Genomic DNA, 57,047 nt, shown 5'->3' with positions numbered 1-57,047 from the left:
CGCCCCACGAAGGGCCCCATGGCGACCTGGCCGAGCGCCAGCGCGCAGGCGACCGTGCCGCCGGTGGCGAGCGAGCCGCTGGTGCGGGTCACCAGGAGGACGCTGCCGAACTGGATCACGGCGACCGGCAGCCGCCCGAGGAACGAGACGACGGGCAGCGCCCACCCGGTCACCGCGATCACCCGGCGGTAGGCGTCGAGCGTGCCGTCGGAGGTTCTGGTGTCCACGAGTGCGCCGGTCATCGTCCGACGCTAGCGAGGTGTTGCGCGGCACATGTATGCGGCGATGACACGAAAGCCGCCCTTACGGGTACGTAGGTTCGCATGACGCCTCAAGCCTCGACGACGCCGTCAGCCACCTATCGGCTGCAACTGCAACCGGACTTCGGGTTCGCCGCGGCCGCGGCGGCCGTCCCGTATCTGGCCTCTGTGGGGATCTCGCATCTGCACCTGTCGCCCGTCCTGGAGGCCGTGCCCGGATCGACGCACGGGTACGACGTCGTCGACCACGCGCGCGTCCGCGCGGAGCTGGGCGGCGAGGAAGGGCTGCGGGCTCTGGCGGGCACGGCCCACGAGCACGGTCTCGGGCTCGTCGTGGACATCGTGCCCAACCACATGGCGGCGGTCGCGCGCCACAACCCCGCGCTGCGCGACGTGCTGCGGGACGGCCCCACGTCTCCGTACGCGCGCTGGTTCGACATCGACTGGGAGGCGCACGGCGGCCGCGTGCTCCTCCCGGTCCTCGCCCACCGTCTGGCCGAGGAACTGCCCCACCTGAAGGTGGACGGCGACGTACTGCGTTACTACGACCACGTGTTCCCGCTGCGTCCAGGAACGCGCACGCTTCCGTTGCCCGAGCTCCTGGACGCCCAGTGGTACCGCCTGTCCTGGTGGCGCCTGGCCCGCACGGAGCTCAACTACCGTCGTTTCTTCACCATTTCGGACCTGATAGCGGTGCGCGTGGAGGACCCGGAGGTCTTCGACGCGACCCACGCGACCATCCTGCGGCTGCTGCGCGAGGGCGTCGTCGACGGGCTGCGGATCGACCATCCCGACGGGCTCGCCGATCCGGGCGCCTATTTGCAGCGCCTGAACGAGGCGACCGACGGCCGGTGGACCGTGGTGGAGAAGATCCTGGAGGACGACGAGCAGCTGCCCGCGGCCTGGCCGGTGGCCGGTACCACGGGCTACGACGCGCTGCGGCACGTCGACGGGCTCTTCGTCGATCCGTCCGGTGCCGATCAGCTCCTGGGGCTGTTCCGGCGGTTCAGTGGCGTCTCCCCCGACACGGGCGGGCAGTGGGCGGAGACGGCCCGGCGCGCCGCCCGTCGGGTGGTCTCGTACGGGCTCGCCACGGAGGTGGACCGGCTGACGCGCGAGGCGGTCGCTCTGTGCGCCGCGGACCCGGAGCTGCGCGACCACGCGCCGTGGGCGCTGCGCACGGCCCTGTGCGAGCTGCTGGTGCGTGTCCCGGTGTACCGGCCGTACGTGACCGGCGGGGTCGCTCCCGAGACGGTCCTGACGGAGTCCGCCGCGACGGACGCGAAGGCGGCGTTCGTGGTGCCCGAGGAGGCCCGTGCCGTCGACGCCGTACGGGAGCTGGCGCTGGGGCGGCGCGGGGCGGGCCCCCGGCACGAGTCGTTCCGGGCCCGGTTCGCCCAGACCTCGTCGGCGTTGCGCGCCAAGTCGGTCGAGGACACCGCCTTCTACCGCCACACGCCGCTCCTGTCGGCCCTGGAGGTCGGCGGCAGCCCGCGCGACCCCGCGGTGCCCGCGGGGGCGTTCCACGCGTACTGCGCGCGCGTGCAGCGCAACTGGCCCTATACGTCGACGGCCCTGTCCACGCACGACACGAAGCGCAGCGCGGACGTGCGGGCGGGCATCTCGGTCCTCACCCAGTGCCCGGACCGGTGGGAGGCGCTGCTCGCCGACGTCACCGAGCGGACCGCGCACGGCGGCGGTTCGAGCGCCCCCGACCTTCAACTGGCCTGGGCGGCCTGGCAGATGGTGGCGGGCCTCGGCCCGGCCGACCCGGAGCGGCTGCAGCAGGCGATGCTCAAGCACGCGCGCGAGGCGGGCCTCTACACGACCTGGACGGAGCAGAACTCCGCCTACGAGGACGCGGTACGGGACTTCGTGGCGTCCGGCCCGTGCGGCCCTCCCGGCAACGAAGTACTGCGCTTCATGGACGCGCTGAGCCCCCATGTGCGGGCGAACGTCCTGGGCGCGGCCCTCGTCCATCTGACGATGCCCGGGGTGCCCGACGTCTACCAGGGCACCGAGTACGAGTACCGCGCCCTGGTCGACCCGGACAACCGGGCCCCCGCCCGCTTCGGGGCCGACGCCGACGACGGGAAGGGGCGTGGCCCGCTCTCGGTGGAGAAGGGGGCACTCACCGGGGCGGCGCTGCGGCTGCGCAGGGAGCGGCCCGAGTGGTTCGGCGGCGCCGCGACCTACGAGCCGCTGACGGCACAGGGCCCGGGCGAGGCGCACTGTGTGGCCTATGCGCGGTCCGGGCGGGTCGTCGTCGCGGTGACCCGGCTGTCGCTGCGGCTGGCCGAAGCGGGGGGCTGGCGGGAGACGGAGCTGGACCTCCCCGACGGCGACTGGTCCGAACTTCTCTCCCCAGGGCGGCGCTTCAGGGGGCACGCGCGCGTGGCGGAGCTTTTCGCGGAGCTGCCGGTGGCCCTGCTGGTCAGGACCGACTGAACCTCGGGCGGTCGCGGGCCCGGTCAGTGCAGCCGCACGACCAGGGCCCGCGGCGCCCGCGTCGACAGCCCTTCGGGGACGGGCCTGAAGCCCGGGGCCCAGGCCATCCGGGGCAGCGCCTCCAGGAGGGCGCGCGAGCCCAGTTCGGCCGTCGTGCGGGCCAGTTGCACCCCGAGGCAGCGGTGCCGCCCCGCGCCGAACGCCAGCTGGCCCGGGGCCGCCCGGAACAGGTCGTAGCGGTCCGGGTCGGGGAACCGGGAGGCGTCCCGGCCCGCCGCGCCCAGCAGGCAGGCCACGGTGGCACCGGCCGGTATCGTGCCGCCGCTCACCGGAACGGGGGCCAGCGCGCGGCGCAGCACGAGGTGCACGGCCGGATCGCGGCGCATCGACTCCGCCCAGGCGGCGTCGGTCAGCTCGGGCCTCGCGCGCACCAGCGCCAACTGGGCGGGGTGGTCCAGGAGGTTGGCGAGGAACGCGGCCAGGGCCATGCCGGTGGCCTCGCCGCCCGCGCCCAGGAGCGCGGCCGCGAGCCCGGTGACGAGGTCGTCGGAGACGGGACGCCCGCCGGCCCGCGCGGTGCACAGCACCGACAGGAGGTCGTCTCCCGGGTGCGCGCGGCGGTACGCGACGAGGGGGCGCAGGGCGGCCTCCACGTCGGCGGGCGCGGCGCCCAGGTGGGTCAGCCCGCCCCGGCTCCAGGCGGTGAATCGGACGGTCTCCTCGTAGGGCAGCCCGAGCGCGGCGACGACGGCGGCCGTGGGCAGCCAGCGGCAGAACTCCTCCACCAGGTCCGCTTCCCGGCGCCGCGTGAGGCGGCGTGCCAACACGTAGGCGCTGCGTTCCACGCCGCCCTTCAGGGCGGCCAGCGCGCGCCCTTGCAGTGCCGGGGCGACGAGCGCCCGGTGGGTGGCGTGCGTGCCCTCTTCCAGGTGCGCGAACGTCCGGCCCGGAGGCGGCGCGACCAGGCGCGGGTCCGCGAGGGCCGCGCGGACGTCCGCGTACCGGCTGAGCAGCCAGGCGCCGTAGGGCTCGTCGTGGAGGAGGGGGTGGCTGTCGCGCAGCGTGCGGTACAGCGGGTACGGCTCACGGGCGACGTCCGGGTCGGCGAGGCTCGGAGGTGTCCGCGTCCCGCGCGGATACCGGGTCGCCGGCCGCGTGGCGGGGCCGAGGGGGCACAGCATCGCGGGGCTCCCTCTCTGTGCCGGTGCGCGCGGGATGCCGCGCACGGATGCTCCCAGGGCACCACCGCGGGCCCGGGCGCGCAGCCTCGTACGTCCGTCCGGGTGACGCCGGGGACGCGGCGCGGACAAAACCGCGCACTACTTCCGTCGGCTTCCCGGAGTCGGATGCACGCGCGCGTGGGTATGAAGTCGTCCTGAAGGGCGTCGCCGGACGACGGAGCGGGAACGGCGGCGGGCCGGTGCCGGGACGTGTGCCCGCACCGTGCGCCGCCGGTCCGTCGGCGAGACGTTCCTCACCCGCGGCGTGCCTAGCCTGCGTCGGCGCCGAGCACCGGTATAGGCCTTCTTGACAGCGGCCGCCGGGCGTGGGGTACTGCGGATTGCTGACGGCGGGAGCACCAACGGGGGTGAGTCACCTGACGGACCAGCAATACCCCACGGCGGCCCAACTGGCCCGGTCAGCGCGGGAGCTGACGACTGTACGACCTGACCTGTGCCGACTACGGCAGGTAGGCACGTCGCGTGGGGGACGCCCCCTGTATCTGCTGTCCGTGGGCCACGACCCGCGCGCGGTCCTGGTCGTCGCGGGCGCCCACGCCAACGAACCGACCGGTGGCGCCACGGTGCTGCATCTGGCCGGGCGGGCGCTGTTCGACCACACGCTGAGATCCGACCGGTCGTGGCACTTCCTGCTGTGCGCGGACCCGGACGGCGCGGCCCTGCACCGCACTCCCGCGCCCCGCACCCTGCTCGACTATCACCGGCACTTCTTCCGCCCGGCGGGCCCCGAGCAGCCGGAGTGGTCCCCCTCGGTGCTGCCGCCGGACCGGCTCCCCCCGGAGACCACGGCGCTCACCGGAGTCATCGACACCCTGCGGCCCTACCTCCAGGTGTCGCTGCACGGCACCGAACTGGGCGGCAGCTGGGTGCAGTTGACCCGGGACATCCCGGGACTCGCCGAGCCGTTCGCCAAGTCGGCGGCCGAACTGCACATACCGGTGGAGACGGGCGCGTCGGACGCGGCGGGCTGGCCGGCCTCGGGCCCCGGCGTCCATGTGATGCCGGACCCCGACGCGCAGGCGGCGTTCCCGAGCCTGCCGGACGACGCCCGGCACTCCACCTGGCACCACGCCCACCGGTACGGCGGCTCCACGGCGATCGTGGAGGTGCCGATGTGGGCCAGCGACCTGGTGGACGACCCGGCGCCGCACCCGTCCCCCGAGCGGGCCCTGCGGCGGCTCTCGACGCGCCTCAGCCGCGACACCCGGCTCGTGGAGGACATCCTCGCGGAGGCGCTGCCCCGGCTGCCCGACACCCGGGGGCCACTGCTGCGGGCGGCGAGCTGGGCACTGAGCCTGGTGCCCGGGCTCGCCGACGACTGGATGCAACCGCCGCCGCCGGACGCGACGATGGCGTACGTGGGCAGCATCGACGCGTTCGCCCGGCGGCTGCCGCTGCGGGCCGCCGCGATGCTGCTGCGGGTCCTGGAGGACGCCGAGGACGGGGCCGCGCCCCGGCTCGACTTCCTCGTCACCCGCTGGTGCGAGGTGTACGCGGAGCGGTTCGGGGCCCGGTGGGTGCCGGTGGCCCACCAGGTCGAGCACCAGGCGCGGACCACGATCGCGGCGGTGCAGCACGCGCAGGGCTGAGCCGCGCGCCCCTAGGTCGTGTCCGCAAAGTCCCGTCTGCCCCGCGACGCCTGGCACGCTTCCCCAAGCTCTCCGAAAAGCTCCGAGCAGGGGAGACCCCATTGACGCCGCGAGGCCCGCCCTCCGGGCGACGACGGGAGTTTGAAGACAGGCCCTAGGTCTCGTGGGGCTCAGTCGTCGACCTTGAAGACCGATCCCGTCATGGCGTGCAGCACGCACGCGTTGGAGAAGCCGCGGGTGTAGGCCACGCGGCGGCCGTCCCACATGCCGTGCGCGACCGCCCTGACCGGCTTGTAGATCATGGGGCAGGTCAGGTCCTCGGCGGGGATGCGGTTGATGTCGCCCTCGGCCGCGGCGAGTTCGCGGCAGGCGGCGTCCGCGTGCGGGTGGCTGTCCCCTGTCCTCGCGGGACAGCGCAGCAGGGTGCCCTTCGGGTCACCTGCGGCGCGGTCGCCCTCCATGACGCTCACGTGGAACCAGTTGCCGGGCAGCGTCCCCCGAGGGTCCGCCGTCCCGGGGACCGCCTGTGCCGTGCCGACGGCCGCCGTGCCGAGCAGTGCGCCCGCGGCCGCCACCGCGAGCAGAGTCGACAGAGCGGGCAGAGTGGTGCGACGTTTCGTCCCCACCGTCATGAGTGTCACCGTTCCTCGCGTTCCAGGGATGCGCGGGCGCTCGCCCGTACCCCCGGATGCATCGGCACGGCAGGCCCCGCCCCACCCGGTGCGCGGAGTCATCCACCCGAACAGGCCACCCCTGGAGGCTCAGTCGGCCGAAAGCCGGAACGACATGCGCCCGAACGCGACCTGGTCGCCGTCCTGGACGACGGCGGTGCCGATCACCCTGCGTCCGTTCACGGACGTGCCGTTGGTGGAGCCGAGATCGCGCAGCACCCACATGCCGCCGTGGTGGCTGAGTTCGGCGTGCACCCGGGAGACCGTCTCGTGGCTGAGCCGCAGGCCGTTGGCCGGGTCGCGGCCGATGCGCAGCGGGTACGGGTGGGCGACCGGGGGCAGCAGCAGCTTCGGCAGCCGCTCCACGGTCCAGGCCCGGCGCAGCCGCACCGTGAACCCGGAGACGGCGCCCACGGCCCCGAGCATCGCCCGTACCCAGCGGTTCTCGTCCCGCAGGTCGGCGGTGAGCGCGGCGAGTTCGTCCGGCCTGCGGGCGGTGAGGGCCAGCTCCATCCGGCGTACGAACGTGTCGTGCGAGAGCCGGCCGAGCGCGGCGCCGTCCCTGAGCACCTTCAGCGCACGCTCCCGCTCGGCGTCGGAGAGCCGAGCCGGGTACGTGTGGTGCTCAAAAGATGCCGTCACAGGTGCGATTGTCCGGCAGCGACGGCCGAGGTGTCCAGAAAATGGGGAGCGTCGGGTCCGGACCGCTGTGTACGTTCATCCGGCCGCGGCCGGCAACGGGCCGCCCTTCAAGGAGATTTCTTGCCTTCTGCAGTAGGCACCGCCTCGCACGACCTGATCATCCGCGCCCTCGTCGAGGACGACGCCCATCTGTTCCACGCGCTGGACGACCCCGGCCTGGTCGGCCGGGCCCTCACCAAGTCCGTGCACCGCACCGTCGCCCGGGGCGGCGAGTACCGGCCCGACTGGACGTGGGTGGCGCTGCGCGGCGACCGTGTCGTGGCGCGGGCAGCGTGGTGGGGCGGACCGGACGACGACGAGCCCAAGGCCCTGGACTGGTTCGACTTCGCCGACGGCGAGGAGGAGGCGGCCGTCGAGCTGCTGCGCCGGGCGCCGTTGCGGGCGGAGTACGACCTGATGCTGCCGCCGGACTGGCAGGAGCTGCCCGAGGTGAGGGCCGCCGCCGAGGCCCGGATGCGGGCGGCGGAGGCGGCGGGGATGCGCCGCCTCGTGGAGCGCTTCCGCTACCGCTGGACCCCGGCCGACGGGATCCCCGAGCGGCCCGGCCGCCTGGAGTTCCGGACCGAGCCGGACGACGAGGTGATCCTGGACGTGCTGCGCCGCGTGCACTCGGTGACGCTGGACGCGCACGCGCTCAAGGCCGTCGAGGAGGGTGGCCTCGACCAGGCCGCGCAGGAGGAGCTGGACTTCTTCCACTGGTGCCCGTCGCCGCGCGAGTGGCTGCGGTTGGCGTACACGGAGGACGGCGAGCTGGTCGGCATCCATGTGCCGGCGCACAATCCGTCGGGCCCCTGCATCGGCTTCATCGGCGTGGTGCCCGAGCAGCGCGGCCACGGATACGCGTATGACCTCCTGGTGGAGTGCACGCACTTCCTGGTCGAGCGGGGAGCCGAGTTCATCGCGGCGGCGACCGACGACGGCAACGTCCCGATGGCGGGGCATTTCGCCCGCGCCGGGTACCCGGTGGCACAGAAGCGCGTCAACTACGTCTGATCCGGCCGTGCGGGCCTGATCCGCGCGTGATCTCCGTGTGACGCGGAACCCACCTCGACGAACCGGCCGCGTGACGACGATGTCTGACGCACCATGGGACACATCGTCACCGTGAGCAGACATCCTGTTACGCCTGTTACGTACGAGGGGGAACGCCCGTGCAGTTCGAGGTGTGGGCACCACAGGCCGAGCGCGTGGATCTCCAAGTGGACAGCTCCACGCGCGCGTTGGGTCGCGACCCGGACCGCGCGGGCTGGTGGACGGGGACGGCGGACGCCGCGGACGGGGCCCGTTACGGCTTCTCGGTCGACGGCGGCCCCGTCCTGCCCGACCCGCGCTCACGCCGCCAGCCCGACGGCCCCGACGGCCCGAGCGCGGTCGTCGACCACAAGCGGTACGCGTGGCGCGGCGACTGGGCCGGGCGCGAACTGTCCGGGGCGGTCCTGTACGAGCTGCACGTGGGCACGTACACCCGCGAGGGCACGCTCGACGCGGCGGCCGCGCACCTGGGCCACCTGGCCGAACTCGGCGTCACGCACATCGAGTTGATGCCGCTGTGCCCGGTGCCCGGCCGGCACGGCTGGGGGTACGACGGAGTCAGCCTGTGGGCCGTCCACGAGCCGTACGGCGGACCCGAGGCACTGAAGCGCTTCGTCGACTCCGCGCACGAACTGGGCCTCGGCGTCGTCCTCGACGTGGTCCACAACCACCTGGGCCCGTCCGGCAACTACCTGCCCTCCTTCGGCCCGTACTTCACGGACACCCACCACACGCCGTGGGGCAGCGCCGTGAACCTGGACGCGCCCGGCTCCGACGAGGTCCGCGCCTACCTGATCGAGAGCGCGCTGGCCTGGCTGCGCGACTACCGCCTCGACGGCCTGCGCCTGGACGCGGTCCACGAGCTCCACGACGGCCGCGCTCTGCCGTTCCTGGAGGAACTCTCCACCGCGGTCGACGAGTTGGCGGTGCGCCTGGACCGCCCGCTGTTCCTGATCGCCGAGTCCGACCTCGCCGACCCGCGCGTCATCACACCCCGCCGCCAGGGCGGCCTCGGGGTGCACGCGCAGTGGAACGACGACATGCACCACGCCGTGCACGCGGCCGTCACCGGTGAACAGCAGGGCTACTACGCCGACTTCGCGCGCGAGCCGCTCGCCGCGGTCGCCAAGACCCTCACGCACGGCTACTTCCACGACGGTACGTACTCGACGTTCCGCGGCCGCCGGCACGGCCGTCCCCTGGACCGCTCCCGCGTCCCCGGGCACCGCCTCCTCGCCTACACCCAGACCCATGACCAGATCGGCAACCGCGCCCAGGGCGACCGCCTCTCCGCGTCCCTCTCCCCCGGCCTCCTGGCCTGTGCGGCGACCCTGGTCCTCACCAGCCCCTTCACGCCGATGCTGTTCATGGGCGAGGAGTGGGCCGCCAGCACGCCCTGGCAGTTCTTCACGGACCACACCGACCCCTCGCTCGCCGAGGCCGTACGCAAGGGCAGGCGGCGGGAGTTCGCGGCGCACGGCTGGGCCGAGGCGGACATCCCCGACCCGCAGGACCCGGCGACGCGCGAGCGCTCCTGCCTGAACTGGGCGGAGCGCGAAACGGGGCACCACGCGCGCGTGCTCGCCTGGTACCGGGATCTCATCGCCCTGCGACGCGCCCGTACGGACCTTCAGGACCCGGATCTGGCGGCGGTACGGGTCGCTTTCGACGAACGGGCCCGGTGGGTGGCGTTCCGGCGCGGGGACGTGCGGGTGGCGGTGAACCTGTCGCGCACGGAGGTGTCGATCCCGCTGGGGCGCCCGGTCACCCGCGTCCTGGCCGCGTGGGACTCCGTCCAGTCACCGGGTTCCGACGGGCTGTTGACGGTTCCGGCGGAGTCGGCGGTGGTGGTGGAGGCGCCGTAGGGGTTCGGGGTGCGGGTTCACCTGCGGGTGCGTGGGGGCTGGTCGCGCAGTTCCATGCGCTCCGCGCGGCTTGCCCTGGACCCGCGCCCCGCGTCACTCCGACACCAGCTCCAGCAGGATCGCCTCCCACGCCCGCTCCATCCGCACCCGCAACAACCCCGCAGACCCCCCACCCGCCCCCTGAAGCCGCGCGGCGAGACGGACCAGCGCGTCGCACCGCGCCAGCCACAACCCGCGAAGGCAGACCCGGGCCCCGTACCCGGCCAGCGTCGCGGAGCGCACCGCCGCTCTGGCACCCACCGAGATCGCGAGACCGGCGATGTCCTCCGCCGGATCGCCCACGACCACGTCGGCCCAGTCGAGGACTCCGCGCACCCGCCCGTCCGCCGAGACGGTCAGATGCTGCCCCGTGACGGCGTGATGGACGAGCACCGCGTCGGCCTGCGGCCCGAGCTGGGCCACCGCCTGGGCCGTGAGCTGCCCGAGGCGGGCCGCCTCGAACTCCCCTTCCCTGTCGAGCCACTCCGCGGCGCGCTTCGCCTCCCGGCGCAGGTTCTCCAGGGAGCGCGGCGCCACCTTCGGCACCCCGAGCGGCACGGCCCGCGCCACGGGCACGGCGTGCAGCCCGGTGAGCAGCCCCGCGAGGTCCTCCTCGCCGGCCGCGGTGACGTCGCGGGTCTCGGCGGACTCCCCGGGCAGCCGGGTGTCCAGAGCGTAGGCGAGGCCGGGCGCCCACTCCCCGGCGGCGACGCACACCGGCAGGGCGACGGTGACGTAGGGACGGAGCAGGTCGCGCAGCCGCGCCTCGCGGCGCAGTCCCTGGGAGACCCGCGCGTCCCGCGCGAGCCGCAGCACGTGCCCCGCACCCACCCACCAGGCCGTGTCGGTGACCGGGCGCAGCTCGATGCCGCCGCCGTCCGGAAGGACGCTCTTCAGAAGGCGGCGCACGGTGTCCTCGGCGAGCGGCTCCTGCACGGGGTCAGCCCACGATCGCCATGTCCCGCGCGGTGGAGTTGAGGCGCCGGCCGCCGGTCTCGGTGACGGTGACGATGTCCTCGACGCGCACGCCGAAGCGGCCGGGGAGATAGATGCCGGGTTCCACGGAGAAGCACATGCCGGGCACCAGCTCCTGCTCCTCGCCCTCGATCATGTACGGGGGTTCGTGGGTGGTGACGCCGATGCCGTGCCCGGTGCGGTGGATGAAGTACTCGCCGTACCCGGCGTCGGTGATGACCTTGCGGGCGACCCGGTCGACGTCCTGACAGGCGATGCCGGGCCGCACCGCGTCGCACGCCGCGGTCTGGGCCTCGCGGACGATGTCGTGGACCTCGCGCTCCTCGTCCGTCGGCTCGCCGACGTGCACGGTGCGGGTGGTGTCGGAGCCGTAGCCGTGCTTGAGCCCGCCGAAGTCCAGGACGACCATGTCGCCGTGCTGGATGACGCGTTCGCCCGCCTCGTGGTGCGGGTTGGCGCCGTTGGGCCCGGAGCCGACGACGGTGAAGTCGACCTGGGAGTGCCCGAACCGCTTGAGCAGATCGGACAGTTCACGGGCGATGTCGTTCTCCTCGCGGCCCGCGAAGGCGACCTTCTTGATCTCCTCGTACGTGGCGTCGGCCGCGGCACCGGCCGCCGCGAGCCGCTCCAGCTCGGCGGCGTCCTTGACGGCGCGCAGCATGGGGAGCGCCTCGGTCAGTGACACGTACGACGTCTCGGGCAGGGTCCTCTGCAGGCCGAGCAGGTGCATCGCCCAGGCGTTGTCGCTGACGCCGAAGCGGCCGCAGACGTCCATCAGGGGCGCGGTGATGTCGTACGGGTTCTTGCCGTCGGTCCAGTCGCGCAGCGTCATGGCGTCCGCGCCCGCTGCCTTCGCGGCGTCGGGCGCCTCCAGGGTCGGCACGACGAGGGTGGGCTCCTGCCCGGCGGCGAGCACGAGGAGAGTGAGCCGCTCGGTGTCGGCCGGTACGTGGTAGCCGGTGAGCCAGACCAGGTCGGGGCCCGGCGCGACCAGCACTCCGGCGAGCCCGGCGTCGGCGGCGGACCGTGCGGCCCGGTCCATGCGGGCCTTGTAGTCCGCTGCGGTGAAGGGCGCGGGTGTGCCGGTGGTCATGTCCGGGCCTCCGTAGGCGTGCGGGGTGCTCGCGGGTGTCGGTTCCACTGCAGCATCCTGCCCGTCGCGGGGCGGCGGCGCGAGTGGGCCCCTCGGCCATGGGCCGACGGCGCTCGGGCGGCCCCGGGCTCAGGTGACGACCCCGGGGACGGCCGTCAGTTCCTGACGTGCGCCGCTGTCGTGCCGTACGTCGAGGGTGAGCTCGTGTCCGGGCCGTGCGTCGGCGACCACGGCCGCGAGGTCGCTCGCCGAGCCGATCCGCGCCGTGCCGAGGCCGAGCAGGACGTCGCCGCGGACCAGGCCCGCCGTGTAGCCGGGTCCCGGTACGTGCACGGCGACGACGAGCGCGCCCGGTCCACGGGGCGCGTCGACGACCTCGACACCGAGGCTGCCCCGCGCGGCGGCGCGGCTCGGGGCGGGGCTCGGCTTCGCCGACGGCGCCGGTCCGGCCGCGGCGGCCCGCTGCTGCATCTCGGCCATCTTGCTCAGGCCGATGAGGGTCGCGCCGACGGTGCCGAGGCCCACGCCCGCGAGCACCAGGACGAGCGCGCACAGCACGCCGAAGAGCCATCCGACCAGGCGGCGGCCCCGGCGCCGCGCGGCGTGCGGGCGGGGCCCCCGCTTCGGGGTGCGGGCGCCGCCCGTACCGGGCTCGGCCCCGGGATCAGGATCAGGGTCCGCCCCGGCGGCTCCCGGCATGGACTTGGGACGCAACGCAGTCTGATCCATGGGTCGCTCGCCTCCGCGTTCCTGGGCCGCTCGCCTCCGGCCACAGCCCTACCCGCGGCGACGGCGCGCGACGATCCCCGAACGAGTGAGAGTGCCGGAGCCCGCTCGAATTCCGGGCTGCACGCCCAGGTCAGCCGGTGCGGCCGGTCACCGGTCAGCCGGTCAGGGCCGCCGCGAACCGCTCCGCCGGGCCTCGGCGGCACCCCCGTGTGGACGAGTTCCGTGCGGTGCACGACGCGTGGCGCGGTGAGCGGTACCGCGACCGTTCCGGTCACGTCCGCGGCGAGCGAGGCGGGCAGCACGGTCAGGCCGTGGCCCGCCGCGGCGAGCGTGAGCAGGGTCCGCAGGTCGGTGCCGGGCACGGTGACGCTGACCGCGGGGTCGCTCGCCGAGTCGGTGCTCGGCGCGGACCGCACGGTCGAGCGCTACCTCTGCGGCTACGGCCCGGCCGGCCACCTGGACACGCTGCGCGCCCACGGTCTGCGGTTCACCGGCACGGACGAGGAGGGACAGGTCCGGATCGCCGAGCTCGGCACCGACCGGCACCCGTTCTTCCTCGCCACGCTGTTCCGGCCGGAGCTGCACGGTGACGGCAGCCGGCCGCACCCGATCGTGCAGGCGCCGGCCCGCGCGGCGGTCGAGCACGCGCGGGCCGCGACTTCCGTCTAAGCGGTGTGTCCGCCGTGGTCACCCCCGTGCCCGGCCCCGTGGTCGAACGTCAGGGCCTCCTTCGGCATCACGACGAACGGCCGCATCATGCCCATGTCCTCGTGCTCGAGGAGGTGGCAGTGGTACATGAACCGCCCGTACGCCCCGTCGAACTTGCCCATGACGCGCAGCATCTGCCCGGGCAGCGCACGGAACACGTCCTTGTAACCGTGTTCGTTCGGCGGGAACGGGACGGTGGTCTTCGCGTCGTACGTCACCGGCTCGGCCGTGCCGCCGACCGTCACGTCGAACCCCGACGCGTCGTAGGCGTCGCGGCCGAGGATCTGGAAGTCGGCGAGGTGGATGTGCATGGGGTGCACCACCGGCGGGTTCACCGCGAGATTCAGGAAGCTCCACTGCTCGTGGCTTCCCTCCGCGACGGTGAAGCCGAGCCCGTCGTTGAAGGTCCGTGAGGTACGACGGTAGGTCTTCAACTCGTTCTTGTCGTTGACCAGTTGAATGATGCCCTCGGCGGGCAGCTCCAGGTGCGCGGCCTCCTCCGCCGGGACCTCCGTCATCTCCCACATCTCGGGGTGTCCGCCGCCGCCCTTGGTCGCGGGCGGGGTCAGCACGACGAGGCGGTGCCCGTGCTCGATGTCGTGCGTCAGTTTCCGGAAGGAGCCGGAGAGCACCTCGGGCAGCGTGAAGGTGTCCTGTGCGCCGCAGTCGCGCACCCGGAACTCCAGGACGTCCGGATAGCGCACGTTGCCCGGCAGGTCCGGTACCCCGGCCGGCTGCCCGGGGCCCTTGTTGACCAGGCGGACCCGCCGGCCGGCGAGCGCCGCGAAGTCGATGAGCAGGTCCATCCGCTCGGCAGGCGCGACGGTCAGCGTCGGCAGCGCGTCGTCGAAGTCGACCGGCACCGGCCGGGGCAGCAGCCCGCCGTCGCTGCCGATCTGCTTCAGGACGCCCGGGACCGGGTCGCCGTCCTCGTCGATGAGGACCAGGTCGTAGATGCGCGCGTTCGACGCGTTCACCAGGCGGAAGCGGTACCACGCCGCGTCCACCTCGGCGTACGGCCAGATCCTCCCGTTCACCGTCGTGTACGGGCCGGTGAAGGGCAGGGACACCGGCTTGCCCGTCTCCGGGTTCGCCTCCTGGACCTTGACGGTCTTGTGCAGCAGCCTCCCGTTCAGACTGCCGTCCTCGTCCGTGTCCAGGTTCCGGTCCGCGAGGAGCAGCGGGATCTCCCGCTCCCCGCTCGGGAGCCCCAGCGCGTCCTCCTCGTCGTCACGGACGAGGTACGTGCCGTACAGGCCCGCCTGCACGTTCCACCGCGTGATGTTCATCGCGTGGTCGTGGTACCACCACTGCACCGCCTGGTGCTCGTTCGGATACTCGGAGAGCTGTGCGTCGCCGAAGCCCACCGCATTGTCCGCCCAGCCGTCGTTGCCGCCGCCGGTCTGCGCGCCGTGCAGATGCGTGACGGACCAGGCGGGCAGGGCCGCGACGTCGGCGATCGGCGGGACCGGCACCTTGCCGCGGCCGGGCTCGGTGCTCGGGTTCGGTGTCGCGTTCGACACCTCCACCGCCGTCACCGGGTACTCGCCGCCCTTCGGGATGCGGTTGGTCCAGGCGATGCGGACGCGCTGCCCGCGCCGCACCTCGATCGTCGGGCCCGGCACGTGTCCGTCGTACCCCCACATGAGGGTGGGCGGCAGCTGCGGGTGGAGGCGCTGCCACACCGGGCGCAGCGCGATCTCGGTCTCCTTCAGTACGTCGTCGGACGCGGGCCGCAGCACCGGCGGCACGGTCAACGGCGCCGCGTACGGCACCAGTTCCCCCGCCTCTCCCCCGGTCGGTCCGTCCGTGATGCGGTCGAAGATCTCAGCGATCTCGGTCAAGGTAAGAACACCCCCGTGTGTTCTCGTGAAGTCCCCCGGTCGTACGGCCGGTCAGTGGCCGTCTCACCTACCAAGACCGCGGGGACCCCACCAAAGTTCCCTGAACCCGTCATTCCGGACGAGGAGGTCCGGAAACCGGAACCGGAACCGACGCCTTCCACGCGAAGGGCAGCGGCGGCGGCGCCGTGGACGGCAGCGGCGCTCCGATCCCGGCGGGGACTGCGGCGGCGGAGTCGACGGGGTCCGGCGCGGGTGTCACCGCCGGCGGTTCGGGCGCGTACACCGGCGGTGTCATGAGAGGCAGCGGCGAGGCCGGGATCCGGTCCGGCAGGAAGCCGTGGGCGCGGTCGGCGAGGTGGTCGGCGCGGTAACGGTCCACTTCCCTGTGCCAGTTGAGGATGCCGGACATCCAGTTGCGCAGCTGCTCGACATAGCCGTCCATGACCGACCGCGCCGACCGGTCGAGCTTGAAGTCCTCGTACAGAAGAGGCAGTTCATGCGCGACCACGTGCTCGAACTGCTGCATGCGCTGCGTCATCAGGTCGTGCACGACGCGCAGGCCTGTCGGGTAGTCGGCTCCGAAGAAGTTCTGCACGACGAGGATCGCGTTGTGGACCTCACCCTCGTACTCGATCTCCTTCTGGTACGAGAACACGTCGTTGACCAGCATCGCGTAGTCGGCCGCCGCGTTCTCCAGGGAGCGGACGGGGCCGCTGCGGTACACCTCGGGCGGTACGGCGGGCCCGTGGCCGAGGCGGCACAGGCTCATGGTCAGGTCGGAGCCGAAGGTGGCGCGGCGCATCTCCAGGTAGTCGACGGGGTCGGGGACCCGGTTCTGGATCTGGTTGGCGAGTTCCCACAGCCAGCTCTCCGTCATGACGTCGACGGATGCCTTGAGGCTGCGCCGCTGGTCGGGAGTCATGTCGCGCGCGGTGCGCAGCCACAGGTCGGCGAGGCCGCGCTCCATGGCGTTGGCCGGTGCCGGGATCTCCTCACCGGCGATCGGCATGCACGCCGACAGGCGCTCGGTGCAGAGCCGGGCCGCGGCCATGTCACGCCGATGACCGAAGACGAGGGGGTAGTAGTCGTCCCCGTACGTCCCCCAGGCGAGCCACTGCGCGCTGAGGTCGAGCGCCTCCGGCGTGCCGTCGGGGTCGAGGCCCGCCGAGCACAGGGCCAGGTCGGCGGCCGCGAGCCTGTCCTCGTCCCAGACGCCCTCCGCCAGGATGCCCATCCGGTGCGCCCAGGGGACGAGGCGCTCCCTCGCGCCTGCCAGGCCGGAGTTGAGCCGCAGCTCGAACGGCATGTAGAGCTCGGGGATCCTGGAGGGGCCCACCTTCTGGAACGGCACATGGGTGTACGCCCGCAGCCGCTCGGCCCCGACCGCGTCGAACAGTGCCCGTACGTCGGTGGACTCGGTCCCGATCCCGGTCGGCCCGCCCAACGGGCGCTCCTGGACAGCCCCCTTGTTCATGTAGCGGCTCGACCGCAGGTGCCACTCGTGGCCGCCGGACTGCCAGTCCTGAAGGCCCTGCGTGTAGGCGGCGACGGCCGCGACCTGGTCCGGCGTGAGCCCCTTCTCCAGGGCGAGCGCGGGCACCTCGGTGAGCGCGGTGTGCTCGAACTGGTGCAGCCGTGAGGTGAGTACGTCGTTGACGGCCTCCGCCGCCTCCTGTGTCGTGCAGCCGAAGAAGGTCTCCAGCACCAGGACGCCGTTGGAGAGTTCCCCTTCGTCCTGGACCTCGCGCTCGTACGAGAACAGGTCGTTGCGCAGGTGGACGCCGTCGGAGAACGCCTCCATGAGGACGCGCAGCGGCCTCGACCTCGCCACGACCGCGGGGACCTCGGCGGTCGCGTACTCGACGAGCCCGGCCGACCAGGGCGCCCCGCCGACCTTGCGGCGCATCTCGATGTACTCGACCGGGTTGGAGATCCGTCCCTCGTCGATGTTGGAGAGTTCCCACATCGACTCGTTGAGCAGGTGTTCGGTCGACTCGGCGAAGCGGCGGCGCCATTCCATCGACATGGCGGGCACGGTGCGCCGCCACAGGTCGATGAGCCCCGCCTCGACGGGGTTCTCCGGCGCGGGGACCTCCGCGTCCAGGTCCATCGGCATGAACAACGGCAGCCGGTCGAGGTGGGCCTTGCCGGCCGCGCGGTCGTTGGTGCGCTTGAACATGTCCAGGAAGTGGTCGTCGAAGAAGAAGACCCACACGTACCAGTCGGTGATCAGGGAGAGCGCCGGGCCGTCGCAGTCGGGGTGCGTGTACGCGCACAGCAGTCCGTAGTCGTGGGCCTCCAGGTCGCTCTGCTCCCAGACGCCGGAGCCCTCCAGCATGCCCATCTCGCGGGCCCAGTCGGTGGAGTGGGCCCGCGCCTCTTCGAGGTGCGGATTCATGCGCGCCCGGTACGGCATGTAGAAGCGCGGCAGTCGGAACGGCTGTGAGGACGGCTCAGTCATGTGCGCGGCTCTACCCACGGCCCCGAACGGCCATCCCCGGGGCGGCACATGATCGCACCATCGCGTGAACGGGGAGTGATTCCACTCCCGTCGGGGAAGCGGGCTGCTCCACGGGGTACGCTGTGCGCACTTGAACACGTTCAAAACCTGGGGGGTTCCGTGTTCCGTACGGCTGTTCTCGCCTGCGCGCTCACACTGGTGGCCATGTTCGCGTCCGGCTGCATGGGACGGATCGGCTACTGCGGACCCGAAGGACCGACGCCCGCCGGCATCACCGCCGCCGATCTCGTCGGGACCTGGCACGGCGATCCGTCCGGCGAACTCGTGCTGCGCCCCGGGGCCTTCACCGCCGACACCGGCTGGCCCGACAGCATCGACCTGGACGACTCGTCGCGGGACGACCGCACCGGGGCCGTCACCGGCGCCTGGTCGCTCGTCCCCGACCTCGACAACGCCGACGAGAACGGCGTCGACCTCGAACTGAGCCTGACGGGCAGCCTCTACGACTACGACATCAGCGGCAGCCGCTCCGCCCCCGTCCTGTACGCGTACACGACCGACCCGGACCTGTGCGAATTCCACACGTTCCGGCGATGAACCGGACGCCGGTCGCTTGATACACAGGGTGCCCGACGCCCGTACGACCCGAGGGACTCACACGTTGCGCACCCGCACCCTGGTCATCGCCGCCACCGCCGTTCTCGCCCTCGGCGGCGCGGCCGTCCCCGCCGCGGCCACCACGTCCGGCGCGCCCACCGCGGCGGCCGCCCACGTCGAACCCCGCGCCCTGACCACCGTCAGCTCGCTCGCGGCCGAGCGGCTCGCTCTCGCCGACAAGGTCGCGGCCGCCAAGTACGGCACGTCCACGCCGATCGACGACCCGGCGCGCGAGCGGCAGGTCCTCGACGACGTGGCGGCGCGCTCGGCCGGACTGGGGCTCGACCCGGCGTACGCGCAGGCCGTGTTCCGCGACCAGATCGAGGCCAACAAGGTGGTGCAGCGCGGCCTCTACGCCCGGTGGGACGCGCACCCCGGCGAGCGTCCGGCCGAGCGGCCCGACCTCGCGACCGAGGTGCGGCCCGCGCTCGACCGGATCACCGGGGAGCTGCTCGGCGCGCTGCGGGACGCGCGGGCCGGGCGGGGGACGGTGGGGTGCGCGCCGGTACTCGTGGCGGTGGCGGGGCGGGAGGCGCGGCTCCAAGGGTTCGACGCGCTGCATCGGGCCGGACTGGCACGGGCGTTGCCGTCCGTGTGCGCGGACAGGCCCTAGCGGGGCGCTGCCGCCTGCCAATGCCCCGGGCGCGTCAGGCCCTCCGGGATCTTCGTCGACGCGTCGCCCTGTGCCGCGTTCAGCTGGGCCTGGGTGAGGAACAGGGCGTCGGTGAGGTCGGCGCCGGTGAGGCGGGTGTCGCGGAGGTCCGCGCCGATCAGGTCGGCCGAGCGGAGGTCGGCGCCGGTCAGGTCGGCGGCCACCAGCAGGGCGCCGCGGAGGTTCGCGCCGCGGAGGTCGGCCTTGCGCAGGCGGGCGCCCATCAGGTCCGCGCCGCGGTGGTTCTTCTTGCGGCCGGGAACCACGGCGCGCTCCAGCTCGCTCGCCCTGAGCAGCAGCTCGTTCACCTCGCCCCGGATCGCGGGGACGTCCGCGGCGAGCAGTTCGTCGGCGCCCGCGCGCGTGAGGCGCTCGATGTCGGCGCGGGCGCCGCGGGCCTCCCGGTGCACGGGTTCGGCGCGGCGCAGCTCCAGTACGTCGGTCAAGTACCAGAGGAGTTCGTGCAGTTGGCGCATGACCGGGAAGACCTCGGTCATGGTCCGCGCGCTCCCGGGGCGCTCGCGCCAGCTGATCCCCTCGAAGGTGACCTGGGAGATCTTCTGGCCAGCGCCGAAGCAGTCGAAGACCGTGCAGCCCGGGTAGCCCTCGTCGCGCAGCCGGGTGTGGATGCCGCAGCGGAAGTCGTCCTGGAGGTTGCGGCAGGGGGTGCCCGCGTTCTTGTCCGCCGCGAAGTCGTGGGACTTGGCGAACGGCAGCGCCACGCAGCACAGGCCGAAGCAGGAACCGCAGTCGGCGAGCAGTTCGAGGCGGTGCGGGTCGGCGGGCACGGGATCGGAGCCGGCATCGGAGGAGGTCACACGCCCATTGTCGCCGATGGCCGGGGTACGACCGGGTACGCCCTCTTTACGGTGGCACCGGTCCGCGCCACCGTGGACGCGACCGGCACCGCCCCCACACCTCCGGGAGTCGACGTGGCCTCCTCCTTCCACCTGCCCCACGAACTGCACGGCGAAGGACCGCACAAGGTGATCGCGGTGCACGGCTGGTTCGCCGACCGCTCCGCGTACGCGCCGATCGTGCCCGACCTGGACCGCGAGTCGTTCCAGTACGCGCTCGTGGACCTGCGCGGCTACGGCAGGGCGAAGGACGTGCCCGGCGCGTACACGACGGCCGAGGGCGCGGCGGACGTGCTGGACCTCGCGGACCGGCTCGGCTGGACCCGGTTCTCCCTGGTCGGGCACTCGATGGGCGGCAGCGTGGCGCAGCGGGTGGTGGCGAACGCGACGGGGCGGGTGCGGCGGATCGTGGGCGTGTCCCCGGTCCCGGCGTCCGGGCTGCCGCTGCCGCCCGAGCAGTGGGAGCTGTTCTCCACGGCGGACACCAGGCCCGAGCACCGGCGCGCGATCCTCGACGTCACAACGGGCGGCGTCCGCCCGGCCGCCTGGCTGGACCGCATGGTGGCACGCTCGCTGGAGTGCAGCGACGCCAAGGCGTTCCGGGCCTGGCTCGACTCGTGGACGGGCGACGACTTCCACGCCGGCCTGGAGGGCTGTACGACGCCCGCGCTCGCCGTGACCGGCCAGCTCGACCCGGCGCTCTCGGCGGACCTGACCCGTGCGACATGGCTGCGCTGGTTCGTCCGCGGTGAGCTGGTCGACCTCCCGGTGTGCGGGCACTACGCGATGGACGAGGCGCCGCTCGCGCTGATCCGGGTCGCGGAGGACTTCCTGCGGGCGGACGCCGCATGACGACGCCGGTCCCCGACGTCTTCGACCCCCGCCTGTACGGGCGCGGGGTCCCGCACGACCGCTACCGCACGCTGCGCGACCACCACCCGGTGGCGTGGCAGGACGAACCGGCGGTCCTCGGCTGGCCCGCGGGCCCCGGCTTCTGGGCGGTGACCCGGCACGCGGACGTCGTCCGGGTCCTCAAGGACTCCGCGACGTACTCCTCGCACCTGGGCGCGACCCAGATCCGCGACCCGGACCCGGCGGACCTGCCCTTCATCCGCGGCATGATGCTCAACCAGGACCCGCCGGCCCACGGCAGGCTGCGCCGCCTGGTGAGCCGCGCGTTCACCCCGCGCCGCGTGGAGGCGTTCACGCGGGCGGCCCGCGACCGCGCGAGGTCCTTGCTGGTCAAGGCACTCGAGACACCGGGCACGGTCGACCTGGTCGCGACGGTCACCGACGACTACGCCCTGCTCAACCTCGCCGACCTGCTCGGCGTCCCCGAGTCCGACCGCAGCCTGATGCTGCACTGGACGCGTCGCGTCATCGGCTACCAGGACCCCGACGAGGCGCCGGAAGGCTCAGCGCGCGTGAACCCGCGCTCCCCCGCCGCGCTGGCCGACATGTTCGCGTACGCCGACGAACTCACCGCCCACAAACGCGCCCACCCCGCCGACGACGTCATGACGACGCTCGCCGCCGACCCCGAACTCACCCCGCCCGAACGCCAGATGTTCTTCTTCCTCCTGACCGTCGCGGGCAACGACACGGTCCGCGGCGCGGCCCCGGGAGCCCTGGCCCTGCTGGCGGAGCACCCGTCCGCGTACCGACAACTGCGCGCGGGACGGGTGGACTTGACGACGGCGGTCGACGAGCTGCTGCGCCGCCACCCGCCCGTCCTCACCTTCCGCCGCACGGCCGCCCACGACACGACGCTGTCCGGCACGCGGATCACCAAGGGCGACAAGGTCGTCGTCTTCCACGCCTCGGCCAACCACGACGAGCGCGTCCACCGCGACCCCTTCGCCCTGGACCTGACGCGCACCCCCAACCCTCACGTCTCGTTCGGCGACGGCCCGCACGTCTGCCTGGGCGCACACTTCGCCCGGCTCCAACTGCGGGTGCTGTACGAGGAGGTGGGCCGGGCCCTGCCGACCCTGACCCTCGCCGGGCCGCCGCGGCGGCTGGTGTCGAACTTCATCAACGGGATCAAGGAGCTTCCCCTGAAGGGGAGTTGATCCACGGAAGTCCGTGCCACGGTCAAGTTTCGGTCAACCTGGTCCGAAGATGCGCAAGGCCCGGACCCTGGCCACCCCTGTGACCTACAGTGACCTCGTGGATCGTGTGTGCCACCGGTCCACAGGTGAAATCGGGGGAACGAGATGGATCCGGTGACGGCTGTCGCGGCCGCGGGTGTCGCACTCGTGGCAAAGGGAGCACTGGAGAGCGCGGGCCAGGAGGCCGGGCGTGCGGGGTGGGCCGGTTGGACCCGGCTGATCGAGCGGATCCGCGTGCGGTTCCGCGGTGATTCCGCCGCCGAGAGCGCCCTCGACCAGGTGACCCGAGCACCCGACGACGAGAGCGCCCAGCAGGAGCTCGAGCGGGTTCTCGCCGCCCACATGCTGCTCGACCGCGGCTTCGAGGACGAGATGCGCCGCATGGTCGACGAGGCCGTGGCGGCCCGGGGCAACGGCGCGCAGGTGACCGCCGCCCTGATCAAGACCGCCCAGGTGTTCAACGAGAAGGTCGAGATCCAGGGCGACTGGAACATCTCGTAGCCACCCTCGCGCCGTCCGCGCGGCTCGTTCCGCGCCACCGCCACGTCCGGAAGACCGAGATCCATTGAGCGAGGAATCAGCGCCTGACTCCCGGCCGGCCGCCGACACCACCACGGGCGACGGTTCGCCCGCGGACGCCCCGCCGTCCGCCGAGGAGTCCACGAAGCCCGAGGCCCGTCCCTTCGACGAGGAGCAGGACGGTCCCGTCAGCGAGACCGACGCCCTGCGCTCGCTCGTCTCCGGCGCGGGGCCCGACGCCGCCGAGCGGTCGGAGGCACATCGGGCGTCCGCCATCGCCGACCTCATCGCCGCCCGGCTGAACGCCGACGCGTCGGGCACCAGCATCGGCACGCTCGCGCTCTTCAACGACAGCGTCAGCTTCGGCGGCGGGTTCCACACCGCCGGCTCCCGCGGCCCCGGTCCCGGCCGGCGCGCGGGCCAGACCATCGCGCTCGACGGCGCCGAACTCGTCGAGTACACCGAGCTGTTCGTACAGCCCGAGGGGTACGACACGGCGCTCGACGAGCTGTGCGAGCAGTCGCTGCTCGTCCTGACCGGACCGCCCGGAAGCGGGCGCGCGGCCACCGCCGTCAACCTGCTCTCCGAGGCCACGGCCCTCAGCGGCGCCCACGAGGGAGGCTGTCACCGGCTGCTCGACCCCTCGGCGCTGACCGAACCCGGCTGGGAACCGCCCGTCAAGAACTGCGGGTACCTCGTCGAGGTCGACGACGGGCCGGCGGGCGCCCGGGAGTTCGGGGTCCGGCAACTGACGGCGGTCGCGGCCAGGCTCCGTACCGCCGGCTGTCTGCTCGTCCTCACCGGCGGACACGACCTCGCGCTCGCCGCGACCAGCGCGGCCGGCACGGAGGCGTTCGCCCGCCATGAACTCACGGCGACGGACCCCCTGGTGGTGCTGGAACGGCGGGTGCTCGGCCACGCGCCGGAGCCCGAGGCACGGAGCCGACTGCACGCGCTGCTCACCTCCACCAACGCCGTGAAGGCCCTGCGCGAGCAGCCCGCCGCCCGGCACGCGGTGCGGCTCGCCTCCGTGATCAGCGCGGACGGCGATCTCGCCGGGGCGGTCGCCGCCCTGCGCGACCCCAGCGACCAGGTCCGCTCATGGTTCCGGCGGCACCGCGCGCCCGAGGCCGTCGCCTTCGCGCTCGCCTCGGCCGTCCTGGAGGAGAGCAGCTACCTCACCGTCGCCGAGGCGGCCGTCCGGCTCCACGCCGCCCTGACGCCGCCCGAACCGGCCCCGTTCGACCTGCGGTTCGCCGACCGTCTCGGCCATGAGCAGCAGTGGATCCGGCTCGAAGCGGCCGGGTCCGATCCGCTCGCCGCGGGCGGCCCGCCCCGGGTCAGATACCGCAACGCGCTGCTCGGGCAGGCGGTCCTGGTCCACGCGTGGAGCACGCTCGACGGGCGCCGGGAGGCCGTCCTCGAATGGCTGCGCCGACTGCTCGGCCACCGTGACCTGGAGGTGCGGGCCCGCGCCTCCGTCGCCGCGGGCGTTCTCGCCTGGGCGGATCACCACTACGCGGTGCACCGGTTCCTCACCGGCTGGGCGGGCAGTACGTCCTGGCCGCAGCGGCAGGCGGCGGCGACCGCGCTGGGCGTGGCCGGAAGCCGGCCCGAATCGGCCGAGGCCGTCTGGGAACTGCTCGACTCGTGGGCGCGGAGCGGCAGTTCGGCGTACGAGCGCCGCCTGGCGGGCACCGCGGCGAACGCGGCGGGCGGCATCCTCGGCCGCGGCGCCCCCGAGAAGGCCGTCGCCGTCCTGCGCCGCGCGCTCGACCGCGGCGACGACTGGGGCACCCTTCCCTCGGTGGCCTGGGGCGGAGTCCACCTGATCCACCAGGGACGGGCGGGCACGCTCCTCGACGCCTACCGGGACTGGTCCGCGCCGCAGGACCTGTCCCCCATGGTCGTCAAGACGCTCTCCGCCTTCGTCTTCGCGGTCTCCCAGCCGTACGAGCGTCCGGCCGCGGGCAGGGAAGCGGCAGGGGTGCCCGGGGTTCCGCTGCTGTTGAGCTCGCTGCCCGCGCACCACGAGTGCCTCGTGGAGCTGTGGGCGCGCGCGCTGGCCAGGCGCCCGGTGCAGGACACGGCGCTGGCCGCGCTGCGGGAATGGATCGACACGTACGCCGACCTGTGCCCCGGCGGCCTCGGACGCGTCACGGAGCTCCTCGCCGACGTGGCCCGCAAGCCCGGCAAGCACCGCGAACGGCTGCTGTATTGGCTCGACAGGTGGGCGGCCGACCGCGACCGCCCGTCCGGGAACGCGGCGTCCCTGCGCCGCCGCATCTGACCCGGAGACGCACGAGAGCGAGGGGCAGGGAACGCCATGCAGGAACAGACCTACGATCCGGTCGTCGAGGTCGCCGAGCTGCCGAAGTGGCGGCTGACGAGCCCGCTGCGCCCGCCGGACCCCGGCCGTGCCCTGGTCCTGGTCCGGGACAGCGGACCCTCGCTGACGGTCCGCAGCGGTGAGGAGATCCCCTCGGCGCGGTACGGCGGTTACCGCTCCGTGTTCACGGTGGACCTCGCCGAGCACCGGCTCGTCCTGGACATCGACCTGCTCAGCCGCGACCCCACGTTCTCCTTCCGCAGCCGCGTCGACCTGATCTGCAAGGTCGCGGACCCGGCGAAGGTCGTCGCCCGCGGCATCCGCGACATGAGCGGCGCGCTGTACGCGCATCTGCGCCGGACGCTGCGCGAGGTGGCGCGGGACTACGACATCGCCGAGTTCCACGAGGCCGAGCAGGCGCTCAACACCGCGCTCGCCGTCTTCACCGGGGACGACGCGATCCGGCTGCGCAACATCCACGTCGAACTGCTCGTCGACGAGGACGAGATCGCCGCCAGCGGGCGGGAGTTCAGGGACGTGGTGCGCGAGAGCCGCCTGGCGCGCATGCGCCGCACCCGGCATGTCGAGATGATCCGCGAGGAGGGCATCGACGGCCTGATCGCCGAGATCATGGAGAAGGAGGGGCCGCGCGCCGCGCTCACCTGGATCGAGAAGAGCGAGGCCGAGAAGCGCGAGGTCAAGCGTGAGGTCATGCGGTTGGTCCTGGAGCGCGGCGACGCCGACCGGGAGCCGTTCGAGCAGACCGAGCTGGAGCGCGTCGTCCTGGAGGAGGTGCTGCGCGGCGGGGACGGCCTGTTCGAGACGGCGACGCGGCGCGGACGGCTGCGCGGCTCACTGTCCCGGGCCATCGAACCGGCCGCGGCCGACCCCGCCGACGAGGAACCCGCGACGCCGCCGCTGAGGGGCGAGGTGCTGCGCGAGGAGCCCGGGTCCTCCGGCCCCGGCCGGGTCTCCGGCGTCCGCGCGTCGGGCGGCCTGCGCCGGCCCGGCAGGGACGACGCCCCGGGCCGGGCACCGGACGCCGACCGTGACACCCCCCGTCGGCGTCCCGTCGCCCCTTCCGTACCGCCCGAGGACGAACCGCTGCCGCCCACCGGCAGCGCCCCGCCGCCTCCGCGTCCTGCCTCCCCCGAGCCACCGGAGCCGAGGGTGAGCCGTGTGCGCGGCACCGCCAAACGCCGGCCGACCGATTCCGGCAAGGAGCCGCGATGAACCATCCGCACCCGGACAGCACCGCCCCGGACGCCCAGGGGCCCCGGCCCGTGTGGGCCGGATCCGGAGCGGCGACCCTCGGGCCCGATCCCGCCGGCGGACCGCCCGCGCCGCGGGCCACACCGCCGCGCCTCGCCTGGGGCGAGGACCAGGGGCCGCTCCAGACGGTGTCCGTGTGGACCGAGCGGGTCCCGGGCCGGGGGGAGGACGCGGAGCCGTTCGTCGCCCACCACTGGGAGTCGGGGCAGGGCCTGCTCGCCGTCTTCGACGGGTCGGGCGGCGCGGGCGCGGCCCCGGCCTGGCAGGCGCCCGACGGCACGTCCCGTACCGGCGCCTGGGTGGGCGCGCGCACGGCCCGGCTCGCCACGGAGTGCTGGTTCCACGACGTCGCGGGGGACCGCCAGTACGCGGAGCCGCAGTCGCTGCACGACTACCTGGAGTACTTCCTCACCAAGGCGCCCCGGCGACAGAGCAAGATCCGCGGCACCATGCGCCGCCAGCTGCCCACCACGCTCGCCGGCGTGCACTACCAGGTCGCCCCCGGGGAGACGGAGGTCGAGCTGCGGTCGCTGTGGGCGGGTGACTCACGGGCGTACGTGCTGTTGCCGGAGAGCGGACTGCACGTGCTCACCCGCGACCACACCCGCGAGAGCGACGCGCTGGAACTGCTGCGCAGCGATCCGCCGATGACCAATCTGATCTGCGCCGACCGCGACTTCGCCATCGACACCCATCAGTTGTCCCTGCCGCTGCCGTGCGTGCTCGTCGCGGCCACCGACGGGTTCTTCGGCTACGTCCACACGCCCGCCGACCTCGAGCACCTTCTGCTGCGCACACTGCAACAGGCGGGCGACTCCGCCGGATGGGCCGACCTGATCCGGCGCGAGGTGGAGTCCTTCACGGCCGACGACGCCTCGCTCGCGCTGCTGACGCTGGGCTACCGGAGCTTCGAGGGCCTGCGGTCCCGGTTCGCGCCCCGGCTGAGCCGGCTGGCCGACCAGCAGTCCGTGGGCAGGCCGGACGAGCTCATCGCCGGGCTCGGCCCCGCCGGGGATCCGGCCGGGACCACGGCCCTGATCAAGGCGTGGCAGGACCAGTCGTGGGAGGCGTACCGCCACGGCTACGAGGTCCACATGCCGCCCGCGCCCGAGGAGCACGTATGAAACAAGGAGACGTGATCGCGGGCTACCGCATCACCACCGCGCCGACCAACGCCAACGGCGGGAAGTGCATCTGGGCCTTCGCCGAGAAGTCCGGTTCCGCGTACTTCATCAAGCAGTTCCTGGAGCCCAAGCGGCCCAAGGACGACGCCCGTGACTCGCCGAGTCTGCGGATCCGGCGGCAGCTGGCCCAGGAGTTCGAGGAACGGCACCGCACGATCATGAAGCGGCTCCGGCCCGACGCCCACGGCGGCGGCAACCTCGTGCTGGCCACGGACTTCTTCCACGAGGGCAGCACGTACTACAAGGTCACCGAGCGCATCGACACCTCCAGTCTGGAGAAGCCGCAGGCGCTGGAGCCGCGCCAGAAGATGGTGCTGCTCAAGACGCTCGGCACCAGCCTGAAGCAGCTGCACGACATCGACGTGGTGCACGGGGACCTGAAGCCGCTCAACGTGCTCGTGCAGAAGCGCGACGACGCGGCCTTCCACACCGCGAAGCTGATCGACTTCGACGATTCGTACGTCGCGGGGCTGCCGCCCGCGCCCGAGGACATCTCCGGCGACTCCCTGTACGGGGCCCCGGAGTGGCGCCGCTATCTGCGGCAGGACGGCTCGGCCGGGCCCGAGCGGCTGACGTGCGCCGTGGACGTGTTCGCGCTGGGCCTGATGACCCACCTCTATCTGACGGGTGAACTCCCGCGCCATGACGAGCGGTTCGGCTCTCCGGCGGACGCGGTCAACGCCGGGGAGCGGCTGAGCCTCGACCCGCGGCTCTCGGACGAGATCCAGGCGCTGCTGCGGGCGATGGGCCACGCGGATCCCGCGCAGCGTCCGCGCATGGCGACGTATCTCAAGACCCTGTCGGATCCGAAGGTGTGCGCGCTGCAGCACCGTCGCCCCGGTAGTGGCCCCGCGAAGAAGCCGCCCGCGGAGGAGAGCCCGGTGCCGCGGACGCGGACGAGCCGGGTCCGCGGCAACCTCAAGCCGCGCACCGGCTCCCCCGCGCCCCGTACCGCTCCGGCCGAACCCGCGCCGGCGCCCGCTCCCCCGGAGCCGGCCCCGGCCGCCCCGCCCGCTCCCCGGTCCTCCCGCGTCCGCATCAACCTGGGCGACCGCGGCCGGGACCGCAAAGCACCGTGAACCAGGAGTCGCACATGAACGCCAGCAACGACCAGTACCAGGGCAATCTGCAGTACGCCGTCGACATCGTGCTCTGCATCGACGCGACCGGCAGCATGTTCCCCGTCCTCGACACCGTGAAGGCGAGCGCGCTGCAGTTCCACGACCGCCTCAACGACGTGATGGCGAAGAAGGGCAAGGCGATCAGCCAGCTGCGGCTGAAGACCATCGCGTTCCGGGACTTCGGCGACGACCCGTCGTCGGCGATCGAGCAGACCGCCTTCCTGCGTCTGCCCGAACAGGCCAAGGAGTTCGAGCGGTTCGTGCGCGGTATCGACGCGGGCGGTGGCGGTGACATCCCGGAGTCGGGGCTCGAGGCGCTCGCCCTCGCCATCAACTCCCCCTGGGAGACGGGCCTGGACCGCAGGCGGCACGTCATCGTGATGTTCACGGACGCCCCCGCGCACCCGCTGGGCACCGTGGGCGCGTCCGCGCAGACGTACCCGACGAACATCCCGCGCAGCATCGACGACCTCTTCGAGCAGTGGGGTTATGCCCGCAGCCAGACCGCGGTCATGGAGCAGTCGGCCAAGCGGCTCGTGCTGTTCGCGCCGGACCAGGAGCCGTGGAAGGACCCGATCTCCGAGGAGTGGGACCTCACGCTGCACTTCGAGTCCAAGGCGGGCGAGGGCCTCGAGGAGTTCGAGATGGACGAGATCATCGAGACGATCGCGAACAGTCTGTGATCGAGCGACTGGAGTGGCCCGGATTCGAGCTCGTCCTCAACGAAGGAGTCCTGGGGCTGCGCTGGACCGACGCCGCGGACCTGGAGGTCAAGACCGAGCGCTGCGTCGAGGCGTCGCTGCGCCCCAGGTCGGGTGACGGTTCGGGCCAGTTGGTGTTCCGGTTCAGGAGTGCGTCGTCCGAAGCGGGCGACCTGATCGTGCTGCGGGTCGGTGTGCCGGCCGCCCACGTCCGGGGCACCGAGGAACTGCTCGATCTGCTGCGGCGCGAGCACGGTGTGCCGGAGCGGCAGGCCGAGGAGGACGAGGCGGCCGACATCTCGCGGGTCCCCTCGGACACGCGGGAGTGGGTCCTGGCGCCCACGGGCCCCGCCTCCGAGGAGCTCTTCGTCGAGGTCATGGAACGGATCGAGAACGACCCGGGCTGAACCGGGACCCGACGCACGCAACGACGGATCGAGGAAAGGCAGTACAGGGGTGGCGGCAACGGCCAACTGGCGCTGCGCGGACTGCGACACGTTCAACAAGCCCGCGGAGAAGGCCTGCACGATCTGCGGCGGTGCCCGCCGCACGCCCGCTCCTGCCGCCGCCCCGCCCCGCAAGAGCTCTCCGCGTCCGGCGGCCAGGCGTCCGTCGCCGGCCGGGCCGCCCGCGGACTGGCGCTGCACCAAGTGCGACACCAACAACCGCAAGGCGGACACGTCGTGCTTCGTCTGCGACACCAAGTGGAAGGCGGCCACGAAGCCCGCGGCCAAGCCGGCGGCGAAGAAGGCGACGCCGAGGCCGGCCGGGTCCGCCTCGGGCGGCTCGACGAAGCCTCCGCCGAAGAAGCCGGCCCCGAAGAAGCCGACGCCCAAGAAGTCGACCTCCGCATCGGGATCGTCGGGATCGTCCGGCTCTTCGGGCCCGTCGGCCGGGAAGAGCGCCCCGAGGCGGCCGTCGTCCACGGGCCCGAGAGGCACGTCGGGCTCCGCCTCGACGGGGTCGCGTCCGCGCCCGGAGAGCCTGTTCCACCCGCCGCCGACCGCCGCGACCGGCTACACGCCCACCGCGCCGCACCCCGCCCCCGCGCCGCCACCGGCCCCGGGCCCGCGGTGGTCGCCGCCACCGGCTCCGGTGAAGAAGAGCAACGGCTGCGCGGGCTGCCTGGTGGCCGCCGTCGTGGGCATCGGGCTCCTCTTCGCCGCGCAGAGCTGCATCAAGTCGCTCGGCTCGAGTACCACGGGCGGCTCCGACCCGACCCCCACGAGCACCGCCGCGGCCTGCCCCGGCCGCATCGCCGACGAACTGCCCTCGGGTGACGGAGCCGAACTGGTCGAGGCGTTCCGTACGGACAACAAGCAGATCGTCCTGTGCCGCACCGGGGCCGGGAAGCTGTACTACTTCGGCGAGTTCAGCGACCGCCGCGAGGCCGGCATCACCATGCCCGCGAAGCGGACCGACGACGGCTACGAGGCGAGCAACCCGCCCTACCGCTACGACATCCACGACAACGTCGTGTCGATCTACAAGTCGGGCACCCGGATCGGCCGGGAGAAGCTCACGCCGGAACCGTCCCCCGAATGACATCGATGCCCGCGCAGAACCTCCTGCGCGGGCATCGTCCGGTTCCTCGGCCGTCCGGGACGGTCAGCTCTCGTCGGCCTCGAGGCGCAGCGAGACGCTGTTGATGCAGTACCGCTGATCGGTGGGGGTCGGATACCCCTCGCCCTCGAAGACGTGCCCGAGGTGCGATCCGCACCGGGCGCACCGCACCTCCGTGCGCACCATCCCGTGCGAACGGTCCGCGATCAGTTCGACGGCGGCCGAGTCCTTCGGGTCGTAGAAGGACGGCCAGCCGCAGTGCGACTCGAACTTCTCCGTGGAGGTGAAGAGCTCGGCTCCGCAGGCGCGGCAGGAGTAGACGCCCTTCGTCTTCGAGTCGGTGTACTCACCGGTGAAGGCGGGCTCCGTGCCGGCCTGGCGCAGTACCGCGTACTCGGCCGGGCTCAGCTCCGCGCGCCACTGCTCGTCCGGCTTCTCGACGTCGTACGACATGTCAGGTGCCTCCTCAGCCCTTCAGGTGGTCCAGGATGCGCGGACCGAGGTCCGTGACGTCGCCCGCGCCCATGGTGAGAACGAGATCACCGGGCTTGGCCATTCCCGCGACGGCCGTGACGGCCGCGCTCTTGTCCTGGGCGGCCTGGACGTCGGCGCCCGCCGCGCGGGCCGCGTCGATGATCAGGGCGCTGGTGATGCCCGGGATCGGGTCCTCGCGGGCCGGGTAGATGTCGAGGACGACCGAGGCGTCGGCGAGGGCGAGGGCGTCGCCCATCTCCTTGCCGAGTTCCTGGGTGCGGGAGAAGAGGTGCGGCTGGAAGAGGACCAGCAGGCGGGAATCGCCGGCTGCCGAGCGCATGGCCTCCAGGTCGGCCGACATCTCGGTGGGGTGGTGGGCGTAGGAGTCGATGACCTGCACGCCGTTCACCTCGCCCTTGAGCTGGAGGCGGCGCTTGACGCCGGTGTACGACTTGAGCGCCGAGGCCAGGTTCCGGGCCGGGATGCCCATCGCGACGCCCGCCGCGAGGGCGGCGACCGCGTTGTGCGCGTAGTGGCGGCCGGGGACCGAGACGGTGAAGGTGAGCAGCTTGCCGTCGAGGAGAACCGTCACCTCGCTGGTCAGGCCGCGCGGGGTGATCTTGTGGATGCGGATGTCCGAGGACTCCGACTCGCCGTACGTGACGACCTTCAGGGACGTCGTGTCGCGGATCCGGCGGGTCAGCTCGGCGGCGCCCGACTGGTCGGCGGCGATGACCAGGGTGCCGCCCGGGACGATCTTCGTCGTGAACGTCTCGAAGGACTCGTAGATCTCGTCCATCGACGCGTAGTTGGCGTGGTGGTCGAGCTCGACGTTGAGGATGATCGCGACTTCCGGCGCGTACTTGTGGAAGCTGCGGTCGGACTCGTCGGCCTCGGCCACGAAGATGTCGCCCTCGCCGTGCAGCGCGTTCGAGCCGGGGGCGTCCAGGTCGCCGCCGATCGCGTACGAGGGGTTCAGGCCGAGGGACGTGAGGGACACCGCGAGCATCGACGTCGTGGTCGTCTTGCCGTGCGTGCCCGCGACCGCGATCGGGCGCAGGTCGTCCATCAGGGAGGCGAGGGCGTCGGAGCGGTGCACGACCGGGATGCCGAGCTCCTTGGCACGGGCCAGTTCCGGGTTGTCCTCGCGGATCGCGGAGGAGACCACGACGCAGGTGGTGTCCGGGGCGACGTGCTCGGCGGCGTGGCCGATGTGCACCGTGGCGCCGAGCGCGCGCAGGGAATCGGCCGTGGCGGACTCGCGGGCGTCGCTGCCCGCGACCCGCGCGCCGCGCTGGGCGAGGATCTTGGCGATGCCCGACATTCCGGCGCCGCCGATGCCGATGAAGTGCGGTCGGTCCATGTCGGCGATGGAATGCGGCAGGCCGGGTGCCATGCGTGTTACTCCCCTGGGGTTCCGATGCGACGTGTTCCGTGGACGAATGCGACCACGGGCCGGGCCCAGCCTATTGCCTCCGGCCCGGCCGCCCCGCACCCCGGCACCCCGCCTCGCTACGCCTTGCTGTGCGAGAAGAGCTTCAGAACCGGAACGCCGACCTTGTGACGGGCCTGCGAGGCCCAGTCGCGGTGGAAGAACTCCTCGACGTAGTGCGGGTCGGTCAGCACGATCACCTCGTCCGCCTTCACCTCGTCGACCAGGGCCTTGAGGGCGTCCAGCGGGTGGTCCTCGATGAGGCTGCCCTCCGCGGCGCTGCCGGCCTGGCGGAGCGCGGTGAGGGAGACCTGCAGGGCCTGCTCGGCGGGGCCCTTGGCCTCGTCGCCCTCCAGGACGTCGCCCTCGCGCGCCGCCTCGTCCAGTTCCCCCATCGCTACGTCGTCGATCGCGCGCAGCAGCCGGTCGGCCTGGTCGCCGCGGGGCTGGAGCAGTACATGGAAGGCGACTTCCTCGTCACCGTGCAAAGTGGTGACGAACTCCACGTCGGCGGACGTCAGGGCCTTCTCGATCATCAATACGCTCGTGAACACGACGGGCGCCCTTCTTCTCCTACCGTGGGCCGTCCTTCGACGGGTCCCTGCGGAACTGCGGAAACCATCCTGCCCCGTGCCCGCACGGGGTCTGCGAGTTTTAGTGTGCCCAGCGCGAGCTAAACGGAACGGATCATTCCGCCGAGTGTCGCCTCCGACCGTATCGGGTGTAGAGAAAACCGTCCTCTTCCAGGAGAGAGAGCAGCTCGAAACGTTCCGGCACGGTCAGCGCCGAGCCGCCGGCGATGCGCTGGGCATCGCCGGCGGTGAGCATCGGGGACACCGTCAGACACAGCTCGTCGAGTACCCCGGCCGCCACGAACTGACCCAGCATCCGCGGTCCGCCCTCGGTGAGCAGCCTGCGGTGGCCGCGGTCCGCGAGCGCCGCCACCGCGCGGTCCGGGTCGACCGTCGCGCCCTCGCCCGCGAGCAGCACCTCGGCGCCCGACCCGCGCGCGGCCTCGATCCGCTCGGCCGGGGCACCCGAACCGGTGATCACGTACGTGGGGGCCAGCGGCTCGGTGAACAGGGGCAGCGAGAAGTCCAGGTCCAGGCTCGCGCTGATCACCGCGATGGACGGGGCGGGGTCCTGCCCGGCCGCCGCCCGGCGCGCGGCGAACGCCTCCCGGGCACGGGCGGGCCGGTACCCCTCCTGGCGGACCGTCTGGGCGCCGACCACGACCACGTCGGCGAGGCCGCGCAAGGTTCCGAAGACCCGCATGTCGGTGTCGCTGGAGATGGGCTGGGACCGGCCGTCGTGCTGGGCCGCGCCGTCGAGCGTGGAGACCATGTTGGCGCGCAGCCATGCCTGGTGGTCCGCCCGCGGCGGATAGGCGTAGGCGTCGGCGAGCGCGTCGAGGCTCCACTCCGACCCCAGGGGCTCCCCGCCCCCCTGCCGGCCCGCGTGATCTGCTGTTTCGTACGTCACAGGGAACAGGCGTCGCATGACGTGCAGTGTGGCACGGCCACTAAGCTGATGAGTTGTGTCGTCCTCCACCGAAACCGCAGACTCCCGCCGCGCGGGCCAGCCGGGCGTGAGCCCCATATCGGGTGCGGCGCCGCTGTCCCTGTGCGCCCGCGAGCCGCGCGTTCCCGCGGAGCGGCTGGTGGCGGAGATGGTGCCGCCGCCCCGGTTCGCCTCGGCGCGCTTCGACACGTACATCCCGGACCCGAACCAGCCGAGCCAGACGCAGGCGATCGACGTCCTGAGCTCCTTCGCGGCGGGGCTCGGCGGGGCGCACGCCTCCGGCACCGGCAAGAAGCGCGGCCTCTTCGGCTTCGGCAAGAAGCCCGCGGCGCCGGCCGGTCCCCGCGGTGTGTACCTCGACGGCGGTTACGGCGTCGGCAAGACCCACCTGCTCGCCTCCCTGTGGCACGCGACCCCGGCCGAGCCCGCGCTCAAGGCGTTCGGCACCTTCGTGGAGCTCACGAACCTGGTCGGCGCCCTCGGCTTCCAGCAGACGGTGAAGACGCTCAGCGGCCACCGGCTCCTGTGCATCGACGAGTTCGAGCTCGACGACCCGGGCGACACCGTGCTGGTCTCGTCCCTGCTCGGCAAGCTGGTGGAGGCGGGTGTCGCGCTCGCGGCCACGTCGAACACGCTGCCCGGCAAGCTCGGCGAGGGCCGGTTCGCCGCCGCGGACTTCCTGCGCGAGATCCAGGGCCTGTCGGCGCACTTCCGCCCGCTGCGCATCGACGGCGAGGACTACCGCCACCGGGGTCTGCCCGAGGCCCCGCCGCCGTTCTCCGAGGAGCAGGTCACCAAGGCCGCGTACGCCACCGAGGGCGCCTCGCTCGACGACTTCCCGCACCTGCTCGACCACCTCGCGCGCGTCCACCCGAGCCGGTACGGCGCCCTGACCGACGACCTGAAGGCCGTGTGCCTGACCGACGTCGGCGCCGTCCCCGACCAGTCGACGGCCCTGCGCCTGGTCGTCCTGGCCGACCGGCTCTACGACCGGGAGATCCCGGTGCTCGCGTCGGGCGACCCGTTCGACCAGCTCTTCAGCGAGGAGATGCTGAACGGCGGCTACCGCAAGAAGTACTTCCGCGCGATCTCACGGCTCACGGCGTTGGCGCGGGATGCGAAGGGTCTCGTACGGGATTGAGGAAGGGTCTCGTACGGGATTGAGGAAGGGTCTCGTGCGGGATCAAAGGGGCCGTGCCCAGCTCGGCGCGCGGGCGGTCGGGCCAGCCCTCCCGGCACGCCTCCGCCGTCGTCCGCCGTACGGGCACCACGCCCGCCCGTCACGCCTTCCGGCGACGCCGCTTGCGGACGAAGCCGTTCGTGAGGGCCACCACCGCCGTCACCGCGCCGACTGCGAGCAACAGGAGCGCGACCACGACGGCGGTGATGAAGAGGTCGGCTGATGCGCCCTCCAGCGTGTCCTTGCCCCACAGCATCAAGGTGATCACCGCCCACCACACCCCGGCCCTGGCGGCGAGCCGCCGGGCCGACGGGGCGGAGGCGGGACCGCGACGGTGCTCGTAGTGCTCGCGGAGCCCGTACGCCATGCCCTCCCACCGCAGGACCAGCGCCAGGAGCAGACCCGGCGCCGCCCCCACCGCGAGCAGCAGCAGGGCATCGGTGGGCTCGAACGGGAGCCGCAGGGCGACTCCCCCGCCGTGAACAGCGCGGCCGTCCCGGCCCCCAGCACCGCGCCCGCCCGCCCGCCCGGAACGGATGCCGGTACGCCCGCAACAGGAACCGAGGGCGGGGCCGTGGCTTCGTGACCGCTTCCAGGTCCTGCCGGACCATGACCCGCACCATCACCCCGTCCACCACGCGCACCGCACGCAGCAACGCCCGCGTCACCTCTCCGGACACCCGAGTCACCCCGCCCCCGCCCCTCGGCCTGATACCGCACGCCCCCGGCGCCGGGCGGGACGGTAGCGAACCTACACGAGTAACCACGCCCCAACTGGCTTTACTACGCGCGTGGTTCCCGTGGCGAAGTGTGCGTGATAGACACAGCCGGGTCACAGTTCCTGTCCGCCAGCAGGAGGTTGCACCATGTCAGGCACCACTGATGCACGACAGTCCGCAACACGACGTCAAGTCCTCGCCCGCACCGGCGGGTTGGGGGTGGGAATCGCCTTCGCCGGGGCCGTGTCCGAGCTGTTCGCCGGCTCCGCGGCAGCCCAGGGACGCGCCGGGTACGGGCCGTTGGTCGAGGACCCGGCCGGGCTGCTCGACCTCCCGAAGGGGTTCCGGTACAAGGTCCTGTCCCGCGAGGGCGATCAACTCCGCTCCGGCGAGGGCCCGGTGCCCAGCAATCACGACGGCATGGCCGCCTTCGGCGGGAGACAGGGCCGCGTGCACCTCGTGCGCAACCACGAGAACCGGGTCACCGGCCGCGTCCCGGTACCGACCGTCGAGGGCATCACGTACGACCCGATGGGCAAGGGCGGCTGTACGGCGCTCACGCTCGACCGGCACAACAACGTCCTGAGCGAGCGGGTCGCCATCGCGGGCACCGCCGTCAACTGCGCGGGCGGGCACACCCCTTGGGGTACGTGGCTCACCTGCGAGGAGACCGAGGACAAGGCCGGCACGAACGGCTACACCAAGGACCACGGCTTCATCTTCGAGGTCGACCCGGTCGACCCGCGCCGCTCGGGCGCCGTGCCGCTGACCGCGATGGGCCGCTTCCAGCACGAGGCGATCGCCGTCGACCCGCGGCGCGGGGTCGTCTACGAGACGGAGGACGCCTTCGACAAGCCCTTCGGCCTCTTCTACCGCTTCCTGCCCAACAAGCCCCAGGGCGGCCTCGGTTCACTGCGCGCGGGCGGCACGCTGCAGGCGATGCGCGTACCGGGCGTACCGGATCTGTCGGCGGTCCAGGAGACCGGAGCCACCTTCACCGGCATCGAGTGGGTCGACGTACCCGACCCACTGGCCGCCACCACCCCCATCCGCAACCAGGACTTCGGCCCGAAGGGCATCACGCACGCCCAGAAGCTGGAGGGCTGCTACTGGGGCGGGTCCTGTGTCTACTTCGTGTCGTCGTACGCCCGCAGCCGCGAGGGCTCGGCCGCCGACCACTACGGCCAGATCTGGCGCTACGACCCGAGCGCGCGACGGCTGACCCTGGTCATCGTCTTCGGACCCGACACCGACGTCCAACTGCCGGGCGAGGAGCCGGACAACATCTGCCTCGCGCCCAGCGGCGGCCTCATGGTGTGCGAGGACGGCGAGGGCGCGCAGCACGTCTTCGGCGTCACCCGCAAGGGCGAGGTGTACGCGATGGCGCGCGGGCGGCAGAACATCGGAACGCCGGAGGCCCCCGAGTGGGGCGAGTTCGCCGGGGTCACGTTCTCGCCGGACGGCGACACGATGTACGTGAACTGCTACACGCCCGGGACGACGTTCGCCGTGACCGGACCCTGGCACAAGTAGGACCGCACGCGCTCCGGGGCACCCGAGCGGGTGTCCCGGAGCACACCGGCCGACCTGAACCGGCCTTCCCCCGGCCTGATTTGGCGGGTGGGGCGCCGCGTGGCATCCGCACGGCCTGGGCAGGTAGCCCGTATGGACGAACGGTCAACCACAGCTTGGGAGTTCACCGACGACCGCGGGCATCTCGCCGCCGCGCCCGAACCACCGTCACGCGTCGTGGCGTACATACAGGCGGGAGCGAGCCTGTGGGATCTCGGGATACGCCCCGTGGGTGTCTTCGGCTCGTACCACGACGGGGCCCGCCCCGACCGCGCCAAGTCGGGCGCCCTGCCGCTCGACGACGTCGCCTACCTCGGCGCGGGCGCGGGCCTCGGCCTCGACGACGTACTCGCCGTCCGGCCTGACCTCGTGGTCGCGCTGACCTACGGCGGCGGACAGGTGTACGGGATCGAACCCGACACGGCGAAACACCTGGAGGAACATGTCCCGGTCGTCGTGATCGACGTGGGCCAGGGCCGCACGCTGGGCGGCGTCCGGGAGCGGTTCGCCGAGCTCGGCCGCTCGCTCGGCCTCGCCGAGAGCCCCGCCGCGCTGATGGAACTGACGCGGGCGGAAGGCGAGTTGGCGGCACTGACGGAGACGGCGACCGGCGCGGCACGCGTACTGGCGCTCTCCCCCGGCGGCTCCGGCTCGGTCCACCTGGCACGCCCCGCCAAGTGGCCCGATCTCAGCGCCCTGACGGGCCTCGGCGTGCGTACCGTGGAGCCGCCCGAGGGCCCCGGCGCCAACTGGCACACCGGCAGCTGGGCCGACGCGGACGAACTCGCCCCGGACATCGTCCTGTTGGACGCCCGCGCCAATGCGGCCCCGGGCGCCGAGTACGGCGGCGACGCTCACTGGGCCGCCGTGGCCGAGCGGGCCGTGGTCCTCCCGTGGAACCCGGAGATCCCGGCCAGCGCGGCCGCGCACGCGGCGTTCTTCAGGCAGCTCGCAGAGGCGCTGCGCGGGCGCGCCTGATCCTCCGACGCGGGGGCGCCCGCCGGCTCCTACCCGGAAGGCTCGTCCGGGACCGGCTGGTCGGGGCGTACGCCGCCGGAGCGCGGTGCGCCCCGGCGGCCCGTACCCGATTCGTCGGGCTCGGGCACGGTCTCGTCCGGCGTCCCGTCGTCGGCCTCGTCCTCGGGCGGCCCGCCGCCGATGTCCAGCGGATCGATGTCGTGCGCGCCCGCCTGCTGGTCGGGCAGGTCGCGGGGGACGACCGGCGGGCGCTTGCCGGGAGTCTCCGGGCGCACGTCGGGTTCGGGGTGCCTCACCATGTGGATGCCTCCCTCTCGGCTCGGTCCAGCTGGGTCCAGCTGCGTTCGCGAGCGGGTGCCCTGCCGTTCTCTCCCTCAAACTCGGCGTTTCCACGCGGAGGTTGTGGGCACCCGCGCGGCGTCCAGGTGCCATTGAGGGAGAAGGAAATGGAGTGGTTGGACTGGGCCGCGTGCACGGATGAGGACCCTGAGCTGTTCTTCCCGGTCGGTACGACAGGGCCCGCCGTCCACGATGTCGAGGCCGCGAAGCAGGTGTGCCGCAGGTGCCCCGTCGTCACCGAGTGCCTGAGGTGGGCCGTGGAGACGGGGCAGACCTCAGGGGTGTGGGGCGGCACCTCCGAACGGGAGCGGGCCGGACTCCTGAGAGCGCAACGCCGCCGGGCGCGGGCCCACTGAGTCGGGCGGTGGGCCGCTTGTGCCGGGTGCGGGTCCGGTGGGGCCCGGGCGAGGGAAGCTCGCTTCAGGGGCGCGGGGAACTGCGCGAGAAGCCCCACCGGCCCGCAGCCGCGAGACGACCCACAGCCGCGAGACGAACGGCATCCGGCGGACGCGACGGCGCAAGGGGCGCGGGGCCCGCGTCCACCAGGCTCCGCCACGGGTCGCGAGAAGCCCCACCGGACCCGCACCCGACACTCACCCCCCGATCGCCCGGCGGCGCCCACGCAGCCGCCCGGGCCCGAACGCCCAGCACACCAGGAGCGTCGCCCCGGCCCCCGCCAGCGCCCCGGCCAGCGTGTCCGACAGCCAGTGCGCGTGCAGCCACGTGCGGCTCCACATCATCGTCAGGGTCAGCACCACACCGACCGGCCACCACCACCGCAGCCGCCGCGCCGGCACACAGATCGCCCCGATCAGGACGACCGTCATCGCCATCGTCGCGGCGTGCCCGGACGGAAACGACCCGTGGTCCACCGTGACCAGCGGATGCGCCGGACGCGGCCGGTCCACCAGATGCTTGAGCGCCTGCACCGCCACCTGCGTGGCCAGCGTCGCGATCAGCACGCAGAGCCCCGCCCCGAACCGCCGCAGAGCGAACAGCACGAGCATCCCCACCAGCGGCACCAGCGCCCCGTAGGGCCCGCCGAACAGGTTGAGCGCGGAGGCCAGGGACTCCGCGAAACCCTTGTGGGGCCCGCCCATCCACCGCAGCCATGTGTCGTCCACGGCCTGGAACGGCGGACGCCGGTCCGCGCGAACGGCCGTTCCCACCAGCACGGGGACCACCAACAGAGCGGCCCCGGCGGACAGCAGAACCCTCGGACGGACGTGCGGCGGCGCGGCGAGAGACATGGGAGGCCTTTCAGGACGGCTCGGAACGGCGTTGCCCGGCGGCCGAGATAGTTACACGTGTCACCGACCGCACGCCAGCCCCTCACCGACATCAGATCCACAGCCGGCCCACACCACGAACAACCCTGACCCGTCAGCCACCGGCCCTCAACCGCAAGCCCTCAACCCTCAACCCCCAGCCCTCAGCCCTCAGCCCTCAGCCCTCAACTGCCAGCCGTCAGCCGTCAGCCCGACGACTCACGCACCTCGATCTGCGCGGTGGACCGGAACCGCTCCCCCGGCACCACCGAGGAGTCCGAGATCAGCCGGTCGACCAGCGCCGCCACCTCCCCGGGCTCGGGAAGCCGCGTACGCACACTCGTCAGCCGCGGCCGCAACAGCCGCGCGAGCAGCAGATCGTCCGCCCCGACCACGGCGAGGTCCCCCGGAATGTCGACACCGGCGTCCTGCAGCGCCCGCATCAGCAGCATCGCGTACTCGTCGTTGTACGCGAAGACGGCATCCAACTCCCTTGTCTGAGCCACGAGTCGAGCGGCGGACTCCTCCGTGTAGGCCAGCGGAAGAGGGGTGACCGCGGCCCCCGGAAACGCCCGGGCCGCCGCCCTCGCCCCGGCGAGGCGCGGGCCACTGAAGGGGTCGAGCCCCCGCTCCCGCGGCACCACGACGCCGAGCCTGCGCCGCCCCGAGGACAGCAGGTGCGCCGCGGCCACCGCACCGATCTCCTCCTGGTCCATCGTGATCCCGTGCGCGCCCGGCGCCGGCGGCGGCCCGAACGAGAGCACGGCCCGGGTGCCGGAGCGCAGGAGTATGTCGACGGAGTCCGCGGTGAGCGGCGCACCGAAGGTGGTCAGCACCGCCGCGGGCCGGAGCTCGGCCCAGGCGCGGGCGGTGTCCTCCGGCGACCCGTCGGCCCGGGCCCCGTGCAGGACCCCGGTGTACCCGTGCCGCTCCAGCTCCGTCTGGAACCGGGCGATGAACGCGGAGAAAAGGGGCCCGAACGCCGGGACCCGGTCCGCCGGCACCGCGATCAGGACCAGCCCGCTGCTGCCGGAGCGCAGGGAGCGGGCTGCGGCGTGCGGGACGTAGCCGAGCTCCCGGGCGGCCTTCTTGACCTTGGCCTGGGTCGCGGCGCTGACCTTGCCCGCCGCCTGGCCGTTCAGGACGTAGGAGACGGTGGCCCGGGAGACCCCGGCATGGCGCGCGACGGCGGCGCTGGTGGGCGTCGGCGCGGGCGCGTTCTGTGCGCTGCGGGCACTGCGGGCACGGTCGTTCATGGCTGACGCGCATCCTTTCACAGCAGCCTGAACAGGGTCTTTCGGAGTCGGTCCGCGAAAGGTCTGGCGCGGAGGCGAGGGAGGGTGCTACAAACCCGTTTACACGAGTAACTTACACGTGTCACCGCCAGGTGCTCCTGACCCGTCATGAGGAGGAGGGCAACGTGGCCCTTTCCGCTCAGCGTGATCCCCAGGCCGGCGGCTCCGACGCCACCGTCCCCGGTACCTCCGGTACTCCCGACGCCCCGGCCCGCACGAGCGCTCCGCGCGGCCTGCTGCCGCTGCTGACGCTCGGCAACACCGCCATGTACACCCTCTACATCGGGGTGGGCGGTGTACTGCTGCCGCTGCAGATCGAGCACATCGACAAGGCCGACAAGGTGGCGCTGCTCGGCCTGGTGAGCGGGGTCAGCGCGATCTTCGCCACCCTCTTCAACCCGGTGGCCGGGGCGCTCTCCGACCGTTCCGGGCGGCGCAATCCGTGGATCCTGTGGGGCGGTGTCGCCTCCGTCGGCGCGATGGCGCTGCTCGGCGGCGTGAACACGGTGCTGCTGGTCGCCATCGCGTGGTGTGTCGGGCAGGCCACCATGAACGTCTTCCAGGCCGCCATCACCTCCGTGGTCCCCGACCGCGTACCGCTGTCCGAGCGGGGCAGGGCGTCCGCGGCCGTCGGGCTCGGCATGCCGCTCGGCTCGACGCTGGGCGCGGTGCTCGGCGCCGCGTTCACCGACCACCTCCGCACCGGCTATCTCGTGCTCGGCCTGTTCGTCGCCGTCTCCGCCGTCGTGTTCACCGCGTTCGCGCGGGAGGAGAAGCGGCCGGCTCTCGAACCGGTGCCGTTCAAGCGGCAGTTGGCGGCGTTCGCGAGCGCGCTGCGCAACCACGACTTCAGGTGGGCCTTCATCGGGCGGGCGTTGCTCGTGCTCGGCTACTTCTGCGTCTTCGGCTACCAGCTGTACGTCCTCGACGATCACGTCTCGCTGCCGAAGGGGATGGAGCCCGCCGACGCCGTCGCGATCCTCACGCCCGTCTCGGCGGTGGCCATGGTCGTCGCGACGCTGGTCGGCGGTGTGCTCTCGGACCGGATGGACCGGCGCAAGCTGTGGGTGTGGCTGTCGGCGCTGGTCTCGGCCGTCTCGCTGCTGATACCCGCGCTCTCCCCGACGTGGACCGCGATGCTCGTCTTCGCGGCGCTCAACGGGCTCGGCTTCGGCTGCTTCATGGCGGTCGACAACGCGCTCGTCACGATGATCCTGCCGAGCGAGGGCGACGCCGCCCGCGACCTCGGTGTACTGAACATGGCGAGCGCGGGCCCGCAGATCCTGGCCCCGTTCGTGTCGTCCGTGATCGTGTCGGCCAGCGGCGGCTACACGGCACTGTTCCTCGTCGGCGCGGCACTGTCCGTGCTCGGCGCGCTCGCCGTACGCCCCATCCGGGGCGTGCGCTGAGCGACCCGCGTACACGAACCGGCGCGCAGGCGACCGCAAGCGCGGAGCACGACGCGTACGTAGGGCCCGAAGAGCAGGAAGAGCAGGAAGAGCACCCAGAGCTCGGACTGCACGCAGAGAAAGGCTCCCCCCAATGAAGTTGCACACCCGGGAATGGGGCAGCGGTGACCGCGTCGCCCTGCTGGTCCACGGGATCATGTCGGACCATCGGACCTGGCGCAGGGTGGGCCCCGCGCTCGCCGAGCGGGGGTACCGGGTGATCGCCGTCGATCTGCGCGGGCACGGCGGGAGCGGGCGCGGCCCGTACAGCGCCGAACTGTTCGCCGACGACCTGGTGGAGACCCTCCCGGCCGGCGCCGAACTGGCCCTCGGGCATTCGCTGGGCGGCATGGCGCTCTCCCTCGCCGCGGAGCGCCTCGCGCCGCGCCGGGCCGTGTACGCGGACCCGGCGTGGGCGCTCGGCGCGATGCCGGTCGACCCCGCGCTGTTCATGGAGTTCCGTGACGCGAGCCGCCAGATGATCGCGAACCTCAACCCGCGCTGGGAGGACGCGGACATCGACGTGGAGCTGGCGACGCTCGCCGCCTGGGACCCGCGAACGGCGCTCGCGGTCGGCGGTGAGCACGCGATCGACCGGACCCCGGAGCGTCCCGTGGTGCCCTCGCTCGTCCAGGCCGCCGACCCGAGCTTCCTGCTCTCCGACGAACTGAAGGAGGACCTCGTGCGGCGCGGGTTCGAGGTGCGGACGGTGAAGGGGGCCGGGCACACGATCCACCGGGACGACTTCGACGGGTTCATGGAGTCGCTGGAGGGCTGGCTGTGAGCGCGAGCGAGGTGACCGCGCTCACCACGTCGGGACGGGTGCGCGGCGAGCGGCTGCGGGCGGGGGTCGAGCGGTACCTGGGGATTCCGTACGCGGCCGACCCCGTCGGCGCGTCGAGGTTCCGGCCGCCCGCGCGGCCGGACGCGTGGAGCGGCGTGCGCGACGCCCGCACGGCCTCCCCCGCGCCACCGCAGGGCCCCGACCCGCTCCTGGAGAACGTGGTCGGGACCGGCCGGGTCGCGACCGACGAGGCCGGCAGTCTCACCGTCAACGTCTGGACGCTCGGCGGCGGTTCGGGCACCGCGCCGCGGCCGGTGATGGTGTGGGTGCACGGCGGCGGCTACGTCCAGGGGTACGGGCACCAGGTGTGGACCGAAGGAGCGCGGCTCGCCGAGCGCTACGGCGTCGTGGTCGTGTCGTTCAACTACCGCCTCGGGGCGCTCGGTTGGATGTACGTCGCCGAGCTCCTCGGCGACGCGTACGCCGGGTCGGCGAACCTGGGGCTGCAGGACCAGATCGCCGCGCTGACCTGGGTGCGGGACAACATCGCGCGGTTCGGGGGCGATCCGGGGCGGGTGACGGTGTTCGGGGAGTCGGCGGGCGGCGGCAGTGTCGCGGCGCTGCTCGGCGCGCCCGCGGCCCGGCCGCTGCTGCACCGTGCGGTGCTGCAGAGCCCGCCGCCCCGCGAGGTCCAGTCGGTGGACGAGGCCCGCAAGGCCGCGCGTGCCTTCGCCGACGTGCTGCTCGAACAGACCGGCCTCGACGACGTACGGGACGCGACGGCTGATCAACTGCTGGCCGCGCAGGACGTGTTGACGGCCCGGCTGCCCGGCCGGGCGCTGCCGTTCATGCCGGTGGTGGACGGCGCGGTCCTGCCGCTGCATCCGCTGCGGGCGCTGCGCAACGGTTCCTGCGCGCACATACCCGTGATCGCCGGGACGACCGAGCACGAGGGACGTCTCTTCGTCGGGCTCGGCGCCGACGACGGCTCCGGCGAGGGCTCCGGCGAGGATGGATCCGTCGGCGACGGCTTCGAGGCGGCGCTCGCCGCGGCCTTCCCGGATGCCGACCGGCGGGATCGCGCCCGCGCCATCTATCAGGCGCAGGAGGGCAGTTCGCCGGTCGCGCTGCTGGGCGCGCTCGTCACCGACCGGCTGTTCCGCGAACCGACCGACGCGTTCCTGGAGGCGGCGGCCGAGGGCGGCGGCCGCGTGTGGGCGTACCTCTTCCGGGAGACGACGCCGGTCCTCGGCGGGCGGCTCGGCTCCCCGCACACCCTGGAGATCCCGTACGTGTTCGACGTACTGGACGCTCCCGGGCTCGACGCCTGGCTCGGGGACGCGCCGGAGCAGCGGCTCGCGGACGCGATGAGCGGCGCGTGGACGCAGTTCGCGCGCGAGGGCGCGCCCGGGCACCGGCTGCTGCCGTCGTGGCCGCGGTTCACCGCGGACCGGCGGGCGACACTGCTGCTCGGCGGGACAGGAGAGGACGACCGAGTGGGCCGGGTGGCTTTTGACCCGTTCGGGGACCGCAGGCTGCTGTGGAGTGAGACCACTCCACAGATGACCGAATAATCCCATTTGCAGGGTTATCGTCGCGGCGTGATCAGCTACCACTCCCTCCGCCGCGCCGCCCTGACCTGCGCCATCGGCGCCCTCGCCCTCGGGGCCGCCGCCTGTTCCGGCGGCCCCGACCCCGCGCCCCCCGGACGGGCCGGACGGCCCGCCGTGAGCCCGACGGCCGCGGCATCGCCGACCGGGCCGCCCCGGCTCGCCCCGGGTCCGTCCGGTCTCACCCCCGTCTTCAAGAGCGCCACGAACCTCAGGAACGCGCGGGAACGCACCGTGGCGCTCACCTTCGACGCCGACATGACCGCCGACCAGGGCCCGCGGGCGGCCGCGGGTGAGCACTTCGACAACCCTCGACTCGTCTCGACACTGAGGAAGTTGAAGGTCCCGGCGACCGTCTTCATGACCGGGCGCTGGGCCGAGGAGTACCCGGCGCAGGCCAAGGACATCGGCGGCGACCCGCTCTTCGAGGTCGCGAACCACTCGTACAGCCACTACGCCTTCACCGGTGACTGCTACGGGCTGCCGACGGTGCCCGCGGCGCGGATGCGGGCGGACGTGGAGCGCGCGTTCGCCGCGTTCCGCAAGGCCGGGGTGCGGCACGTCGTGCCGTACTTCCGCTTCCCCGGCGGCTGCTACGACCAGCGGGCGCTGCGGTCCCTCACCCCGGCCGGGGTCACGGCGGTCCAGTGGGACGTGGTGAGCGGCGACGCCTTCGCGACGGACGCGGACGCGGTGACGCGGCAGGTCCTCGACGGGGTGCGGCCGGGTTCGGTCGTGGTCATGCACTGCACGCGCAGCGCGGCGCCGACGACGGAGCGGGTGGTGCGGGACGTGGTGCCCGCGCTGCGGGCGAAGGGCTACCGGTTCGTACGGGTCTCGGAGCTGATCGGGGCCGCGGCCCGCACGGCGTGACCGTGCGCCGGCCCGCGACCGCTCCGGCGCGCTGACCTACCCTGGAACGTATGGCCGACTACTGCACGCCCGCCTCCGAGCCCCCGGCGACCGCGTCCGAGGGACCGTTCGCCGAGTGCGTACTGTGCCGCGCGCCCACGGAGTACCCGGAGTCCACGAAGGGCGTGACGCTGTGCCCCGTGTGCGAGTGGCAGGAGGCGCAGCGGACGGCCTGTTCGGGTTAGCGGCCCAGCTCAGCGGCGCGACGCGAGCCGGCAGGCCGCCGTGGCGCAGGCCGCCGCCAGCGCGGCGGCCCCGGCGAGCGGCAGCAGCGGGACCCGGATCACGCCGTCCTGCGACCCGGTGATCAGGGCGCTCACCGCCGCGCGGGCCGGTGACCCCGGCGCGACCAGGGCGAGCAGTGCGCACAGCAGCATCGAGGCCACGCCGATGCCGGTGGAGCGCACCACCGGCCGGCTGGTGACGGCGCCCACGGCGGCGCCGACGAGCGCGCAGCCGAGCATGGCGAGGAACCCGGCCCAGGCCGCGGGCGGCATCGCCAGCTTCACCCGGTGGTCGGTGCTCGCGCTGTCGCTGATCAGCGCGACGACAGCGGTCGCGACGGTGCCGACGGCGACCGTCGCGAGGAACCCGGTGACCAGACTCGCCAGGTGCGCACGCCGGGGCCCGGCCGCCGCTGCCGTGCAACTCCGGGCGGCGGGCGGCTCGTTGGAGACGCAGATCCGTACCAGCCAGGCCCCGACGGGCAGCAGGCACGCGGCGGCGTACCCCAGCGAGTCGAGCACCGGCTGACCGCCCTGCACCCCGATCCCGAGGGACGCCGCGTAGAGGACGACCGGCGCGAGCCAGCGCTGCGAGCGCAGCAGCAGTCCTGCCTGATAGGCGAGGAGGGCGGTACTCATCGACCCTCCTCCCCGGGGTGCCGCACGGCCGTGATGTGCCAGGGCGGCCGGGCGTTCAGCAGCGTACGGAGAACGGTGTCGGAGTGGGTGGCGGGGGCGCCGATGCGGACGGTGCGGGCGTCGAGGCGGGTGAGGGTGTGCGGAAGGGGCAGTTCGGGTGGGTCGCCGCCGGGTCCGACGGCTTCGATGACGACCGCGTTCCGAGGTGATGGTTCATCAACTTCTTTCGCCCGAAGAAGACTTGCGCCCTTCAACAGGTACGTCGCGTCGGCGGTGCCCGCGAGGCGGCGCGGATCGTGGTCCACGAAGACGACGGCCCCGCCGGCCGCGGTGCGCTCGGCGACCGCCCGGTCCAACTCCTCGCGGGCGGCGGCGTCGAGGCCGGTCCACGCCTCGTCGAGGACGAGCAACTCCGGTGCGGCGAGCAGCGCTTGGGCGACGGCGACCTTCTGGCTGCTGCCCTTGGAGAGCTCGGCGAGCGGCCGGTCCGCGTGCGCGTCGGCGCCGAACCGTTCGAGCCACTCCCCCGCCCGCCGCGCGGCCTCCTTCTGTACGAGGCCGTGGACGCGGCCCAGATGCGTGAGGTAACCGCGCGCGGTGAACGGCAGTGCGGCCGGAAAGCGTTCGGGCACGTAGGCGGTGCGCGGGCGCCCGACGATCCGGCCCCGTCCCGGGGCGTCGATCCCGGCGACGAGCCGCAGCAGCGTGGACTTCCCGGTGCCGTTCGATCCCTGGACGCGGATCAGGGCTCCGGCCGGCACGTCCAGGTCGACGTCGCGCAGCACCCACGGGCCGCGCAGTCCGTATCGGCGGCCGACGCGTTCGAGGGCGACGGTGCGGGTGGTGCGCATGGGGACATGGTCCCGTACCCGGGGCGGGCGCGGGGACGCGGCCGGGGCATCCCCGGGCTGCTGGCAGACTGGAGGGCGTGACCAGCGACGACACAGCCACCGACAGCCCCTTCCGGCCCGAGCCCACTCCGCGCGACGAGGCGCCGCAGTTCGTGCTGCCGCTCGTCGTGCGGATCGAACGCGGCGCGCCGCCCGCGCGCACGGACGCCCTGGAGACGGCGGCGCGCGCGGTGCTGGTGATCCTCTCCGACGAGCGCTCGCTCGGTGACGGGGAGTGGGCGCAGGTCATGCGGGACTGGCAGGACGCGCGGATCCGCAAGGTCGTGCGGCGGGCCAGGGGCGCCGAGTGGCGGCGCGCCGAGGCGCTCGACGGCATCACGGTGACCGGCGGCGACGGCACCGAGGTCCGCGTCTGTCCGCCGGTGCCGCTCGACGGCTGGCCCAAGGACCTGGCCCGCCTCCAGGTCTCCGGCACGGACCTCGACGACCCCGAGCCGCCGGCCGCCCCTGACCCGGCGGGAGTGACGCTCTGGCTCAACCCGGACCTGGACATGACGGCGGGCAAGGCGATGGCGCAGGCCGGGCACGGCGCCCAACTCGCCTGGTGGGAGCTGCCCAAGACGCGTCGCAAGGAGTGGCGCGAGGCGGGCTTCCCGCTCTCCGTGCGGGTGGCCGACGACCGCGACCGCTGGGCCGCGCTGACCCGTGCCGGGCTGCCGGTGGTGCGGGACGCCGGGTTCACGGAGATCGCGCCCGGCTCGTGCACGGTGGTCGCCGAGGGGCCGCGGGACGGAAGCTGGCTGCCCGAGCTCGGGCACGTGTGAGCCTGGCCCGCCCGTCAGCGGCGCCGGGCGGTCAGTCCTTGACCCGGTGCAGCTGGATCTCGCGGTTCACGAAGAGCTGGACGTAGCCGCAGCGCCAGCAGATCAGGCCGGTGGCCGTCTCGTCGGCCCAGGCCAGATTGAAGAGTTCGCCACCTGTGCTGTTGAGTTTCACGCCCCGCTCGCGGAAGACGTCGCTCTTGCAGATCTGGCAGGAGATCCACATCTCCCCCAGTGACGCGCGGACCGGCTTGGCCATGGTCGTGCTCCCCCGTTGCTGTTCTGTCTCTTCCGCCTCTGTGGTGGCGGACGAGCACGGTAACAGCAGGCCGGAAGCGCTTCGCCCGGCATCCCTCCGAAAGCGACCGGTTCGCACCCTGGCGGCCCGGCACACGGCGGCATAGCATCGCATCATTCGAGCAGTTGCGACTTCAGATGAGGTGGCCCGGTAGGGCCGCCCCGCACTCCGCCCCCGAGACCCCGGGTCCTTTCCGTCCGCCGTTCCCCGAGCGGCCGGGGGCGTTTTCGCCGACACGCGACCCCGGCCCCTCGTCCTCCTGGCCCCCGCGGGGCGAACTCCCGCACGCCTCCGAGCCGGTGGGGACGGCGAACACGTGGGCCGCGCAGGGGGAGACGCCGGCTCACGTGTTCGCGGGCCGCCGCCGATGCCGGCTTCAGCCGCCGGCGGCGGCCGCTCCCTGACTGCCCAACCTCAAATGTTCCTCTGAACGTCGCCCTGCCGGGGTTCACCCCGGTGTGCCGGGGCCATGACACCCAGAGGCAGGGGACGAGGGGCACGAAGAGGGGGACGGACATGCAGCAGCTTCCGCGCCTGGGGACGGGGATCGGCTGGCGGCCCGAGATCGCCGGGATCGTCGAGGCCATGCCGGGGATCGACTGGGTCGAGGCCGTCGCCGAGAACGTGTGCCCGGGCCATCTGCCCGAGTCCCTGGTGCGGCTGCGCGAGCGCGGTGTCACCGTCGTGCCGCACGGGGTCTCGCTGGGGCTCGGCGGCGCCGAGCGGCCCGACGAGGGACGGCTCGCGCAGCTCGCCGCACGTGCCGAGGCGCTGGGGGCGCCGCTGGTCACCGAGCACATCGCGTTCGTCAGGGCCGGCGGCGAGCGGACCGCGTCGCCGCTCCTGGAGGCGGGGCACCTGCTGCCGGTGCCGCGCACCCGGGACGCGCTCGACGTGCTGTGCGAGAACATCCGGATCGCGCAGGACGCGCTGCCGGTACCGCTGGCCGTGGAGAACATCGCGGCGCTGTTCGGCTGGCCCGGCGAGGAGATGTCCGAGGGACAGTTCCTGTACGAGTTGGTGGAGCGCACCGGCGTACGGCTGCTGATCGACGTGGCGAACCTGCACACCAATCACGTCAACCGGGGCGAGGATCCGGCCAAGGCCCTCGACGAGCTGCCCGTCGAGGCGATCGCCTACGTGCATGTGGCGGGCGGTTTCGAGCGGGACGGGGTGTGGCACGACAGCCACGCCCACCCCGTGCCGCAGGCCGTGCTCGACGTCCTGGCGGATCTGGCGTCGCGGGTGACGCCGCCGGGCGTACTCCTGGAGCGGGACGAGAACTTCCCCGAGGACGAAGGGGAGTTGGGGCGCGAGGTGGAGCAGATCCGGGCCACCGTGGCCGCCGGTTCTCCCCCGCCGCCGGTCCCGGTCCCGGCCCCGGCCCCGGCCGCTCCCTCGCCCGACGTGCCGGTCGAGGAGTGCGTACGCGGACGGGTCGCTCTCGACCAGGCCGCGCTGCTCTCCTCCCTCGTCGCCGGTACGCCGGCGCCGGAGGGCTTCGACCGGGCGCGGCTCGCCGTGCAGGGCAAGGCCCTCGCGGCCAAGCGGGCGGACGTCGTGGCGAAGGTGGCGCCCGAGCTGCCGTCGATCCTGGGCGCGCCGGCGTACCGCACGGCGTTCCTCGCGTACGCGGCCCGGCGGCCGATGACCGCCGGCTACCGCCGGGACGCGCTCGACTTCGCCGAGGATCTGCTGATCGAGCAGCGGGTCCAGGAGCCGGGCGCGCGGCGGGAGTTGACGGGCTGGTGGCTGGAGCGGTCGGGTCCCGCGCCGCTGGCGGGGCGTCCGGTGGCCCGAGCTCTGCGCGCGGCACGGTTCGCTCTGCGCAGGGGGTGAGCGGGCGCCTGCGCGCCGCCACCGGCCCGCACTCCGCCGAGCACCTGACGGCCCTACAGACGAGTGCGGGGCGCGCGAAGCGCACAACCCCCGCGCCCCGTACGGAAGTCGGCGTACTCCGGGCTGATGCCCGGCACCCCGTGCCGAAGGCGCACTAGCGTGCGGTGCCGCAACAGGAGGCACCATGCGACTGCTCTCGGCACCCCCCAGGACCCGGATCAACGGGACCACGCTCATCGTCACCGGGCTCCTCGCCACGCTGGCCGCGCTCGTCTTCCCGATCTGGTCGTACGCGGACCGCTCGGGCACGGGCCTGGACACGCTCGACTCCCAGACCGTGTCGACGAGATTCGGTCCGCTGTCGGCGACGGACCGCACGTTCATCACGAAGGTGCGGCTCGCCGGGCTGTGGGAGATGCCCGCGGGACAGCAGGCCGAACAGCGGGCGCCGAGCAAGGCGGTCGAGACGGCGGGGGAGCATCTCGTCGAGGGGCACACGTTCCTGGACGCCCGGGTGCGGGAGGTCGCGGCGCAGCTGGACCTGGAGCTGCCGAACCAGCCGAACGAACAACAGCAGGACTGGTTACGGGAGTTGACCGCGGCCAGGGGCCAGGACTACGAGCGGAGGTTCGCCAATGTCCTGCGCCGGGCGCACGGCCAGGTGTTCTCGCTCGTGGCCCAGGTGCGCGCCTCGACCCGCAACACCCTGGTCAGGGAGCTCGCGGACGACGCCAACACCACCGTCCTCGACCACATCAAGGTCCTGGAGGCCACCGGGCTCGTCGACTTCGACGCGCTGGCCCGCGACGGGGCCACCGCGAGCCCGCCGCCCGCGACCCGCTCCCCCGCCCCGCCCGGTCCGACGGCGTCCCCGGGCTCCGCGACCCCGGTGACGCCGTCGCCGAGTTTCTCCCTGCCGCCCGCCGCGTCGAGCCCGAGATCGCGATGAGGGCATCGAGGTGAGGACGGGGCGCCGGGTGTCCGCATGGTGAATACCCCGTAGCGGCTTGCCGGAGGGTCGGCATAGAAACTGGACATGTTCTGGGTTCTGTTCCTTCTGCTGGCCTTCGCCGCCGCGGCCGTCTCCTGCGCCCGGCTGTGCCTGGCGGCCGTCCGCGCCGCCGAGGGCGAGCGCGCCTCGGGTGCCGAGAGCGCCGCGGGAGCGGCGGCCGACACGCACCTTCTGCGCAACCACGAACTGTCCCTGTACGAGACGGCGTTCCTGTCCGGCGGCCCGCTCCGGGTCGCGGACGTGACGCTCGTGGCGATGGCCCGCGGCCGCCGTCTGCTGCTCGCGCACACCGGCTGGGCGACGGTCGTCGACCCCCGGGGCGAGGACGACATGGAGCGTTCGGTGCTCGCCGCGACAGGGCCCGGGGGCCAGGCCAGGACCGGGCCGCTGCGGGCGGCCGTCGCCACGGGCGACGCCGTGCGCGCCCTGACCGAGCGGCTCGTCGCAGCGGGCCTCGCGGTCCCGGAGGCCGCACGCTCGACGCTGTCCGGCGCGGTGCGGCAGGTGCGGGCCTCGGCGGTCGCGGTGGTGGTGCTCGGCGCGCTCGCCACGTTCACGCCTGGTCAGGGCGCGGAGCAGGAGGACACGCCGGTGGCGCTCTGGTTCGCGCTGCCGCTGCTGCTCACGCTGAGCTGCCTGGCCCTCGCCCGGATCGAGATCCATCCGTACACGCGCTGGGCCTCACCGGTCGGACAGCGGCTGCTCGCCACGCAGGCCCCGAGCCCCGGCAGCCTGCTCGCGGTCGCCGTGCGCGGGGTGCGCGCGGTCGACGATCCGCAGGTGCGGGCCGCTCTCGGCGACGCGTCGACGGCGCATCGGGGTCATTGATCCGACACCGGAGAGCCGGTGCTTTACTTCGCCAACTACCGAACGAAGTATCCCTTTTGACTCGTCACGCCCGATGAAAGGGATGCCCCTGCGATGAGACATGCGACGAGAGCAACATCCGCCCTCTACGCCGCCGCGGGATCGTTGGTCCTGTCCACCCTCGTCGCCGCCCCCGCGGGCAGCGCGAGCGCCACCCCCTCCCCCACCACCCTCTCCCCCGGCACCGTCCCGGAGACGCTCGGCAGCGCGCTCGCCGCCGGGCGGGCCGCCGCCGCGGGCATCGACTGGAAGGCCTGCCCGGCCGTGGAGGACCTGCCGGAGTCCGTGCGCTGCGGCACCGTCACCGTCCCCCTCGACTACGCGCGCCCGGACGGCCGGCAGATCCGGCTGACCGTCAGCCGGATCGCGGCCCGCGGGAAGAAGAGCGAGCGCCAGGGTTCGTTCGTCTTCAACCCGGGCGGGCCAGGCGGCAACGGCATGTACTTCCCGCTCGTCGGCATGATGCCGGAGTGGAAGCGCATCGGCGCCGCCTACGACCTCGTCGGCTACGCCCCGCGCGGCGTGGGCCGCTCCGCGCCGATCTCCTGCCAGGACCCGAAGCAGTTCGCGAAGGCGCCGACCCAGTCGCCGACACACCCCTCGGCCTCGTACAAGATGGAACGCATCGCGCAGGCCAAGTCGTACGCGGCGGGCTGCGCGAAGAACCTGGGCATCGCCCACTACACGAGCCTCAACAACGCCCGTGACCTGGACGTGCTGCGCGCCGCGCTCGGCGAGCGGAAGCTCACCTACATGGGCGCCTCGTACGGGACGTACATCGGGGCCGTGTACGCGCAGCTCTTCCCGTCGCACGTGCGCCGCATGGTCTTCGACTCGGCGGTCAACCCCGACCCGCAGCAGATCTGGTACACGAACAACCTGGAGCAGTCGGCCGCGTTCGAGCGCCGCTGGGCCGACTTCCGGGCGTGGGTCGCCAAGCACGACAAGACGTACGGCCTGGGCACGACGCCCGAGGAAGTGCTGCGTTCGTACGAGAAGGTGCGCGCGGAGCTGGCGCACGAGCCGGCCGGCAAGAAGGTCGGCCCGGGGCAGCTGCAGTCGGCGTATCTGCAGGCCGGGTACTACGACGACTACTGGCCGATGCGCGCCCTGGCGCTCTCCGAGTACCTGAAGGGGAACCCGAAGCCGCTGATCGGGCAGGCGGCGCCGCCGTCGGAGGGGCTCGCCGAGAACGAGAACGGCAACGCGGTGTACACGGCCGTCGAGTGCAACGACGCGCCCTGGCCGACGGACTTCCGGGTGTGGGACCACGACAACACGGCCCTCGCGAAGACGGCGCCGTTCGAGACGTGGGACAACGCCTGGATGAACCTGCCGTGCGCCTACTGGTCCGCGCCGCGGCAGCGGCCGGTGGACGTGCGGGTCGGTCCGGGACGGCTGCCGTCGACGCTGATCCTGGCCGCCGAGCGCGACGCCGCGACGCCGTACACCGGCGCGCGGGAACTGAACCGGCGGCTCGCCGGTTCGGTGCTGGTGACGGAGAAGAACGCCGGTACGCACGGCATCGGCGGCGGCGCGAACGCCTGCGTGAACGGCCACCTGGACGCGTACGTCCTGGAGGGCCGGGTGCCGGAGGAGCGGTCGGCGACGTGTGCGGCGCATGCCGAGCCGACGCCGCTGAGGTAGGTCGCTCCTCCGTCGAGCCCCTCCATCGCCGGAGGGGCTCGACGGTGCTTACGCGAGTCCCGCCACCAGCTCGGCCACGCTCTTGCGGCGGCCCGTGTAGAACGGGACCTCCTCGCGGACGTGGCGCCGCGCCTCGGAGGCGCGCAGGTGACGCATGAGGTCGACGATGCGGTACAGCTCGTCGGCCTCGAAGGCGAGGATCCACTCGTAGTCGCCGAGCGAGAACGAGGCGACGGTGTTGGCGCGCACGTCCGCGAACCCACGGGCCATCTTGCCGTGGTCGGCGAGCATCTTGCGGCGCTCGTCGTCGGGCAGCAGGTACCAGTCGTAGGAGCGCACGAAGGGGTACACCGAGACGTAGTTGCGGGGCGTCTCGTCGGCCAGGAACGCCGGGATGTGCGAGCGGTTGAACTCGGCGGGGCGGTGCAGCGCCATGTTCGACCAGACCGGCTCCAGGGCGCGGCCCAGCTTGGTGCGGCGGAAGAGGTTGTACGCCTCCTGCAGCTCGTCGGAGGTCTCCGCGTGCCACCAGATCATGAGGTCGGCGTCGGCGCGCAGGCCCGACACGTCGTACGTGCCGCGGACCGTGATGTCCTTCGCGGCGAGCTGGTCGAAGAGCTCCTGGACCTCGTCGGCGTATCCGGCCCGGTCCTCCGGGAGGACGTCCTTCAGCTTGAAGACCGACCAGAGCGTGTAGCGGATCGCCTCGTTGAGGTCCTTCGCCAACTTGCCCTTGTTCGGGATACGGGCTGCCGCCGCGTCGGGGGTGGTGTTCTCGTCGCTCATGTCTCCTATTCTCCCGCGCCGCCGTGCAGGCTCTGCACCGGGTTGGCCTTCAGCTCCTCGCGGGCGACCGTGTCTCCGCGCAGCTCGTCCACGGCCGCGTACGCGCTCGCGATGCACGCCGGGATGCCGACGCCGTCGTACGCGGCGCCGCACACGGAGACGCCGGGCAGCCCCGCGATGTGCTCGCGGATCCGGGCGACGCGCTCGGCGTGGCCGACGGGGTACTGGGGCAGGCCGTCCTGCCAGCGCGTGACGTGGGCGTCGACGGGGGTGGCGGTCAGGCCGACCGCCTCGCGCAGGTCGCGGCGGGCGATGTCGACGAGTTCGGCGTCGTCGCGGGCCAGGTCCTTGTCGTCGCCGTGGCGTCCGACCGATGTCCGCACGAGGACGAGATCCGGGTTCTCCTCCTCGATCCAGCCCCACTTGTGCGAGGCGAAGGTGGCGGCCTTGATGGTGCGGCCGTCGACGGGCGGAACCAGGAATCCGCTGCCGGGCGGGAGGTTCGCCTCGCTCTTGCGGTAGGCCAGGGTGATCAGGGCCATGGAGGCGTACTCGATGCCGCGGAGTTCCTGGGCGGCCATGGGCGAGGCGGTGCGGAGCACGCTCGCCGCGGCGGGCGCCGGGAGGGCGACGATCACTTGGGCCGCGTGGAAGGTGCGGCCCGATTCCGTGACGACTCGCCAGAGGGGCTCGCGGGTGCCCGTCGACGATCCGTCGTCGGTGGTCGCTCGCACGGTTCCCCGTGCCCCCAGCTGCACCGCCCGTTCGCCGAGCAGGATCTCGCCGCCCCTGTCGCGCACGGCGTCGGCCACCGCCTGCGGCAGGGTGCCGATGCCGCCCTCGATGCCCATGAAGACCGGGGCCGGTTCGGCGGCCGACTGCGGGGTCCTGGCCTGGATCGCGCGGACCGCCTCCGTCAGGGACGTGTGGCGGCGGGCCTCCTCGAAGAGCTGGGGGACGGCGCTGCGCAGCGAGATGCGGTAGGCGTCGCCCGCGTAGACGCCGCCGAGGAGGGGTTCGACGAGGCGGTCGACGACCTCGCGGCCGAGGCGGGCGGCGACGTACTCGCCGACCGCGATGTCGTCGCCGATCGGCGTCACGGGGAGGTCGGCGTCCTCCTCGATGCGGGCGAGTCCCTCGTCGGAGAGGACCCCGGCGAGCGCCTCCGCGGTGCCGGGTACGCCCATGACGTGGCCCTTGGGCATGGGGCGCAGGGCGTCGCGGGTCCAGATCGAGGCGGTCGCCGTGGACGGCGGCTGCAGGCGGTCGCCGAGACCGACCTCCCTGGCCAGGCCGACGGCCTCCGGGCGGCGGGCCAGCATCGACTCGGCGCCGAGGTCGATGCGGGCGCCGGCGATCTCGCCCGCGCGCAGTTTGCCGCCGAGTCTTTCGGAGCTCTCCAGGAGCGTGACCCGGACACCGGGCCTCTGGTCGAGCACTCGGTGGGCGGCCGCGAGTCCCGCGATACCACCGCCGATGACCAGGACGTCCCTGACCGTTTCCGTTTCCGTACGTGTGTCCGCTTCGCGCATGCCCCCACTCTGTCAGAACGCGGGGCCCACTCCGTCGAGTCCCGACCGTTACCGGTTCGCGGCCGCCCGGCAATCACCGGAAGGGGTGGTTCGCGCGTCGAAGGGGCGTCCGATGAATGGCACATCCCTCGGGGGTACGTCGATGCTCGCATCCGGTACGACGACGCGGCCGCGGCCGCTGCACATCCTGGCCCTGCTGCTGCTCGCGGCGGCCCTCGCCCTGACGGGGTGCAGCGGCGCGGCCGGCGGCGGCTCGAACGACGACGCCGGGGACAAGTCCCTGGCGCAGGACGACGGCAAGGGCGTACCGGGTGGCGCCGCCGACAGCCGGGCCGATTCCGGCGGCAAGAGCGGGAGCGGCGCGCGGAAGACGCCG

54 protein-coding genes and 1 pseudogene (2 of these 55 cut by a window edge) are annotated in these 57,047 nt (G+C 73.1%); 32 read left to right on the top strand and 23 right to left on the bottom strand.

Translation table 11 applies throughout. The features are described from left to right. Positions 1-242, bottom strand: partial view of an MFS transporter gene (locus B072_RS0139810; protein WP_018535588.1) — the 5' portion only. Its footprint begins 1,021 nt before the window's first position; only the first 242 of its 1,263 coding nucleotides appear in the window; it begins with the start codon at positions 240-242; its stop codon lies off the left edge, out of view. An 81-nt stretch (positions 243-323) separates the two neighbouring features. On the opposite strand from B072_RS0139810, the gene treY reads away from it, so the two are divergent. Continuing rightward, positions 324-2,708, top strand: coding sequence for a malto-oligosyltrehalose synthase (gene treY / locus B072_RS0139805; protein WP_018535587.1), 2,385 nt, complete (start codon positions 324-326; stop codon positions 2,706-2,708). 23 nt (positions 2,709-2,731) lie between these two features. Here treY and B072_RS0139800 read toward each other — a convergent pair whose 3' ends face one another. Continuing rightward, positions 2,732-3,889, bottom strand: coding sequence for a cytochrome P450 (locus B072_RS0139800; protein WP_018535586.1), 1,158 nt, complete (start codon positions 3,887-3,889; stop codon positions 2,732-2,734). Between the two features lie 407 nt (positions 3,890-4,296). Here B072_RS0139800 and B072_RS0139795 point away from each other — a divergent pair, with 407 nt between their 5' ends. Next, positions 4,297-5,538, top strand: coding sequence for a M14 family zinc carboxypeptidase (locus B072_RS0139795; RefSeq protein WP_026246808.1), 1,242 nt, complete (start codon positions 4,297-4,299; stop codon positions 5,536-5,538). A 170-nt stretch (positions 5,539-5,708) separates the two neighbouring features. Here the strand turns inward: B072_RS0139795 and B072_RS0139790 are convergent, their stop codons facing one another. Continuing rightward, the gene (locus B072_RS0139790; RefSeq protein WP_420707617.1) at positions 5,709-6,164 is read right to left on the bottom strand and encodes an SSI family serine proteinase inhibitor; all 456 of its coding nucleotides are present in this window, start codon (positions 6,162-6,164) and stop codon (positions 5,709-5,711) included. Positions 6,165-6,299: 135 nt separating this feature from the next. After that, on the bottom strand, positions 6,300-6,851 hold the full coding sequence (locus B072_RS0139785) for a DUF1707 and FHA domain-containing protein (protein ID WP_018535583.1): 552 nt from the start codon (positions 6,849-6,851) through the stop codon (positions 6,300-6,302). Positions 6,852-6,971: 120 nt separating this feature from the next. Here B072_RS0139785 and B072_RS0139780 point away from each other — a divergent pair, with 120 nt between their 5' ends. Together B072_RS0139780 and treZ are read left to right on the top strand one after the other, a co-directional pair. Continuing rightward, positions 6,972-7,904, top strand: a complete 933-nt coding sequence (locus tag B072_RS0139780; RefSeq protein ID WP_018535582.1) for a GNAT family N-acetyltransferase — start codon at positions 6,972-6,974, stop codon at positions 7,902-7,904. A 158-nt stretch (positions 7,905-8,062) separates the two neighbouring features. Then, entirely contained in the window at positions 8,063-9,808 is a 1,746-nt protein-coding gene (gene treZ / locus B072_RS0139775; protein WP_018535581.1) for a malto-oligosyltrehalose trehalohydrolase, read from the top strand. A 93-nt stretch (positions 9,809-9,901) separates the two neighbouring features. Here treZ and B072_RS0139770 read toward each other — a convergent pair whose 3' ends face one another. The 3 genes from B072_RS0139770 to B072_RS0139760 form a co-directional block, all read right to left on the bottom strand. After that, positions 9,902-10,783 carry an aminoglycoside phosphotransferase family protein gene (locus tag B072_RS0139770; protein ID WP_018535580.1) on the bottom strand — a complete coding sequence of 294 codons (882 nt, stop codon included), beginning with the start codon at positions 10,781-10,783 and terminating at the stop codon, positions 9,902-9,904. Positions 10,784-10,787: 4 nt separating this feature from the next. Then, positions 10,788-11,915 (bottom strand): aminopeptidase P family protein, encoded by a 1,128-nt coding sequence (locus B072_RS0139765; RefSeq protein ID WP_026246806.1) that lies wholly within the window; start codon positions 11,913-11,915, stop codon positions 10,788-10,790. A gap of 129 nt (positions 11,916-12,044) precedes the next feature. Then, entirely contained in the window at positions 12,045-12,644 is a 600-nt protein-coding gene (locus B072_RS0139760; RefSeq protein WP_026246805.1) for a PDZ domain-containing protein, read from the bottom strand. A 357-nt stretch (positions 12,645-13,001) separates the two neighbouring features. Between B072_RS0139760 and B072_RS45080 the strand changes: the two are divergent. Further along, positions 13,002-13,313: pseudogene (locus B072_RS45080) on the top strand (CTP synthase); the annotation flags it as partial. Here B072_RS45080 and phsA read toward each other — a convergent pair. Beyond that, the gene (phsA, locus tag B072_RS0139750; RefSeq protein ID WP_018535576.1) at positions 13,310-15,196 is read right to left on the bottom strand and encodes an O-aminophenol oxidase PhsA; all 1,887 of its coding nucleotides are present in this window, start codon (positions 15,194-15,196) and stop codon (positions 13,310-13,312) included. The pseudogene B072_RS45080 and the gene phsA overlap by 4 nt on opposite strands. A 109-nt stretch (positions 15,197-15,305) precedes the next feature. Next, positions 15,306-17,657, bottom strand: coding sequence for a germacradienol/geosmin synthase Cyc2 (cyc2, locus tag B072_RS45075; RefSeq protein ID WP_018535575.1), 2,352 nt, complete (start codon positions 17,655-17,657; stop codon positions 15,306-15,308). A 159-nt stretch (positions 17,658-17,816) separates the two neighbouring features. On the opposite strand from cyc2, the gene B072_RS0139740 reads away from it, so the two are divergent. Beyond that, the gene (locus B072_RS0139740; protein WP_018535574.1) at positions 17,817-18,254 is read left to right on the top strand and encodes a hypothetical protein; all 438 of its coding nucleotides are present in this window, start codon (positions 17,817-17,819) and stop codon (positions 18,252-18,254) included. Positions 18,255-18,318: 64 nt separating this feature from the next. Next, complete coding sequence (locus B072_RS0139735) at positions 18,319-18,927, top strand: chorismate mutase (protein ID WP_018535573.1); 609 nt, start codon at positions 18,319-18,321, stop codon at positions 18,925-18,927. Here B072_RS0139735 and B072_RS47930 read toward each other — a convergent pair. Then, positions 18,924-19,784: a pentapeptide repeat-containing protein gene (locus B072_RS47930; protein ID WP_018535572.1), complete on the bottom strand. Its 861-nt coding sequence runs from the start codon at positions 19,782-19,784 to the stop codon at positions 18,924-18,926. The genes B072_RS0139735 and B072_RS47930 overlap by 4 nt on opposite strands. A gap of 114 nt (positions 19,785-19,898) precedes the next feature. On the opposite strand from B072_RS47930, the gene B072_RS47925 reads away from it, so the two are divergent. The 10 genes from B072_RS47925 (at position 19,899) to B072_RS0139680 (ending at position 30,605) form a co-directional block, all read left to right on the top strand. Beyond that, positions 19,899-20,675, top strand: a complete 777-nt coding sequence (locus B072_RS47925) for an alpha/beta fold hydrolase (RefSeq protein WP_026246802.1) — start codon at positions 19,899-19,901, stop codon at positions 20,673-20,675. After that, positions 20,672-21,895: a cytochrome P450 gene (locus B072_RS0139720; protein WP_018535570.1), complete on the top strand. Its 1,224-nt coding sequence runs from the start codon at positions 20,672-20,674 to the stop codon at positions 21,893-21,895. The genes B072_RS47925 and B072_RS0139720 overlap by 4 nt, the downstream gene beginning before the upstream one ends. Before the next feature lie 186 nt (positions 21,896-22,081). Continuing rightward, positions 22,082-22,435, top strand: a complete 354-nt coding sequence (locus B072_RS0139715) for a hypothetical protein (protein ID WP_234019017.1) — start codon at positions 22,082-22,084, stop codon at positions 22,433-22,435. Between the two features lie 64 nt (positions 22,436-22,499). Then, on the top strand, positions 22,500-24,743 hold the full coding sequence (locus B072_RS0139710; RefSeq protein WP_018535568.1) for a hypothetical protein: 2,244 nt from the start codon (positions 22,500-22,502) through the stop codon (positions 24,741-24,743). 36 nt (positions 24,744-24,779) lie between these two features. Beyond that, on the top strand, positions 24,780-26,015 hold the full coding sequence (locus tag B072_RS0139705; protein WP_026246801.1) for a hypothetical protein: 1,236 nt from the start codon (positions 24,780-24,782) through the stop codon (positions 26,013-26,015). Then, positions 26,012-27,178 (top strand): protein phosphatase 2C domain-containing protein, encoded by a 1,167-nt coding sequence (locus B072_RS0139700; RefSeq protein ID WP_018535567.1) that lies wholly within the window; start codon positions 26,012-26,014, stop codon positions 27,176-27,178. The genes B072_RS0139705 and B072_RS0139700 overlap by 4 nt, the downstream gene beginning before the upstream one ends. Next, positions 27,175-28,317: a protein kinase domain-containing protein gene (locus B072_RS0139695; protein WP_202538626.1), complete on the top strand. Its 1,143-nt coding sequence runs from the start codon at positions 27,175-27,177 to the stop codon at positions 28,315-28,317. Before B072_RS0139700 ends, B072_RS0139695 begins: the two co-directional genes overlap by 4 nt. Before the next feature lie 14 nt (positions 28,318-28,331). Further along, on the top strand, positions 28,332-29,042 hold the full coding sequence (locus B072_RS0139690; protein ID WP_018535565.1) for a vWA domain-containing protein: 711 nt from the start codon (positions 28,332-28,334) through the stop codon (positions 29,040-29,042). Beyond that, the gene (locus tag B072_RS0139685) at positions 29,039-29,467 is read left to right on the top strand and encodes a hypothetical protein (protein ID WP_018535564.1); all 429 of its coding nucleotides are present in this window, start codon (positions 29,039-29,041) and stop codon (positions 29,465-29,467) included. Before B072_RS0139690 ends, B072_RS0139685 begins: the two co-directional genes overlap by 4 nt. Before the next feature lie 49 nt (positions 29,468-29,516). After that, positions 29,517-30,605 carry a hypothetical protein gene (locus tag B072_RS0139680; RefSeq protein WP_026246800.1) on the top strand — a complete coding sequence of 363 codons (1,089 nt, stop codon included), beginning with the start codon at positions 29,517-29,519 and terminating at the stop codon, positions 30,603-30,605. Positions 30,606-30,668: 63 nt separating this feature from the next. Here the strand turns inward: B072_RS0139680 and msrB are convergent, their stop codons facing one another. The 4 genes from msrB to B072_RS0139660 form a co-directional block, all read right to left on the bottom strand. Then, on the bottom strand, positions 30,669-31,076 hold the full coding sequence (gene msrB, locus B072_RS0139675) for a peptide-methionine (R)-S-oxide reductase MsrB (protein WP_018535563.1): 408 nt from the start codon (positions 31,074-31,076) through the stop codon (positions 30,669-30,671). A 13-nt stretch (positions 31,077-31,089) separates the two neighbouring features. After that, on the bottom strand, positions 31,090-32,493 hold the full coding sequence (murC, locus tag B072_RS0139670) for a UDP-N-acetylmuramate--L-alanine ligase (RefSeq protein WP_018535562.1): 1,404 nt from the start codon (positions 32,491-32,493) through the stop codon (positions 31,090-31,092). Positions 32,494-32,609: 116 nt separating this feature from the next. Then, positions 32,610-33,083: a hypothetical protein gene (locus B072_RS0139665; protein WP_026246799.1), complete on the bottom strand. Its 474-nt coding sequence runs from the start codon at positions 33,081-33,083 to the stop codon at positions 32,610-32,612. 133 nt (positions 33,084-33,216) lie between these two features. Beyond that, a complete protein-coding gene (locus B072_RS0139660) occupies positions 33,217-34,029 on the bottom strand; it encodes a pyrimidine reductase family protein (protein ID WP_199791141.1) in 813 nt (270 codons plus the stop codon). A gap of 88 nt (positions 34,030-34,117) precedes the next feature. Here B072_RS0139660 and zapE point away from each other — a divergent pair, with 88 nt between their 5' ends. Continuing rightward, positions 34,118-35,191 (top strand): cell division protein ZapE, encoded by a 1,074-nt coding sequence (gene zapE / locus B072_RS0139655; RefSeq protein ID WP_026246798.1) that lies wholly within the window; start codon positions 34,118-34,120, stop codon positions 35,189-35,191. A 139-nt stretch (positions 35,192-35,330) separates the two neighbouring features. Here the strand turns inward: zapE and B072_RS0139650 are convergent, their stop codons facing one another. Beyond that, on the bottom strand, positions 35,331-35,648 hold the full coding sequence (locus tag B072_RS0139650) for a hypothetical protein (RefSeq protein ID WP_018535558.1): 318 nt from the start codon (positions 35,646-35,648) through the stop codon (positions 35,331-35,333). 448 nt (positions 35,649-36,096) lie between these two features. Between B072_RS0139650 and B072_RS0139645 the strand changes: the two genes are divergently transcribed. Together B072_RS0139645 and B072_RS0139640 are read left to right on the top strand one after the other, a co-directional pair. Continuing rightward, on the top strand, positions 36,097-37,482 hold the full coding sequence (locus tag B072_RS0139645) for an alkaline phosphatase PhoX (RefSeq protein WP_026246797.1): 1,386 nt from the start codon (positions 36,097-36,099) through the stop codon (positions 37,480-37,482). A gap of 132 nt (positions 37,483-37,614) precedes the next feature. Continuing rightward, positions 37,615-38,499 carry a hypothetical protein gene (locus B072_RS0139640; protein ID WP_018535556.1) on the top strand — a complete coding sequence of 295 codons (885 nt, stop codon included), beginning with the start codon at positions 37,615-37,617 and terminating at the stop codon, positions 38,497-38,499. Positions 38,500-38,528: 29 nt separating this feature from the next. Here the strand turns inward: B072_RS0139640 and B072_RS0139635 are convergent, their stop codons facing one another. Continuing rightward, positions 38,529-38,798, bottom strand: a complete 270-nt coding sequence (locus B072_RS0139635; protein WP_018535555.1) for a hypothetical protein — start codon at positions 38,796-38,798, stop codon at positions 38,529-38,531. Between the two features lie 147 nt (positions 38,799-38,945). Here B072_RS0139635 and B072_RS0139630 point away from each other — a divergent pair, with 147 nt between their 5' ends. Then, on the top strand, positions 38,946-39,194 hold the full coding sequence (locus B072_RS0139630; RefSeq protein ID WP_018535554.1) for a WhiB family transcriptional regulator: 249 nt from the start codon (positions 38,946-38,948) through the stop codon (positions 39,192-39,194). Between the two features lie 237 nt (positions 39,195-39,431). Here the strand turns inward: B072_RS0139630 and B072_RS0139625 are convergent, their stop codons facing one another. Both B072_RS0139625 and B072_RS0139620 read right to left on the bottom strand, forming a co-directional pair. Next, positions 39,432-40,088, bottom strand: a complete 657-nt coding sequence (locus B072_RS0139625; RefSeq protein WP_018535553.1) for a phosphatase PAP2 family protein — start codon at positions 40,086-40,088, stop codon at positions 39,432-39,434. Between the two features lie 224 nt (positions 40,089-40,312). Further along, positions 40,313-41,362, bottom strand: coding sequence for a LacI family DNA-binding transcriptional regulator (locus tag B072_RS0139620; RefSeq protein ID WP_018535552.1), 1,050 nt, complete (start codon positions 41,360-41,362; stop codon positions 40,313-40,315). A gap of 164 nt (positions 41,363-41,526) precedes the next feature. On the opposite strand from B072_RS0139620, the gene B072_RS0139615 reads away from it, so the two are divergent. The 5 genes from B072_RS0139615 (at position 41,527) to B072_RS48905 (ending at position 46,340) form a co-directional block, all read left to right on the top strand. Continuing rightward, positions 41,527-42,810: an MFS transporter gene (locus B072_RS0139615; protein WP_051127404.1), complete on the top strand. Its 1,284-nt coding sequence runs from the start codon at positions 41,527-41,529 to the stop codon at positions 42,808-42,810. 133 nt (positions 42,811-42,943) lie between these two features. Then, on the top strand, positions 42,944-43,633 hold the full coding sequence (locus B072_RS0139610; protein ID WP_018535550.1) for an alpha/beta fold hydrolase: 690 nt from the start codon (positions 42,944-42,946) through the stop codon (positions 43,631-43,633). Further along, positions 43,630-45,207 (top strand): carboxylesterase/lipase family protein, encoded by a 1,578-nt coding sequence (locus tag B072_RS0139605; RefSeq protein WP_018535549.1) that lies wholly within the window; start codon positions 43,630-43,632, stop codon positions 45,205-45,207. The genes B072_RS0139610 and B072_RS0139605 overlap by 4 nt, the downstream gene beginning before the upstream one ends. Positions 45,208-45,234: 27 nt before the next feature. After that, complete coding sequence (locus B072_RS0139600; RefSeq protein WP_018535548.1) at positions 45,235-46,116, top strand: polysaccharide deacetylase family protein; 882 nt, start codon at positions 45,235-45,237, stop codon at positions 46,114-46,116. Positions 46,117-46,166: 50 nt separating this feature from the next. Beyond that, a complete protein-coding gene (locus B072_RS48905; RefSeq protein WP_018535547.1) occupies positions 46,167-46,340 on the top strand; it encodes a hypothetical protein in 174 nt (57 codons plus the stop codon). A gap of 9 nt (positions 46,341-46,349) precedes the next feature. Here B072_RS48905 and B072_RS47550 read toward each other — a convergent pair whose 3' ends face one another. Beyond that, positions 46,350-47,018 (bottom strand): hypothetical protein, encoded by a 669-nt coding sequence (locus B072_RS47550; RefSeq protein ID WP_018535546.1) that lies wholly within the window; start codon positions 47,016-47,018, stop codon positions 46,350-46,352. Then, complete coding sequence (locus B072_RS47545; protein WP_018535545.1) at positions 47,015-47,869, bottom strand: ATP-binding cassette domain-containing protein; 855 nt, start codon at positions 47,867-47,869, stop codon at positions 47,015-47,017. The genes B072_RS47550 and B072_RS47545 overlap by 4 nt, the downstream gene beginning before the upstream one ends. Positions 47,870-47,937: 68 nt before the next feature. Here B072_RS47545 and B072_RS0139580 point away from each other — a divergent pair, with 68 nt between their 5' ends. After that, positions 47,938-48,693 carry an aminoacyl-tRNA hydrolase gene (locus B072_RS0139580; protein ID WP_078506763.1) on the top strand — a complete coding sequence of 252 codons (756 nt, stop codon included), beginning with the start codon at positions 47,938-47,940 and terminating at the stop codon, positions 48,691-48,693. A gap of 31 nt (positions 48,694-48,724) precedes the next feature. On the opposite strand, the gene B072_RS0139575 is transcribed toward B072_RS0139580, so the two are convergent. Continuing rightward, entirely contained in the window at positions 48,725-48,949 is a 225-nt protein-coding gene (locus B072_RS0139575) for a hypothetical protein (protein WP_018535543.1), read from the bottom strand. Positions 48,950-49,504: 555 nt separating this feature from the next. Between B072_RS0139575 and B072_RS0139570 the strand changes: the two genes are divergently transcribed. From B072_RS0139570 to B072_RS0139555, 4 genes are all read left to right on the top strand, one after another. Next, entirely contained in the window at positions 49,505-50,827 is a 1,323-nt protein-coding gene (locus B072_RS0139570) for a DUF692 domain-containing protein (RefSeq protein WP_026246795.1), read from the top strand. A 184-nt stretch (positions 50,828-51,011) separates the two neighbouring features. After that, on the top strand, positions 51,012-51,776 hold the full coding sequence (locus B072_RS0139565; RefSeq protein ID WP_018535541.1) for a DUF4142 domain-containing protein: 765 nt from the start codon (positions 51,012-51,014) through the stop codon (positions 51,774-51,776). An 87-nt stretch (positions 51,777-51,863) separates the two neighbouring features. Continuing rightward, complete coding sequence (locus B072_RS0139560; protein ID WP_018535540.1) at positions 51,864-52,667, top strand: TIGR04222 domain-containing membrane protein; 804 nt, start codon at positions 51,864-51,866, stop codon at positions 52,665-52,667. Between the two features lie 93 nt (positions 52,668-52,760). Further along, positions 52,761-54,353, top strand: a complete 1,593-nt coding sequence (locus B072_RS0139555) for an alpha/beta hydrolase (RefSeq protein WP_026246793.1) — start codon at positions 52,761-52,763, stop codon at positions 54,351-54,353. A 48-nt stretch (positions 54,354-54,401) separates the two neighbouring features. Here the strand turns inward: B072_RS0139555 and hemQ are convergent, their stop codons facing one another. Both hemQ and hemG read right to left on the bottom strand, forming a co-directional pair. After that, positions 54,402-55,139 (bottom strand): hydrogen peroxide-dependent heme synthase, encoded by a 738-nt coding sequence (hemQ, locus tag B072_RS0139550; protein WP_018535538.1) that lies wholly within the window; start codon positions 55,137-55,139, stop codon positions 54,402-54,404. Between the two features lie 5 nt (positions 55,140-55,144). Next, positions 55,145-56,671 (bottom strand): protoporphyrinogen oxidase, encoded by a 1,527-nt coding sequence (gene hemG / locus B072_RS0139545; protein WP_018535537.1) that lies wholly within the window; start codon positions 56,669-56,671, stop codon positions 55,145-55,147. A gap of 142 nt (positions 56,672-56,813) precedes the next feature. Between hemG and B072_RS0139540 the strand changes: the two genes are divergently transcribed. After that, positions 56,814-57,047: the start of a DUF4349 domain-containing protein gene (locus B072_RS0139540; RefSeq protein WP_018535536.1), read on the top strand. It continues 756 nt past the right edge of the window; 234 of the gene's 990 nt are visible here — the first part of the coding sequence; the start codon lies at positions 56,814-56,816; the stop codon falls past the right edge of the window.

The sequence above is a fragment of the Streptomyces sp. HmicA12 genome (assembly GCF_000373565.1).
Taxonomy (GTDB): Bacteria; Actinomycetota; Actinomycetes; order Streptomycetales; family Streptomycetaceae; genus Streptomyces.
Note: the sequence above shows the minus strand (reverse complement) of the source record. Positions and strands in the feature narration are given on the sequence as shown.

Coding starts and splice junctions, on each gene's coding strand:
- treY (WP_018535587.1), top strand. CDS start 324: ATGACGCCTCAAGCCTCGACGACGCCGTCAGCCACCTATCGGCTGCAA.
- B072_RS0139800 (WP_018535586.1), bottom strand. CDS start 3,889: ATGCTGTGCCCCCTCGGCCCCGCCACGCGGCCGGCGACCCGGTATCCG.
- B072_RS0139765 (WP_026246806.1), bottom strand. CDS start 11,915: ATGACCACCGGCACACCCGCGCCCTTCACCGCAGCGGACTACAAGGCC.
- B072_RS0139760 (WP_026246805.1), bottom strand. CDS start 12,644: ATGGATCAGACTGCGTTGCGTCCCAAGTCCATGCCGGGAGCCGCCGGG.
- cyc2 (WP_018535575.1), bottom strand. CDS start 17,657: ATGACTGAGCCGTCCTCACAGCCGTTCCGACTGCCGCGCTTCTACATG.
- B072_RS0139720 (WP_018535570.1), top strand. CDS start 20,672: ATGACGACGCCGGTCCCCGACGTCTTCGACCCCCGCCTGTACGGGCGC.
- B072_RS0139705 (WP_026246801.1), top strand. CDS start 24,780: ATGCAGGAACAGACCTACGATCCGGTCGTCGAGGTCGCCGAGCTGCCG.
- B072_RS0139700 (WP_018535567.1), top strand. CDS start 26,012: ATGAACCATCCGCACCCGGACAGCACCGCCCCGGACGCCCAGGGGCCC.
- B072_RS0139695 (WP_202538626.1), top strand. CDS start 27,175: ATGAAACAAGGAGACGTGATCGCGGGCTACCGCATCACCACCGCGCCG.
- B072_RS0139690 (WP_018535565.1), top strand. CDS start 28,332: ATGAACGCCAGCAACGACCAGTACCAGGGCAATCTGCAGTACGCCGTC.
- msrB (WP_018535563.1), bottom strand. CDS start 31,076: ATGTCGTACGACGTCGAGAAGCCGGACGAGCAGTGGCGCGCGGAGCTG.
- murC (WP_018535562.1), bottom strand. CDS start 32,493: ATGGCACCCGGCCTGCCGCATTCCATCGCCGACATGGACCGACCGCAC.
- B072_RS0139660 (WP_199791141.1), bottom strand. CDS start 34,029: ATGCGACGCCTGTTCCCTGTGACGTACGAAACAGCAGATCACGCGGGC.
- B072_RS0139645 (WP_026246797.1), top strand. CDS start 36,097: ATGTCAGGCACCACTGATGCACGACAGTCCGCAACACGACGTCAAGTC.
- B072_RS0139640 (WP_018535556.1), top strand. CDS start 37,615: ATGGACGAACGGTCAACCACAGCTTGGGAGTTCACCGACGACCGCGGG.
- B072_RS0139635 (WP_018535555.1), bottom strand. CDS start 38,798: ATGGTGAGGCACCCCGAACCCGACGTGCGCCCGGAGACTCCCGGCAAG.
- B072_RS0139630 (WP_018535554.1), top strand. CDS start 38,946: ATGGAGTGGTTGGACTGGGCCGCGTGCACGGATGAGGACCCTGAGCTG.
- B072_RS0139625 (WP_018535553.1), bottom strand. CDS start 40,088: ATGTCTCTCGCCGCGCCGCCGCACGTCCGTCCGAGGGTTCTGCTGTCC.
- B072_RS0139620 (WP_018535552.1), bottom strand. CDS start 41,362: ATGAACGACCGTGCCCGCAGTGCCCGCAGCGCACAGAACGCGCCCGCG.
- B072_RS0139610 (WP_018535550.1), top strand. CDS start 42,944: ATGAAGTTGCACACCCGGGAATGGGGCAGCGGTGACCGCGTCGCCCTG.
- B072_RS48905 (WP_018535547.1), top strand. CDS start 46,167: ATGGCCGACTACTGCACGCCCGCCTCCGAGCCCCCGGCGACCGCGTCC.
- B072_RS47550 (WP_018535546.1), bottom strand. CDS start 47,018: ATGAGTACCGCCCTCCTCGCCTATCAGGCAGGACTGCTGCTGCGCTCG.
- B072_RS47545 (WP_018535545.1), bottom strand. CDS start 47,869: ATGCGCACCACCCGCACCGTCGCCCTCGAACGCGTCGGCCGCCGATAC.
- B072_RS0139575 (WP_018535543.1), bottom strand. CDS start 48,949: ATGGCCAAGCCGGTCCGCGCGTCACTGGGGGAGATGTGGATCTCCTGC.
- B072_RS0139570 (WP_026246795.1), top strand. CDS start 49,505: ATGCAGCAGCTTCCGCGCCTGGGGACGGGGATCGGCTGGCGGCCCGAG.
- B072_RS0139565 (WP_018535541.1), top strand. CDS start 51,012: ATGCGACTGCTCTCGGCACCCCCCAGGACCCGGATCAACGGGACCACG.
- B072_RS0139560 (WP_018535540.1), top strand. CDS start 51,864: ATGTTCTGGGTTCTGTTCCTTCTGCTGGCCTTCGCCGCCGCGGCCGTC.
- B072_RS0139555 (WP_026246793.1), top strand. CDS start 52,761: ATGAGACATGCGACGAGAGCAACATCCGCCCTCTACGCCGCCGCGGGA.
- hemQ (WP_018535538.1), bottom strand. CDS start 55,139: ATGAGCGACGAGAACACCACCCCCGACGCGGCGGCAGCCCGTATCCCG.
- hemG (WP_018535537.1), bottom strand. CDS start 56,671: ATGCGCGAAGCGGACACACGTACGGAAACGGAAACGGTCAGGGACGTC.